The following is a 55,618-nucleotide window of genomic DNA, read 5'->3' as shown; positions in this document are numbered from 1 at the left end:
GCTCGAAGGAGCCGATGTGGGAGGCCGAGGCGATGGCCACCTGGGCGCCGCGCAGCGGGACCCCGGCCTTCATCGAGGCGATCGTCTGGAACGGCTTGAGCGTGGAGCGGGGGAAGATCGGGGTGCCGATGTCGCCCAGCTCCACGGCCACGTTCCCGTCCGGGTCCAGGACCGCGGCGGAGCCGCGGTGGCGGGACTCGACGAAGCCGCTGCGCTCGATCACCGCGAGGTCCACGGCACGGTCCGAGGTGAAGGTCTGCATCCGCCCAGTATGTCAGCCGGGACGGGCGCGCCCGGGCCGCCCCGGGAGGGCCACGGCGCGCCGGGCTCAGTTGTCGGTGCCGGCCTCGGCGTCGGTGTCCGCCCCGGTGCCCGCGCCGCCGGCGTCGCCGCCCGCGTCGCCCTCGGGCGAGGTGCCCTCGGCGCCCGTGTCGGTGGTGGCGTCGTCGCCCATGCCGGTCTGCCCGGCCGTGGGCTCGGTGCCCGCCCCGGTCTCCGCGGCAGTGGGGTCGGCGCCCATCTCGGACTCCGCCATCGAGTTCTCGGGCACGGACTCGCCCGGAGCCTCCGGCTCGGTGTTGTCGCAGCCGGCCAGGAAGAGACCGAGGGCCGCGGCGGCGGATGCTGCTGTGAGTCGTCTCTGCGTGCTCATGCGTCCACGGTAGAACTGTGATCCGGCTCACCAGGGAAGATGTCCGAGGAAGTCCTCGGCCGGCGGAAACCGTGACACGAACATCAGGTCACTTATCTATACTGGAGGGTTGGCTTGCGTCGACGGCGACGATGTGTCAGAAGCCGCTGCCGACCACTAGCCTGAGGGCGTGAAGGTTCTGGTACTGGGCCCCGGAGGCCGCGAACACGCAATCATCCGCGCACTGCTGGCAGATCCCGAGGTCGCGCAGGTGCACTGCGCACCGGGCAACGCCGGCATCGCGCAGCTCGTCCCGGTCCACGCCGTGGACGCGAACGACCCCGCGGCGGCCACGGCCCTCGCCCGCGAGCTCGCCGCCGACCTCGTGGTGGTCGGCCCCGAGGCGCCCCTGGTCGCCGGTGTGGCCGACGCCCTGCGCGCGGCGGGCTTCCCCGTCTTCGGCCCCTCGCAGGCCGCGGCGCGCCTCGAGGGCTCGAAGGCCTTCGCCAAGGAGGTCATGGCCGCGGCCGGCGTGCCCACCGCGATGGCCCGGGTGGCCACCACCGAGGAGGAGGCCGCCGACGCCCTCGACACCTTCGGCGCCCCCTACGTCGTCAAGGACGACGGGCTCGCCGCCGGCAAGGGCGTGGTCGTCACCTCGGACCGCGCGGCGGCCCTCGAGCACGCCGCGGCCTGCTTCGCGGCGGGCGGGTCCGTGGTGGTCGAGGAGTTCCTCGACGGGCCCGAGGTGTCCCTGTTCGTGCTCACCGACGGCTCCCGGGTGATCCCGCTGAGCCCGGCCCAGGACTTCAAGCGGATCCGCGACGGCGACGAGGGCCCCAACACCGGCGGGATGGGCGCCTACACGCCGCTGCCGTGGCTGCCGGAGGGCTTCGTGGACGAGGTCGTGGAGCGGGTGGCGCGCCCCACGGTCGACGAGATGCGCCGCCGGGGCACGCCCTTCGTGGGCGTGCTGTACTGCGGGCTGGCCATGACCAGCCGCGGGCTGCGCGTGATCGAGTTCAACGCCCGCTTCGGCGATCCGGAGACCCAGGCCGTGCTGGCCCGGCTCACCACCCCGCTCGGCCGGCTGCTGCTCGACGCCGCGGCCGGCCGGCTCGACGAGGCCGAGCGGCTGCGCTGGCGCCCGGAGCCGGCCGTCGCGGTCGTCGTCGCCGCGCAGGACTACCCGGACACCCCCCGCACGGGCGACCCGATCGGCGGCCTGGAGCGGGCCGAGGCGCTGGAGGGCGTCCACGTGGTCCACGCCGGCACCGCGGTGGCCGCCGAGGGCCCGCACGCCGGGCGGATCGTCTCCGCCGGCGGTCGCGTGCTCGCCGTCGTCGCCCTCGGCGCGGACCTGGAGGCCGCCCGCGAGCGCGCCTACCGCGGGGTGGGGCTGGTCGAGCTGGAGGGCTCCCAGCACCGCACCGACATCGCCCTGAAGGCCGCCCGGGGGCTGATCACGGTCCCCGGCGTTCCCGACCCCCGTCCCCGGCAGGAGCAGGCATGAGCGAGCAGAGCACCGTCACCACCCCACCGCAGATCCCCGGGTGGACTCACATCTACTCGGGCAAGGTCCGGGAGCTGTACGTCCCCGAGGAGTCGCGGCTGCGGGCCACGGGGGTGGCCATCCACGACAACGCCGAGTACCGGGCCGGCTCCGTCCTGGTGGTGGCCACCGACCGGATCAGCGCGTTCGACGAGGTCGTCCCCACGCTGATCCCGGACAAGGGCAAGATCCTCACGCAGCTGTCCCTGTGGTGGTTCGAGCAGCTCGAGGGGGTGCCCAACCACGTGCTCACCACCGATGTTCCCGAGCCCGTGCGGGGGCGCGCGGTGGTCTGCAAGAACCTCTCGATGTTCCCGGTCGAGTGCATCGCCCGCGGCTACCTGACCGGCTCGGGGCTCAAGGACTACCGGGAGACCGGGGAGGTCTGCGGGATCCGGCTGCCCGAGGGGCTCGTGGACGGCTCCCGGCTGGCCGAGCCGATCTTCACCCCGACCGGCAAGGCGGAGGTGGGCGAGCACGACCTGCCCGTCACGTTCCAGGAGATGGCCGACGTGGTGGGCCGTGCCGTGGCCGACCGGCTGCGCGAGCTCACCCTGACCATCTACGGCGCCGCCGAGAAGATCGCCCGGGAGCGCGGGATCATCGTGGCGGACACCAAGGTCGAGTTCGGCCTGGACTCCTACCGCGGCGCCATCACCCTGGGCGACGAGGTGCTCACCCCCGACTCCTCCCGCTTCTGGGACGCGGAGACCTACGCGCCGGGGCAGGCGCAGCCGTCCTTCGACAAGCAGTACGTGCGGGACTGGCTGCGCTCGGACGAGTCCGGGTGGACGGGGGCGGGCCCGGTGCCGCAGCTGCCGGACGACGTCGTGGAGAAGACCCGGGCGCGCTACGTCGAGGCGTTCGAGCGGCTCACCGGCCGGTCCTTCGACCCGGAGGGCGGCTTCTTCGAGGTGGCCGGGCCGCCGGAGTACTGAGCCGGCTCAACCGCCCAGGGCTCAGCCACCCAGGGCTCAGGCGCCCGGGGCCTCCGGGATCCACAGCGCGCGGACCATGTCCACGCGCACGAGGTGCCGGTCGTCCTCGAGCAGGGGTGTGCCCTCCTCCCGGTACCGTTCCCGGGCCTCGGCCTGGAGGTGGTCGGCCAGGGTGCCCTGCACGGTCACCACCCGCCACCACGGCAGCTGTGCTCCGGTGGGGTTACGCGCCATGAGCGTGCCGATCACGCGCGGGGAGCGGCACTCGGCCAGCTCCGCCACGTCCTTGTAGGACAGCACCCGCCCCGGGGGAATGGCGGCGACGACCTCGGCCACCCGCTGCGCCAGCCGGTGCGGAGCGGGGGCGGACCCGGTCACCGGGCCTCCGGCACAGGGGCACCGTGGATCACCGCGACACCGTCCGTCACAGGGCCTCCCGGCCGTCCACCGGCAGGCAGACGTCGAGCACCCACTGCCCGCCCTCGGGGCCGCTCTCGGCGTGGCCGCCCAGCAGCGAGACGCGCTCGGTGATCCCGCGCAGGCCCAGCCCCGAGGACAGCTCGGAGGGCCGGCCCGGCGCGTGCGGGGACGAACGGGGCAGCGGGTTCGTGACCCGCAGCTTCAGCTCGTGGTCGTCGGCCGCCACGGAGATCACGCACCGGGACTCCCGCGGGGCGTACTTGATGATGTTGGTGACGGCTTCCTGCAGGATGCGGGCCGCCGTGCCGCGCACGGTCGTGGGCGTGGCCTCGAGGTCCCCGGTGAGCTCCACCCGGGGGTCGAAGCGCAGGTCCCGCAGGCTCGCCGCGAGGGAGGTGACCACCTGTTCGAGGCTGCCGATGGCCAGACCCGCGCCCGTCACGTCGCGCGGGTGCTCGCCGTCGTTCTCGTCCCGCAGCAGCCGCAGCAGCACCCGCAGCTCGTGCAGGGCCGAGCGCGCCGCGCCCTCCACGGTCTCTACGACCTGGTGCAGCTCCCCGACGTCCTCGGAGCGCCGCCGGCTCATGGTCTGCATCGTGATGAGCGTGAGCTCGTGGGCCACCACGTCGTGCAGGTCCCGGGCGAGGGCCTGCCGCTCGTCCTCCCGGAGCCGCTCGTTGAGGATCTCCAGATCGCGGACCCTCTGTTCGTTCTTGCGCCGCTGACCCTGGAAGTACCTGACCGCGGAACCGGCCAGCGTCGACACGATCAGGCCGTTGAGGGCAAACCAGAACAAGGGGGAGTTGAAAGGCCCGTGGAAGGTGGCCGAGGCAACGATCCACGCGAAATACACGGTCAAATGAACGGCCAGGAACTTCCGTGTGGCTGTAGCTGCGACCGCAGCCGTTACGAGACAAACTGCGATGATCACGGACGCCTGGTAGTTGGCGAGGAATGACGTGACCAAGCAGGTGGCCGAGGCCACCGACGCAAAGGTCGTCCGCCAAGCGAGCAATCCGATCACGACTGAAGACAGAACGGCGTCGAGAGCCAGCATTAGGTCAGCATTGACGTCGCCCGTGAAGTGCTTGAACAAGTACTGGAGCTGCGTCAGCAGGATCACGCTGGCATACAGAACGACCACCACGGACAGCCACATTCCGATGGGTTCGGCCTGGAGGAACCCTGTCTTCAGTGCTGTGCGTGGTGGTCGCTTCGTAGGTGCTGCTATGTCAGTCACACCCAGCTTCGTAGGTGTTGCTATGTCGGTCACACCCAATGGTGTACCGCATTGGAAGCAAAATCATCGGCAAAGAAACGAGAACCAGCCGCACATGACGTAACCGGGTGCGGCGTTGGCGGGTGCCACGGGGGCGACGACGAGGGTCGTGGCGACGAGCGTAGCGGCGAGGGCGCTGGTGATCTTCTTCTTCATGGGGGGCTCCTTGGATCACGAGAGCAGCACCGGATCGGGGGGATGCGGCCGGGATGGGGGGAGAGATGTCCCGGCTGCGAGGGGGGTGTGCTGCGCTGGTAACAACAACTTTGCCAACGTTAACAGGAGCGGTCCATCTACCTTTGTCCAGAGTGTTTGTGACTTAAGTCGAAGATGACGCTTTGCACTTTGGGGGACAGGGAAAAATAGACTGTGCGGGTGACTGATACCAGAGTTCTCGTCGTGGACGACCAGCCGCTGATGCTGGAGGCCCTGAAGTCCTTCTTCTCCGCCGAGCCGGGGTTCGACGTCATCGGGACGGCGTCCAACGGGCGTGAGGCCGTCGACCGCTGTCTGGTGTCCGATCCGGACGTGGTGCTCATGGACATGAAGATGCCCGTGATGGACGGCATCGAGGCCACTCGGGAGATCACCTCCCGCAGCCCCCGCTCCAAGGTCCTGGCCCTCACCACGTTCTCCACCCTGGAGTTCGTGGTGCCGGCCCTGCGTGCGGGCGCCGCCGGCTACCTGGTCAAGGACGCCCGGCCGGACGAGATCATCACGGCGGTGAACCAGGTCCTCGACAACGAGATCGCGCTCTCCCCGGCCATCGCCCGGGCCCTGGCGGACAACGTCATTTCCGTGCCGGACCAGCAGCAGGCGCGCTCGGCGGACGACACCCTGCGCTCGCTGCTCACGGACCGGGAGATGGAGACCGTGACCCTGCTGGCCCAGGGGCTCAGTAACCGGGAGATCGCCGAGCAGATGCACGTCTCCGAGGGCAGTGTGAAGGCCTACCTCGGCCGGGTGTGCGAGAAGTTCGGCGTGCGGGACCGCGTGCAGGCGCTCATCAAGGCGTACCAGAGCGGTCTCGTGGATCCCCAGCTGCGCGACCTCTGAGCCGCTGCTCGGAGCTCGGGTCAGGCCGGAAGTCCAGCTGCAATGTAGACAAAAGTGCATTCATCTGCATGTGCAAACACGGCAGAATCGTCAGTGCGAGCAGAGAAAAGAAGTCGGTGGACGAGCGAGAGACGTCCCCACGGTGCCCGGCCCGTCCCCCCATGAGGCCCTGCACCCGACCGGACGGTCCACCGACCTGCTCACGGTAGGGGGCCGCCCCGGGATAGTCCCCCCTGGACCGGGATGCGGCCGCGCAAGGCTTGGATCACCTTGCATCCCCAGCGGCCGATGGCCCCCTACCGTGCAACACCGCTGATGAGCGCAACGGCCCCACCGGTTCCGGTGGGGCCGTTCTCGTGCCCCCCGTCCGGGAAGGTGGTCAGTCCCGTCCGCGCTCGCCGGCGCGGCTGTGGCCGAAGAACCAGGTGATGTGCTCCCGCAGCGCGGCGGCGGCGTCCTGACCCCGCCGCTCCTGGAACGCCTGCAGGATCTCGTGGTGCTGCCGCTGGAGCGTGCGCCGCACCTGCGGCCAGTCCTCGAGTCCCGCCACCGTCTCCTGGACGTAGCCGATCGTGGCCTGGCGCAGCGAGGACATGACGGTCTCGACCACCACGTTGCCCGCCAGCGAGGAGAGCAGGACGTGGTACGCGGCGTCGTGGGCGTGGAACCGCTCGTCGGGCAGCTGCGGGTCGTCCATGGCCGCCACCAGCTCGGCCGCGTGCTCGAGCGCCGCCGCCCGCTCCGGGGTCTCCGGGGCGGCGGCCGCCTCCAGCGCCGACTGCGTCTCGAGCAGCAGCCGGGTCTGCACCAGGTCCCGCACCGGCAGGGACCGGGTGGCCACGTGCAGGCGCAGGGCCCAGCCCAGGGCGGCCGAGGGCTCCGAGATGACGACCGCGCCGGCGGCCGGGCCGGAGCCGGTCGAGGACCGCACGAGGCCCATGGCGTCGAGGATGCGGATCGCCTCCCGCACCGAGGCGCGGGAGATGCCGAACTCCTCGGCGAGCTGGCGCTCCCCGGGCAGCTTGTCGCCCACCGAGATCTCCCCGGAGCGCAGGCGTTCCTCGAGCCAGTCGAGGACGACGGTGTACATGCGCGAGGCCGTGGGCACGGGCTGCTCCTGACGTTGGACGGGATGCGCCCCAGTCTAGGGAACGGGCGAGGCCCCGCCGGATCCGGGATCCGGCGGGGCCTCGTAGCGGCGCTCAGGAGGTGGGGACCATCCAGGCCAGCACGTTGGACTGCAGGAACACCAGGGTGCACAGCAGGAGCAGCAGGCCCAGGGACCACCAGATGACGGAGCGGAAGATCGCGGACTCCTTGCCCTCCATGCCCACGGCGGTCGCGGCGATGGCGAGGGACTGCGGGGAGATCATCTTGCCGACCACGCCGCCGGAGGTGTTCGCGGCGGTCATCAGGTGCGGGTCCAGCCCCGTGCCCTCGGCGGCGGTCTTCTGCAGGTTGGAGAACAGTGCGTTGGCGGAGGTGTCCGAGCCGGTGACGGCGGTGCCGAGCCAGCCGAGCACGGGGGAGAAGAAGGCGAAGGCCGCGCCGATGCCGGCCACCCACGTGCCGATGGAGATGGTCTGCCCGGAGGTGTTCATCACGTAGGCCAGCGAGAGCACGCTCATGATGGTCAGGGCGGAGAAGCGCATCTTCCAGAACGAGCGTCCGATCTCGGCCACCGCGTCGCCGATCGACAGCCGGAAGCGGCCCCCGGCGGTGAACACCGAGTAGATGACGGCCACGAGCAGACCCGTGAGCAGCAGCAGCGTGCCGGGGCTGGAGAGCCACTGCAGCTTGTAGACCGTGCTGCTGAGCGGCTCGCCCTCGGCGTCGAGCAGGCGCCCGTCCAGGCCGGGCCAGGGGATCGACACGTCGGTGCCGGCCAGTGCGGCCGGCACGTCCGCGCCGACGGTCCACAGCTTGGCGACCCCGAACACGGCCACCACCAGGACGTAGGGCAGCACGGCCATCCACACGCGGGCCGGGGTCAGGCCCTCTGGCGCCGGGGGCTTGTCCACGCCGAGGCGGGCCCGGACGCCGTCGGCGCCCTTCGGCCGCCAGAAGCGCAGGAGGAGCACGGCCGCGGCCAGGCCCACGAGGGACGCGACCACGTCGGTGAGCTCGTAGGAGAAGTACGTGGCGGTCCACCACTGGGCGACGGCGAAGGAGACGCCGATCACGAGGGCGGCGAGCCAGGCCTCCCGGAGCCCGCGGACTCCGTCGATGATGAACAGCAGGATGAAGGGGACGAGCACCGCGAAGAACGGCGCCTGATGGCCGACCACCGCGCCGATCCGGGCGGGGTCCAGTCCGGTGAGCACGCCGGCGGTGGTGATCGGGATGGCGATCGCACCGAAGGCCACGGGGGCGGTGTTGGCGATCAGCACCACGGTCGCCGTCTTCAGCGGTTTGAGCCCCAGCGCCAGGATCATCGTGGCCGTGATGGCCACGGGGGCGCCGAAGCCGGCGAGGGCCTCCAGCAGGCCGCCGAAGCAGAAGGCGATGAGCACCGCCTGGATGCGCAGGTCGCCGCCGCCGATGGTGTCGAAGATCGTCCGCAGGTCCTCGAAGCGCCCGCTGAGCACCGTCACCTGGTAGAACCACAGGGCCATGACCACGATCCACACGATCGGGAACAAGCCGTAGACCGCCCCCTGCGTCGCCGAGAGCAGGGCCAGTCCCAGGGGCATCCCGAAGGCCAGGACGGCGACGACGATCGCCGCGACCAGGGCCGTGGCCCCCGAGACGTGGGCTCGCGCCTTCACGCCCAGGAGCATGACGAAGAAGGTGAGCAGCGGGACGGTGCCGACCAGGGCGGAGAGCGCGACGCTCCCGCCGACGGCATCGGTCATGGAGGTGAAGGTGGTCACGCGATCTCCGGAGGACGAGGGGCGGGCGGGCAACGAGCACCCGTGGACAGGACCGCCTATGGTCGGACCACAGGGGCACGAGCACGAACAGTACATGTCCCAGGTCACACGCCCAAGCCGGACACGGCCCCGCTCCCGGGTTGGACGGGCTCGATTGTGTGACCGCTCTCACCGGTCTAGCATGGTCAGACCACAGGGGGCAGCGCGTCGTCGCCCCCGTTCCCCGCACCGTCCGGAGGCCGCATGAGAATCGCCCTGTTCGCCACGTGCATCGTGGACGCGATGTACCCGAGGGTCGCGCTGGCCACCGTGCGGGTGCTCGAGCGGCTCGGCCACGAGGTGGTGTTCCCGCCCGGGCAGGGCTGCTGCTCGCAGATGCACGTCAACAGCGGCTACATGGACGACGCCCTGCCGGTGGTCCGCAACCACGTCCACGCCTTCTCCGCCGCCGACTACGACGTGGCCGTGGCCCCCTCGGGCTCCTGCGTGGCCTCCCTGGGGCACCAGCAGCCCATGGTCGCCCGCGCCGGCGGCGACGAGGAGCTGGCCCGGCAGGCCGAGGTCGTCGCCGCGAACACCTACGAGCTCTCCCAGCTGCTCACCGACGTGCTCGGCGTGACCGACGCGGCCGCCCAGCTGGGCTCCTGGTTCCCGCACACGGTGACCTACCACCCGTCCTGCCACGGGATGCGCCTGCTGCGCCTGGGCGACCGGCAGCGGGACCTGATCGCCTCGGTCGCCGACCTCGAGCTCGTGGACCTGCCCGACGCCGAGGAGTGCTGCGGGTTCGGCGGCACCTTCTCCTTCAAGGTCCCCGAGGTCTCCGCGGCGATGGCCGAGGAGAAGATCGACAACATCGTCGCCACCGGCGCGCAGCTCTGCACCGGGGGCGACGCCTCCTGTCTGCTGCACCTGGGCGGGGCCATGGCCCGCCGGGACGCCGGCGTGACCACGGTGCACTTCGCCGAGATCCTCGCCTCGACCCGGGGCAACCCGCTGGAGGTCTCCGGGCCGGTGGAGCTGTCCATCCCGTCCGCGAAGGGGCGCCGCGCGGTGCCGTCGTCGCGCCCGTCCGCCACGTCCACCGCCCGAGGAGGTGCCCGGTGAGCCGCACCGCCCTGGGAATGCCCGCCGTCCGTCCCGTGCACGGGCAGGGGAACCTGCACGCCGAGACGGCGTTCCCCGCCGCCGCGAAGCACGAGCTGGGCAACGCGCAGATGCGCGCCAACATCCGGCACGCCACCCACACCATCCGCGGCAAGCGTGCCCGGGTGGCCGGTGAGCTGCCCGACTGGGAAGAGCTGCGCAGCGCCGGCTCCGCAATCAAGGAGCGCGTCATGGCGCACCTGCCGGAGCTGCTCGAGGAGTTCGAGCGCAACGTCACCGCTCGCGGCGGCACCGTGCACTGGGCCCGCGACGCGGAGGAGGCCAACCGGATCGTCACCGAGCTCGTGCAGGCCACCGGCTCCACCGACGTCATCAAGATCAAGTCCATGGCCACGCAGGAGATCGGCCTCGACCAGCACCTCTCCGCGGCCGGGATCGAGGCCACCGAGACCGACCTCGCCGAGCTGATCGTCCAGCTGGGCCACGACAAGCCCTCCCACATCCTGGTTCCCGCCATCCACAAGAACCGGCACGAGATCCGCGACATCTTCCTGGCCGAGATGCCCGAGACCGACGAGAGCCTCACCGCCGAACCGCGCGACCTCGCCGAGGCGGCCCGGTCCCACCTGCGGGAGAAGTTCCTCTCCACCTCGGTGGCGATCTCCGGGGCCAACTTCGGCGTCGCCGAGACCGGGACGCTGACCGTGGTGGAGTCCGAGGGCAACGGCCGGATGTGCCTGACCCTGCCCGAGACCCTGATCACCGTGATGGGCATCGAGAAGATCGTGCCCACCTTCCAGGACCTCGAGGTCTTCCTGCAGCTGCTCCCGCGCTCCTCCACCGGCGAGCGGATGAACCCCTACACCTCCCTGTGGACCGGCGTCACGCCCGGGGACGGGCCGCAGGACATGCACGTGGTGCTGCTCGACAACGGCCGCTCCGCGGTGCTCTCCGATCCCCAGGGACGCTCGGCGCTGCACTGCATCCGCTGCTCGGCGTGCCTGAACGTCTGTCCCGTCTACGAGCAGACCGGCGGCCACGCCTACGGCTCCACGTACCCGGGGCCGATCGGTGCGATCCTCTCCCCGCAGCTCACCGGCATCACCTCCGCGGAGAATGCCTCCCTGCCCTACGCGTCCTCGCTGTGCGGGGCCTGCTACGACGTCTGCCCGGTGAAGATCAACATTCCCGAGATCCTCGTGCACCTGCGCGACGAGGACGTGCGCACCCGTCACGGCGAACGGCCCGACGACGGCGCCGCCGATGCCGGGGCGCCGTCCCGGCGCGGGCCGCAGGTCCCGTCCCAGATGGACCTGATGATGAAGGGGGCGTCCTTCGTGATGTCCTCCGGCACGCGGATGGCGCTGGCCGAGAAGGGCCTGCCGCTGGGGCGGGCCGTGGCCGGGCGGGACCGGGCCATCTCCTGGCTGCCCGGCGTGGTGAGCGGCTGGACCGAACAGCGGGACATCCCCGCCCCGCCGAAGGAGTCCTTCCGCAACTGGTGGGCCAAGCACGGGGACGAGACCGAGCAGCGGCTGCGGCAGGACGGGGTTCAGGGCGCCGCCGACGACGAGGAGGGGACCGCATGAGCACCGACGCGAAGACCGAGATCCTGGCCCGCATCCGCGGCGCGCTGGGCGACGCCCCGGCGGTCCTGGGAGTCGAGCGCACCTACCGGCGGGCCTCCGGCCGCGCGCGCGCGGAGGTCGTGGACATGCTCGAGGACCGGCTCGTCGACTACAAGGCCACCGTGCACCGGGAGACGCCCGGGTCCCTGCCGGGCCGGATCGCCGCGCTGCTGGGCGCGTCCTCCCGCTACGTGGTGCCCGAGGGCCTGGACCGCTCGTGGCTGCCGGAGGAGACCGGCATGCGGCGGGCGATCGTGGACCCCAACGACGCACGGGCCGCCTCCGCCCTCGGGGTGCGCGAGCTCAACGCGGTGGACGCCGTGATCACCTCCTCCACGGTCTCCTGCGCCGAGACCGGCACGATCTTCCTGACCGGCCGCGCCGACGAGGGCCGGCGGGCGATCAGCCTGGTCCCGGACCACCACATCTGCGTGGTGGCCCTGGACACGGTGGTCGAGCTGGTCCCGGAGGCGCTGGCCCGGGTCGAGCCGACCGCTCCGGTCACGATGATCTCCGGGCCGTCGGCGACCTCGGACATCGAGCTCGAGCGGGTCGAGGGCGTGCACGGGCCCCGGCGGCTGGACGTGGTGCTGCTCGGCTGACCGCGACGGGGCCCGGCGGGCCTCCCGTCCCGATGCATCGTTCCCGGCGCAGTTCCATGATTTTCGATGGAGAAGTGCCTAAGCTGACGGCGTGAAGGAATCCTCGCTCGTCGCCGTGGTCGTCGTCGGTGCCCTGGCCCTCGGCGGCGGCACCATCGCCTCGCAGCTCTCCGCCCGTGCCGAGCAGGAGGCCCAGGCGCCGCCGTCGCCGGTGTGCACCGTCCTGGACCGCTCCGAGCTGGCCCCCGAGTCCGGGGCCCTCTACGGCGTGAACCTGGACTGGGAGGACAAGCCGCCGGCCGACTACGCCGACCGCTTGGGTCACCGGCCCGCGGTCTCCGTGTCCTTCACCGGCTTCCCCTACGACGAGCGCGGGCACGACTACCTGCGGATGGCGGCCGACCAGGTCCGCGCCGACGGGCAGATGCTCCTGCTGACCCTCGAGCCCCAGGGCGGGCTCGAGGAGGTGGCCGACGAGGCTGTGCAGGCGCTGGCGGCCGATCTGGCGGAGATCAACGACTCCGGGGTGCCGGTCATCGTGCGCTTCGCCCACGAGATGAACGGCTCCTGGTACGCCTGGGGCCAGCAGCCGACCGCCTACGTGAAGGCCTACCGCCGGGTGGCCGAGGCGGTGCACGAGCAGGCCCCCGGCTCGGCGATGATGTGGGCCCCCAACTACGGCGGCGGGTACCCGTTCGCCAGGGGGCAGTACGAGGCCGAGCCCGGCACCGCCGACTTCGCCGCCCTGGACACCGACGGGAACGGCGAGCTCACCATGGCCGACGACCCGTATGCCCCGTACTACCCGGGCGACGACGCCGTGGACTGGGTGGGGATGTCCCTGTACCACTGGGGCGACCAGTACCCCTGGGGCGAGAACGAGGTCCCCGAGCCCGGCAAGTTCGCGGCCCAGCTCACCGGCACCTACGACGGCGCCGGCGGCGACGACCGCGCCGTGCCCGACTTCTACGCCGAGTACGGGCAACGGCGCGGCAAGCCCGTGGCCATCCCGGAGACCGCCGCCCTGTACAACCCGGCCGCGGGCGGCGCCGACGAGCTGGCGATCAAGCAGGCCTGGTGGGGGCAGGTCTTCGACCCGGCGATCCCGCAGGACTTCCCGCAGCTGAAGCTGATCAGCTGGTTCGAGTGGGACAAGCACGAGGTGGAGATCGACGGGCCCGTGGACTGGACGACCACCAACACCGCCGCCGTGCGCGATGCCTTCACCGCCGACCTGCCCGACTGGCTGCGCTGGGGGCCCGAGGAGAGCTGCACCGCACCCGGTTCCTGAGCCGGGCGCTGCTCCTGCTCCGGGCTCAGGAACCGGGCGCGGTGCGGTCCCGTCCGCTACATCGACTCGGACGGCGTCATGATCACGAAGGTCTCACCGTCCGGGCCGGTCGCCGCGGCCATCCGCCCGTACTCGAAGTCGGACGGCTCCGCGGTGATCGAGCCTCCGGCGCGGCGGACGCGCTCCGCGGCGGCGTCGACGTCCTCGACCTGGAACGCCACGCCCCATCCCTGCTGGGCGCCGTCCGTGGTGGGGTCCGGGCCGCCGATCCCACCGGCGGGCCGCTCTCCACCCGGGACGCTGAACATGGCGTAGGGCATGGAGTCGTCGCCGATGTCCTGGTACTCGTAGCCGAACACGCCCGCGTAGAAGTCCCGGGCGGCGGCGGGGTCGCCGGTCATGAGGTCGCACCAGGCCGTGGTGCCGGGCTCGTCGACCCGGCGGAAGCCGGTGTGCTCCTTGGCCTGCCACATCCCGAAGGTGGAGCCCGTGGGATCGACCCACATCCCCATGAATCCGAAGGGGCCGACCTCCATGGGCTCGTAGACCTGGGTGGCCCCGGCGTCCGTGGCCTTCGCGGCGTGGGCGGCGATGTCGTCGGTGGCGAGGTACACCGACCACACGTGCGGGGCGTCCTCCATGCCCTCCATGGTGGGGGACAGCCCGGCCACGGGATCGCCGTCGCCGCTGGTGTCGCCGCTGCCGTTGAGCAGGGCGTTGCAGTAGCCGCCGTACTCGGGCTGGGACTCGGAGTACGTCCAGCCGAGGACGTCGCGGTAGAAGGTCTGGGTGCGCTCCAGGTCGGAAGCCATGAGGTCCACCCAGCAAGGCGTGCCGGCGGGCCAGGGATTCGTGTGCGTGCTCATGTCGATCGTCCTTCGCAGAACCGATGGATGGTGTGTGCCGGAGACCCGCACCGGCCGGTGTGACCTCCGACACTCCTCATGCTAGGAACCGCCCCGGACGCGCTAACGGGCCGCTCGACCGGCGCTCGCGCGGCACCGCCCCGGCGTCGTCGTGCCCGGGAGAACACGGATCTAGGCTGTGCGCACGAGGAGAGGACGCACCATGAGGTTGATGCTGCTGACCGCGGGCTCCCGCGGGGACGTGGAGCCCTTCGCCGCGCTGGCCCGCCGCGCGGCAGCGCAGGGGCACGAGGTCCGGCTGGCCGCACCCGCGAACCCGGGGGCCGATCTGTCCGGGCTCGACACGGTGGGCCTGGAGGTCGACTTCCAGCGGCTGATCGGCACGCAGGGCGCCTCGCCGTGGACGGCTGTGCGCTCCTACCGCACCGAGGTGGGCCCCGGCATGCGCCGGATGCTCTCCGCCGCCGTCCGCGAGACCCTGGCCTACCGGCCCGACGTGGTGGTGCACCACCCCAAGGTCCTCACCGCCCCGGCGGTCGCCGACGCGCTCGGTGTTCCGCACGTGGTGGTGGAGACCGTGCCCGTCCTCACCCCCACCCGAGAGTTCCCGGCGCCCGGGGTGGTCGACCGCGACCTCGGGCCGTTCAACCGGTGCACCTATGCGGCCACCCGATCCGCCGGGCGGATGTTCCGCCGCGACATCGAGCGGGCGTGCGCGCAGCTGCCCGGCTTCTCGGCAGGGGTTGCTGTCTCCGCTCCGGCGGCGTCGCTGGTGCCGATCAGCCCGCAGCTGCTGCGCCGCCCCGCCGACTGGCCTGCCACGACCCACCTCACGGGCGCGTGGCACGACGACGCCGACACTCCGCACCTCGATCCCGCGGTGCTCCGATTCCTCCGGGGCGGGGCGTACCTGGTGGCGACCTTCGGCTCCATGGCCGCCGGCGACCCGCTGGCCCGGGGGAGGGCGGTGGTGGAGGCCGCCCGGGCCCACGGTCTGCGGACGCTGCTGCTCACGGGCTGGGGCGGCCTGGCGCTGTCCGACGCGCTGCGCGGCGACGACGTCCACGTCATCCGGTCCGTGCCGCTGGACGCGGTGCTGTCCGGCGCGGCGCTGGCCGTCCACCACGGCGGAGCCGGGACCGTGCACACCGTGGCCCGGGCCGGCGTGCCGCACGTGGTCGTTCCGTTCCTGGCCGACCAGCCGTTCTGGGGCCGGCAGCTGCATCGGCGCGGCCTCGCCGCGGCGCCCGTTCCCCGGAAGCGGCTGACCACGGAGCGGCTCACAGGGGCGATCGTCGAGGCGCTCGCCTGCGCGGTCACCGCCGAGCGGGTGGGGCAGGGAATCCGGCGGGAGCACGGGCTGCAGACGGCGCTCGACATCGTGCTCTCGTGCTGAACCGGGAAATAAGCAGGACACTGATTGTTATTGGCGGCCCTTGTTGCTGACCTTTTCAAAGTTCGCGGTGTCGCAGAATGCGTGCTGCGTCATTTCCTGCATATCGACATTCGCTTTCCAGGAAATGCCGGGCGACCTGCGTCGACACCGGAAAAGACCGGTCCTCGGTTAGGGTCTGAGCCGTACAGCACCCCGCATGTGGGGACAGCAGTCCACCGGGCGACCGTCGAAGCGCCCACGACATCGAGGGGCCGATCCGTGCAGACCGCCGTGAACGCAGCACCCCTGTGGCTCCTGCTCGGCTCGGGCCTGGTCGGTGCGGTGCTCGGAGCGCTCCTGCCCCGGGTGGTCGTCCGCTACAGCCCCGTCGAGGACGAGCCGCGGCCGGCTCCGTCCCGACTGGTGCTCGCTGCGGGCACGGCTGTCCTGTTCGCTCTGGTGGCCGCAGTTCTGGGCGTCTCGTGGGAGCTGCCGGCGTACCTGTTCTTCGCCGCGGTGGCCGTGGTGCTCACCGTGATCGATCTGCGCCACCATCTCCTGCCCAACGCCGTGGTCCTGCCCGCGCTGGGCGTCGGGTTTATGCTCCTCGCCTGCGCCGCCGCAGGTCAGGGCGACTGGGGTGCCCTGCTGCGGGCCGTGCTCGGCGCTTTCGCGCTCTTCGTCCTGTACCTCGTGCTGGCGCTGATCTCACCGGCGGGACTTGGCATGGGTGACGTCAAGCTCGCCGCCGTGCTCGGCCTGTTCCTCGGCTACCAGGGGTGGGGTGCGCTGTTCGTCGGCGCCGTCCTGGCTTCCGTGATCGGCGCGGTGGTGGGGCTCGCCGTGCTGGCGTCCCGCCGCGGTGGCCTGCGCAGCGACGTCCCGTTCGGCCCGTCGATGCTGACCGGCGCTCTGTTGGCCGTGGTGGTGGGGGAGCGGGTGGCCCGGGAGTACCTGCTGCCCGGGCTGTACTGACGCTGTTCGGGGGACAAGTGGGCAGACGTGCACCTCCATGCACGAGCATCTACTTTTTCACTAGGCATTACGTCGCTGTTTGACGTCCCCCAAACTGCATGCGTTCGAATGCTTGTGGTTTTGCTAGAGCAAAGCCTAGTCTTCTTACAGGTCAGTAGCCCGGTACGGGGAGAGCCGCGAGGCATATACCGACAGAGCTGACGGACCCATTTTCCCAACCCCCTTATTTCTAAGGATCCTGCCATGCTGCCTCTGCTCATCACCATCCAGAACGTTTTCTTCGACGCCGCCGACCGCCTCAAGAAGGATGAGAAGGGCGCCACCGCTGTGGAGTACGGCTTGATCGTCGGTGTGATCGCGGTCGCCATCCTCGGCGCACTGCTCCTGCTCGACGGCCAGCTGAACACGATGCTGACCGACATCAAGAGCAAGGTCACCGCCTAATAACAGTTCCAGATCTTCGCGCCGTGGCGCCCCGCGCTGGGGTGCCACGGCGCAAAGTCTTGTCTAGCCAGTAGGGATAGTTATGAGCAAGTGGCGTGAAGAACGCGGCGCCGTGGCAGTCGAGTTCGCCTTTGTCGTCCCGGTCCTGCTTCTCATTCTTTTCGGCATCATGGAATTCGGCCGTGCCTACAACACCCAGATCAGCTTGACACACGCGGCCCGGGAGACGGCACGCCACATGGCGGTGACAGGCGACTGGGGGAACGCCATTGCATTTGGTCGGGACGCTGCCCCCTCGCTCACCGCTGCGAACATGTCTTTCGCAGCGGACCCGGCAGCGTGCGCTCCAGGAACTTCCGTGAATGTCACCATCACTTACCCGATGGACACGCTGACCGGCGTGGTGGGCGACTGGAATCTCACTGGCAAGGCGGCCATGCGATGCGGCGGCTGATCGGTCTTCTCCTCGATGCCCGGGCCGTCCATCGAACGGATGGCGAACGCGGGGCCGTGACAGTCATAACGGCCTTTTCGCTTGTCGTGCTCCTCGGTTTTGCAGCGCTTGCCATCGATGTCGGCATGCTCTATCAGGAGCGTGCCGAGCTGCAGTCGGGCGCCGACGCCGCCGCGCTGGCCATCGCGCAGGACTGTGCCGTGGGGCGAGCGGACTGCGCTATTCCGACCGACACTGCCCAAACTCTGGCCGACGCCAATGCGACGGATGATGCGGCCGCCGTCGCAGAGGCCACCGTCAGCATGGCAGCTCAGAGTGTCGACGTGCGTCTCGCGACCGGCGACGAAAGCGGGGTCGGATCGCTGTCTCTCGCCTTCGCACGGGTTCTTGGTCACGACTCGGCCACCGTGGGCGCGTCTTCGGGGGCGCGGTGGGGGGCGGTCAAGAAGGGACCGGCTCAGTTGTCCATCGCCTTCGCTCAGTGTGAGGTGGACGCGAAGTTCGACGACGGGCCCGTGGTCATCGGGATGCAGGACAACAAGAACTCGGCGGCCTGCCCCTCCGGAACAACAGGCTCCGCAGGCGGCTTCGGCTGGTACAAGCTCGCCAAGAACGACAACGATCCGGCGTGTGGTGCTGACGTCTCGGTCTCCGTGGTCGTCGCTGCTGACACGGGCGCGAACCTACCGAGCGTGTGCGACGAAATCCTGGCTCAGATTAAGAGCGGTGCGCTCGACAACATCCTGCTTTTTCCCGTGTACCAGAACGTCGATGGCGAAGGCGCCAATGCCGAGTACACCATCACGGCGTGGGTGGCTTTCGAAGTCCTGGGCTGGAAGTTCACCTCGAACGAGGAGTACAACTACCCGGCCTGCACCGGGTCCTCGAACTCCTGCAACAAGGGCATCTACGGCCGCTTCGTCGAGTACGTGACTCTCGACGACTACGAACTGTCAATCCAGCCACCGTCCAACGGCCTGGCCGTCGTCGAGCTCACCGACTGACTCCCCCTTCTCTCACACTGACTCTGCTCTGCTCACCCAGTGAGGATGACACTCCCGTGAAAATCCGAATTCTCGCCGGCTTCGTGATGGCCGTCCTGGCCATCGCCGGTCTGATCCTCGTCACCACCTACGTCGGCAGCGCCGACGCCCGCGCTTTAGACGACCAAGAGCCGCGCGAGGTGTACCTCGTCACCGCACCGATTCCCGAAGGCACGCCCGTCAAGGAGTTCGGCGAGTCCATTGCCGTGCACACGGTGCCGGCCGCCGTCGTGCCGGACGGGGCCCTGTCCTCCCTCGACGGCCAGAGCGGCAAGGTCGCCGGTGTCGACCTGCAGCCGGGGGAGCAGCTGCTCGGCTCCCGGTTGGTCGACCCGGAGGCCCTCGAGGCTCCTGGCACCGTGCCTGTACCGGAGGGACTGCAGGAGGTGACCGTCCAGCTGGACGCGCCCCGAGTGGTCGGCGGCCAGCTCGGAGCCGGGGACCGGGTCGGGCTGTTCGTGTCCTTCGAGGGGGATGACAACCGTCAGTCCCGGACCGCCAAGGACCTGGACAAGATCCTGGTCACCTCGGTGCAGGGCGCGCCCTCCACTGCGGCACCCGCCACGGGCGAGGACGGCGTGGAGACCACCGGTTCCGAAGCCCCGGCCGTTCCGGAGGGCTCGATGCTCGTCACCTTCGCCGTCAACGCCGACACCGCCGAGAAGATCGTCTACGCCTCCGAGTTCGGCCGGATCTGGCTCTCGCTCGAGCCCGAGGACGCCGAGGAGAACGCCAACGGCGCCACGCGGGAGGACTTCTCATGAGCCGCCTGCTGCTCGTCACCGGCGATCCCGCCTACGACGCCCTTTTCCGCCAGGCCGTCCAGGGCCGCCTGCCCGGCGAGGTGCAGACCGTCCTCGGCACCGCCCTGCCGTCCACGCCCGACGAATTGCTCGGTCGCTCCGTCGGCGAACTCCCCTCGGTGGTCGTCATCGGCCCCGGCGTGGACCTCTACGAGGCCATGCGCCTGGGCGGTGTCTTCGACATCCAGCGCCCCGAGGTCGCCCTCGTCCTGGTGGTGCCGGGAGACATGTCCCTGGCCGTGGCTGCGATGCGCGCCGGCTTCCGCGACGTGCTCGACCTCGACGCCGACCCCGACGGCATCCTCGGCACCCTGTCCCGCGTCTTGGACGCCGCAGCGTCCCGCCGCCGCGTGCTGCCCTCCGGGGGGCCGGCCACCGGGAGCCTGCACCCCGTGCCGTCGGCCCGTCGCGATGACTCGCGCACCATCGTCGTGACCTCGCCCAAGGGCGGGGTCGGCAAGACCACGGTGGCCACCAACCTGGCCGTGGGGCTGGGGCGGATCGCGCCCATGAGCACGGTGATCGTGGACCTGGACGTCCAGTTCGGGGACGTGGCCGCCGCCCTGCGACTGGCACCCGAGCACTCGCTCACCGAGGCCGTGAGCGGCCCGTCTGTCGACGACGCCCTGGTGCTCAAGACTTTCCTCACCGTCCACCCCGCCTCGATCTACGCCCTGTGCACCCCGGCCAACCCCGCTGAAGGGGAGCTCGTGGGCGGCGAGCAGGTGGCGCACCTTCTCGAACAGCTCTCCGGCCAGTTCCAGTACGTCATCATCGACACCGCCCCCGGCATGGGCGAGCACGCCCTCGCGGCACTGGAGGCGGCCACTGACGTCGTCTTCCTCACGGGCATGGACGTTCCCGGGGTGCGCGGGCTGCGCAAGCAGATGGACCTGCTCGGGGAGATCGACCTGGTGCCGCCTCGTGCGCAGGTCGTGGTCAATGCCGCCGACCGGAATACCGGGCTGTCCGTGCAGGACGTCGAGGCCACGATCCGCGCCTCGGTCGACCACGTGGTCCCGCGCTCCCGCATGGCCGCCTATGCCACCAACCGTGGCGAGCCCCTGCTGCTGCACGCACCCAAGGACAAGGCCGCCCGGCAGCTGCAGGCCCTCGTCGACTCTTTCGCTCCCGACCGCTCCGCTCCACGGCGGGGCCTGTCACGGAAGGCTCTGGTTCGCTCGTGAAGCTCGCTGAACGCCTGGCCGCCGCTCGCGGCGAGACTCTCCCCCCGCCCCATGCGGCTCCGGCTCCTCCCGCCGGGGCCGCAGACAATCAGGACGGTTCCGCTGATGGGCTTGAGGCGGAGGCTGTCACGTCGACGGCCGAGGACTTCCCTCCGGCTGTGGGCAGCGCGCCGGCCCTGAGCTCACTCGTGCTCCCCTCCTCGACCCCGGAGGCAGGAGAGGTGCCGGCCGAGCCGGCCCCGCGGATGCAGTCAGGGAAGTTCGACGCGCTGGCCGGGCTGAAGCACCGGGTCAAGCAGGAACTGCTGGACCGCATCGGCTCCCGGCAGTCCGACTCGAGCCTCAGCGATGTCCAGCTCAGGGACTTCGCCACCAAGGAGCTCACGCGGATCGTCGCCGAGGAGCAGGTGCCGATGTCCTCCGAGGAGCGGATCCGCCTGATCCGCTCCGTGAGCGACGACGTGCTCGGCTACGGCCCGCTGCAGGAGCTGCTCGACGACGACTCGGTCACCGAGATCATGGTGAACGGACCGGACCAGATCTTCGTCGAGCAGAAGGGCAAAGTGACCCTGTCCGAGTCGACCTTTGCCTCCGAGCAGGACCTGCGCCACGTCATCGAGAAGATCGTCACCCAGGTGGGCCGGCGCATCGACGAGTCCTCGCCGCTGGTCGACGCGCGCCTGCCCGACGGCTCGCGCGTCAACGCCGTCATTCCTCCCCTGGCGGTGAAGGGCTCGTCCCTGACGATCCGCAAGTTCGCCAAGGACCCGCTGACCATCGAGGACCTCATCCGCTTCGGGTCGGTCTCCCCGCAGATGGCCGACCTGCTCCGGGCCTGTGTCGAGGCGCACCTCAACATCCTCGTGGCCGGCGGCACCGGCACCGGCAAGACGACGATGCTCAACGTCGTGTCCTCGTTCATTCCGCACGGGGAGCGGATCGTGACCATCGAGGACGCCGTGGAACTGCAGCTGCAGCAGGAACACGTGGTCCAGCTCGAGTCCCGGCCGGCCAACATCGAGGGCCGCGGCGAGATCACGATCCGCGACCTGCTCAAGAACTCCCTGCGCATGCGTCCCGATCGGATCGTGGTGGGGGAGTGTCGCGGCGGCGAGGCTCTGGACATGCTCCAGGCCATGAACACCGGCCACGACGGGTCGCTCTCGACCATCCACGCCAACTCCCCGCGGGACACCATCTCGCGTCTGGAGACCCTCGTGATGATGGCCGGCATGGACCTGCCCCAGCGAGCGATCCGGGAGCAGATCGCCTCGGCCATCCACGTGGTCGTCCAGCTCTCGCGCCTGCGCGACGGAACCCGCCGGGTCACCCACATCACTGAGATCCAGGGCATGGAGGGCGAGACCGTCACCCTCCAGGACGCCTTCCTCTTCGACTGGGACGCGGGTGTGGACCCGCGCACCGGCCGATTCCGCGGCACAACCCGCTCGACCGGAGTGCGCCCGCGCTTCGTGGACAAGTTCGAGGACTACGGCATCAAGCTGCACCCCTCTGTATTCGACCCGGGACGGCGCTAATGGCTCCGCTGCTGGTCGGCGCCGGGATGCTCATGCTCGCCGGGCTGCTCGGATTGTTCGTGGTGTTCCGTTCCCGCACCCCGCGGCTGCCGATGGACCGGCGTCGGCTCCCACGCGGGCCCCGGGAGCTGGAAGCCTCGCAGCTGTCCCGGCTCTCGGGCGTCACCACCGAAGCGGTCGCGGAGTTCCTGGAGCGCAAGGGCTGGACCCGCAAGGTTGCCGCGGCGCTGGAGAACGCCGGAATCAAGTCCTCCCCGGCGGACTTCCTCGTCCTGGTGGTCGTCGGAATGGTGGTCGCCGTCGCCGTCGGAACCCTCGCCGGAGGACTGCTACTCGGCCTGCTCTTCATTCTGGCGGCACCCCTGGTGGCGAAGGTGGCTATCGGGTTCCTCACGAACCGACGCAAGCGGATTTTCGCCGATCAGCTCGACAACACCCTCCAGCTGTTCTCCGGATCGCTGCGGGCCGGTCATTCGCTGCTGCGGGCCGTGGACGCGGTGGCGAGAGAATCCCAGGCGCCGACATCGGAAGAGCTGACTCGAATAGTCAACGAGACCCGGCTCGGCATGAATCTCGACGACTCCCTTGACCAGGCGGCCAAGCGTATGGACTCCCAGGACTTTTCCTGGGTCGCCCAGGCCATCGGCATCCACAGGGAAGTCGGCGGGGATCTCGCAGAGGTACTTGACCGAGTCGCCGGAACCATCAGGGAACGAAATCAGATCAAGCGTCAGGTCAGGACGCTCTCGGCGGAGGGAAAGATGTCCGCCTACATTCTCATGGCATTGCCCGTCCTCATCGCTGGCGTTCTGTCTCTTATTTCCCCAGATTACATATCCCAGTTCATCACCAGCGGGTTCCTCGGCTACGCGATGATTGGTCTCGCATTGCTCATGTTCGCGGTCGGCGGCTTCTGGATGTCGCGCACCGTAAAGATCAAGTTCTAATTTCTTCTATTGTTTCGAAGGGCGTCTCCATGACCTCTCTCCTCCTAGGTCCGCTGCTCCTTGCCGGTGCCGCTGCCATGGCCATCTGGCTCACCGTGGGCGTGCGCTGGGGTGGAGACAGGGTGGTGCGCGAGAATCTTCGTGTCGGACTCGCCGACAATACTTCTGTCGACGTGCGTGACGCCCCGAATTTTGGCTGGGCCCAGCGCTTCACGACCGACCCCGGCCGGGAGCGCCTCGAGTCCCTGTATTCGAAGGCTGGTCGCCCCGCGGACTGGCCAGTCACTCGGCTTATGGCGTGCAAAATCTACGCCTCAGTTGCCGCTCTTCTAGTGAGCTTCCTGTTGCTGAGTCTGACCAATGGCAACGGCATGATTCTGGTTGTCACCGCAGTCATGACGCCCGTGGGTTATTTCTTGCCAGAACTACTGCTCTATTCTCGCGGCGTGGAACGACAGAGGGAAATCGGGCTCGAGCTCGCCGACACTCTGGATCAGATGATGATCGCCGTGGAAGCTGGACTTGGATTTGAATCCGCCATGTCCAGGGCAGGCCACGGTGGCAAGGGCCCCCTGGCGGAGGAACTGGTGCGCACCCTGCAAGAAATGCGCGTTGGCATACCTCGCCGTGAGGCGTACTTGGCCTTGGAACAACGTACCGACGTGCCGGATCTGCGGCAGTTCACCCGCGCGGTCATCCAAGCTGACGCCTATGGAATTTCCATTGCTTCGGTACTTCGAACACAGGCCGACGAGATGAGGGTCAAACGTCGGCAGCGAGCTGAGGAGGCGGCGCAGAAAATCCCGACAAAAATCGTCATCCCACTCATGTTGTTTATACTTCCGGTGCTTTTTCTGACCGTGCTCGGACCCGCTTTTCTCAACTTTTTGAAGATGCAGTCTTGAGATGCTCGATAATCTCCTCGCCGGTGTGAAGCTACCGCCAATCCGATTCTCTCGGTCTGCGCTCCCGGCGCTTCTCGCCCTCGTCTCTCTCGCCGCGGCCGGCCTGCTCGTGCAGCAGCAGCTTGGTGGGGCCGTCGTTGTCGGCGGGGACGTCCAGCACGCGGACCCCTCCTCGGTCAGCGCGCCCGGCCCGCTGGCCGCCGCCTCACTCTCGGCGGACGAGGCCCGGGAGGCCGGTGACCCGGGACCCGGCGCCGGTGTGACCGTGCCGGAGACCTGCGGCGACCTGCTGACCCGGGCGCGGGCGTGCTCCCCGTCGATCGGTGTGGACGCGGCCCTCGAAGCCGTCGGCAAAGACGGCTCCGGGGCCATGTTCGTCCCCACCCACGCGGACCGGGCGGCGATCGGCTGGTACGAGGAGTCGGCCCCGATCGGCGCCGCGCAGGGCAACGCCGTGCTGGCCGGCCACGTGGACCATCCCGCCGAGGCCCCCGCCCTGGGCACCCTGTACACCGCGCAACCGGGGCAGAAGCTGTGGGTCTCCGACGGCGCGGGGGCCGTGCACTCCTACACGGTGGTCGCCGTGCGGGAGCCGAGCCCGCGGACCGGGCTGCCACAGGACGTCTTCGAGCTCACCGGCGAGCCCGGACTGTCCCTGATCACCTGCTCGGGCGACTACGTCCGGCCCGACGGCTCGCCCACGTGGTCCTACACCAACAACCTCGTGGTGGATCTCGCCCTCGACCCTGAGACAGCGCCGATCCCGTGACGGTCCACGACGTGAGACTGTCCGCTCTTGCGGGTACACCGCCCGTCGCACGGCGTCTTCCAGTGGGACGCCAACACTCCATGCAATTACATTTGTAAACGACGGTGGACCCCTCACCGAATCCGTCATGATCCCCCAGGAGAACTCCATGCCCTCCACCCTGTCCGCCCGCCGCCCCCGGCTGCTCGCCGCCGCGGTGCTCGCCGGCGCCACCGCGCTCGCCGGTCCGATACTGACCGCGCTACCGGCTGCCGCCGCACCCGTGGGGATCAACGGCACCGCGGTGCAGGTCCCCGACGGCACGCCCGCCGCCGGGCCGGAGCACTACTTCACTCCTGTCACGCTGAGCAACGGGGACACCGCCTACGGCATCCACGAGGGCCAGCCCCTGGCGCCGGTCGGGGAGGGTGTCCTCGACGACGAGCACTACGCCGTGGCCCAGCCGTTCGACGACCCCGCCGGCCCATGGACGCAGGTCGTCGGCGAGAAGGTCGGCGACGACCCCGTCTACTGGGAACCGGACGACGCCGCCCTGGCCGGGTACATTCTCTCCGTCTACGGAACCACCGCGGACTTGCACGAGGCGCTGGCCGTGCACTGGGCCGTCCGTTCCCTGGCCACGGCCGAGGTCCCTGCCCCGGATTTGTCCGGCCTCGAACGGTCCCACCTCGACCGCGCGGCCGCCATGATCGAGGACGCCCGCACCCGCGTGCCGGTGCTCATGGCGCAGACGAGCTACGCGATCTCCCTGGCCAAGGCCCCCGACGGCAGTCCCGAGCGACTCCTCGTCCGACTGCCGGAGGTCCATGACGGGACCACCGTGACCCTCTCCGGGCCGGTGACCTTCGCCGATGGAACCCGCGAGCGGACCGTCACCGGCGGGGAGCAGGAGCAGGTGATGGACCTGGCCGTGCCGGCCGGCACCACCGAGGGCGAGCTCACCGCGACCGTGGCCGCCACGACGCCCGCCACCCAGCTCACCGTCCTCGCCGACGACCGCTACCGTGATCTGCTCATCGCCGGCCAGGACCACGAGCTCAGATGGTCCGCCAGCGCTGCCTTCGCGATCGAGGAGGCCTCCGCACCGGGCCTCAGCGATCCTGTCGAGGACGGGCAGGTGCCCGACGACGGCGGAGCGGAGCAGACTCCTGGCGCCGACCCGGCTGCCGACAACGGCGGGACCACCGAGAGCCCGGACGCCGTCGACAGCCCCGACGAGCCCGGGCCGGTGCCGTCCGAGGACGGCGCAGTGTGGCAGGACCCCTCCGCCGAGGACGGGGCGGCCCCGGAGCGAGACGTGCCGGTCGTGGTCGTCGTCCCGGAGACCGTGCAGCGCGTGAACGCGACCTTGGACGCCTTCGTGCTGTTCGAGGAGTCCACGAGCACGCACACCGAGACCGTCACGGAGACCACCACGACCGTCTCCGGATCCGCCGGTTTCGGCTCCGACTACGGTGCCGGCTTCGGTTCGGACTACGGCTACGGCTCCCTGTACGCCGACGCCGTCACGGCGAACACCGGCATCGGAGCGGCGCAGACCACCGGCGCTCCGCAGAACCTCACCACGGTGCTCCTCGGTGCGGTCGCCGTCGGTGCCGGCCTCGGCTCGTGGGCGCTACGCCGCCGCCGGTCCGCCGCATCGGACCAGACCTCCTGACCGCCGTTCCGCCCTTCTCGCTCCTGGAGACCCCGATGACCCAGCAGACCCGCATCCTCGCCCTGGCCGCGCTCGCGCTCGCGGCGCTCACCGGCTGCGGCGGCGCCGCGGCCGAGGCCCGGTCCGCGCACACCTACGAGCCGCTCCCGCCGCTGACCACGGCGACCCCCTCGGCGACCCCGGAGCCGCAGCCGACCTCGCGGCCCGCCCCGGCCTCGGAAGCCCCGTCTTCCGCTCCGGCCGAGGAGACCGGTGGCCTGGCCGCCGTGGCCGGAAGTTCGACGGGGACCCGGATGGCGGGCGGCAGCGGCGGCTCGGCACAGGGGGCCACCGCCGTCGCGGCCCCCGCCCCCGTCATGGCGCCGGTGCAGGCCCCTTCCCAGGTTCCTGCTCAGATCCTGATGCAAATTCCTGCGGCGCCGGCCGCGGGGGAGTTCTCGGAACAGAGGACGGAACGGACCACGACGTCGACCACCACGACCACCTCCACCCGGCTCGAGGCCGGTCTCCTGGTCGAGGTCACCTGCGAGGGCCTGTGCCTGCTGGAGGATCTCGCCGCCCCGGAGCTCACCGGACCGGACGGCCCCCTGTCCGGGGAGATGCTCGCCCGCGCCCTTGAGGAGGAGCTGCGACGGGCCGGCGCGGACACAGCGCTCACCGAAGGCCTCGCCGAGCAGCTCACCCGCTCCGGCTGGACCCTAGCCGACCGGGAGCTCGAGGACGGGAACGAGACGCTTTTCTTCAAGTTCCCTCGCTGACGCCTGGCGCATTGAAAAGTGGGTGTGGGCGTGCATGGTTCCAGTACTAAGTCGCAGTGGGGTGGGTGCTTTATGTCTTCCGTAAATACGCAAGGACGAGTGTGGCCAACGGCATCAGCGGCAGCGTTCTCCGGCCGGTTCCCCGTGTTCATGCGGGTGGCTACGGTGGCGGCCTGGGTCTTGGCGGTGCTGGTCGTGGGCAAAATTGTTCACGCCGTGCTCGAGGAGCCCAGAATTTATGGCCAGGATTCGCACGCATATTGGTTGGCCGCCCAAGAGGAGCTTTACTATCCCAGGCCCGCGGGAACGTTGGACGCATACTTGTACTCACCTGCGTTCTTGTGGCTAATCAAGCCGTTGTCCTGGTTGCCATGGCCAACGTTCTTGGCGTTATGGACGGTGTTGCTTCTCGTGATAGCAGCATGGCTGGTATGGCCTTTGCGCTGGCAGTGGGCAGTCCCGCTGTTCATCTACTGCCTGCCGGAGATCCTAGTGAGCAACATATACCTGCTCCTCGCAGTAGCTGCGGTGCTGGGGACGCGTTGGCCCGGTATGTGGGCGTTTCCGATCCTCACCAAAGTGACCATGGGTGTCGGTCTGTTGTGGTTCGCCGGGCGCAGGCAATGGCGGAATCTCACTGTCGGTGCAGTGGTGTCGTTATCGATTGTGGCCGTGGGTTATGTGCTGCATCCCCAAGCTTGGCAGGCCTGGTTCGAGTTCCTTATATCAAATCGAGATGGGACAAAAGACGGTATGGTGCTTTTTGCATCTCGTTGCGCTGTTTCGCTCGCTCTGGTCTTTGTGGCGGCTCGCTTCAACTGGCCATGGTTGATAGCCCCTGCGATGATCCTGGCGTCCCCCATCTTGGTGTCCATCATCCCGATGGCTCTCTTGGTGGCGATACCCAGGTTAGCCATGGCGGGGCGCAGGAATCGTAGTGCTGGTGGAGTTCCTGTGGCTTACGGAACCCATATGGCCTGCCCGCTCAAATGACAATGGACGTGTGTCAGGGCCCGTAAATTAGGCCCACAGCGGTGTCTGTGCCCCGTCGCACAGCGTGCGGCGAGGCCTACCGTCGTGTCCTCGGCTCAGGCGGCACCGACCGACCAGTGCACGGCGAAGCACGCCGTGGCCGCCATGGAGCACAGCCACACGGCGGCCTCCCGCGTCCACGGCACCTTCTTGGTCATGGCGGACGTGATGACGGCCGCGACGGCCAGGCCGATGCCCAGCCACAGGGACCACTCCGTGAACAGGTGCAGGACGGCGCCGAGCGCGCCGAAGCCGGCGTCGTCGAGGACGCGGTCGATCTCGAGATTCATGGTGACTCCCCCCGGAGCAAGCGGACGTGACCGGGCACCCCGAGGCGCCCGTGACGAAGACGGTGCCCGACCGGCAGCGGGGAGCGAGGATCAGCCGGTCCCCGCGCCGCCGGTGGGCACGTTCTTCGGTTCGGAGCCTAATTCATGCATATGCGACATTTTCGGTGTGGGGCGTCGCTTCTTCCGGGGACAGCAGGGTACCCCGCCCGCAGGCATGCCCCTTGCGCGGCGCCCCGGCGCCGCTGATACCGCTCGCGCCGCCGGCGTGCATGGGCAGGGGAGTGCATTCCGGCCTGCTGAGCGATGAGGACAGTGCTCCCGAGCCCGGGCCGGTATTCCGTAGACGTACAGTGTCCTGGAACCGCTCGAACGCCCCCCGCCTCGAACCTGCAGCACGCCCCAGGAGACATCCCCCGTGAACGCCCTCATGTCCTCGTTCCCGCACGGCCGCACCGCCTGATGGCCAAGCTCTACTTCCGCCACGGCGCGATGAACTCCGGCAAGTCCACGGTGCTGATCCAGGCCGCCCACAACTACGAAGAGCGGGACCAGACGGTCCTGGTGGCCAAGCCAGCGGTCGACTCCAAGGGCGCCGGAACCGTGGTCTCGCGGCTGGGGGAGTCGCGCACCGTCGACCTCCTCCTGGCCCCGGAGGATTCGGTGCGCGAGCAGTTCCACGCCGCCGTCGAGGAGCAGGGCGCCGTGCACTGCCTGCTGGTGGACGAGGCGCAGTTCCTGACGCCGGCGCAGGTGGACGACCTGCTGCGCATCGCCGTGCTGGACGGCGTCCCGGTGCTCGCCTACGGCCTGCGCACGGACTTCCGCACCGAGGCCTTCCCAGGCGCGGCCCGCCTGCTGGCGGTGGCGCACACGGTCGAGGAGTTGCGGACGATCTGCCGCTGCGGGTCCAAGGCGATGTTCAACGCCCGGCGCGTGGGTGGAGGGTTCATCTTCGAGGGCGACCAGGTGGCCATCGACGGGGCGGCCGTGTCCTACGAGTCGCTGTGCGCGGCCTGTTACCTCGAGCGCTCCGGAGGCAGGCTGAGCTGAGAGCGCCGCCCGGTTCGGTCGGCGCGGGCACCGGGGGCGCGGACGACCCATCCGAGCCACTCTCAGATCGGGCGATATCCTGAGGCTCTCCGCCGGCATGACAGAAGGCCCGAACCCACATCCGTGGGTTCGGGCCTTGCCGATGTCCTGAGACATCACATGGTCGGGATGACAGGATTTGAACCTGCGACCTCGTCGTCCCGAACGACGCGCGCTACCAAGCTGCGCCACATCCCGTGAAGCGTCCGGCCTCGGCCGGAAACAACTGCTCCATCATAGCCATCCAGCCCCGCGGGTGGGAAATCGAGCTGCCATGGCCGTGTCGAGGTCATTCCTGCGGGCCCATTTATGGACAAAAGTCGTTGACGCACGAGTAACCCAGCTGTGAACATGTGCAAATCCGTGTCATCCCCCGATAACTGTGAACCGCGTCACGGCCGGGTCACCTCCCGGCCGCCGCTCACCTGGAGGTTCCATGCCCGTTCGCACGCCCAGCTCCTGGATCACGTCGGCCGCTCTGGCCGGCGCCCTGACGCTCACGGCCACCAGCGCCGTCGCGGCCCCCTCCCGCGACAACAGCAACAACAACACCACCCACAAGATCACCCAGGCGGTCTCCCAGCAGAAGCTCACGGAGCACCTGACCGCCTTCCAGTCCATCGCGGAGGCCAACGACGGCAACCGCGCCTCGGGCACCTCCGGCTACCGGGCCAGCGTCGACTACGTGGTCGAGCGGCTGCAGGCCGCCGGCTACACCCCGGAGGTCCAGGAGTTCACCTTCCCGTACTTCCAGGAGGTCAGCCCCGCCACGGTCAGCGCGGACGGCACGCAGCTCGCCGCGGAGGACGTCGCGGTGATGACCTACTCCGGCACGGGCACCGTCACCGCCCCGCTGCAGGCCGTGGACACCACCGGGGAGCGCGTGGGCAGCACCAGCGGGTGCGAGGCCGAGGACTTCGCCGACTTCCAGCCCGGCAGCGTGGCCCTCCTGCAGCGCGGCAGCTGCGCCTTCGCGGTCAAGGCCGCCAACGCGGAGGCGGCGGGCGCCTCCGCCGTGCTGATCTTCAACACAGGCCTGCCGAACGCCGAGGACACCGTGGCCGGCACCCTGGGCTCCCCGGAGGCCACCACCCTGCCGACCGTCGGACTCAGCTACCAGGCCGGCGTGGACCTGCTGGACGCCCAGGAGGTCACGGTCAGCACGGACACCGTCTCGGCGACCCGCACCACCTACAACGTCCTCGCCGAGACCGGCTCCGGCGACCCCGAGAACACGGTCATGGTGGGCGCTCACCTGGACAGCGTGCTCGAGGGCGCGGGCATCAGCGACAACGGCACCGGCTCGGCGGGCATCCTCGCCATCGCCGAGGCGATCGCCAAGACCAAGACCGAGAACAACGTGCGCTTCGCCTGGTGGGGCGCCGAGGAGCTCGGCCTGCTGGGCGCCGAGCACTACGTGACCGATCTGCGGGAGAACGACCCCGAGGCGTTCGAGGACATCGCGCTGTACCTCAACTTCGACATGATCGGCTCCCCGAACTACGGGCGCTTCGTCTACGACGGCAACGCCTCCACGTTCGACCCCGGTGACACCAACGTCCCCGAGGGCTCCGGCGCGATCGAGGCGGCGTTCCACGAGTACTTCGCCTCGGTGGGACTGGCATCCGGCGACACCGAGTTCAGCGGCCGCAGCGACTACGGCCCCTTCATCGAGGCCGGCGTCCCGTCCGGCGGTCTCTTCACGGGCGCGGAAGGCGTGAAGACCGAGGAGCAGGCCGAGCTGTTCGGCGGGCAGGCCGGCGTGGCCTACGACTCCTGCTACCACTCCGTGTGCGACGACATCACCAACGTCAACCTCCAGGGCATGGAGGAGATGTCCGACGCCGCGGCGGCCGTGGTCCTGCGCTACGCGATGTCCACCCACGACGTCAACGGCGAGGGCGAGCCCTACAAGCAGAAGGGCAAGGGCGCCGTCGGCCACCCGAAGGGCAACGACCGCGGCCACGGCCCGCACTCCGAGCACGGCCACGGCCACGGCCACGACAAGGCGGCCGCCTGACCGGCACCGGACCCGACGACCGGCCCCGCCGGGACACGCCGCGCGTCCCGGCGGGGCCGTCCCGTTCCTGCGCACCGTCCCGCTTCTCCACGCCGTCCCGTTTCTCAACATGGCCGGGAACCTTGTCCCGGGCACCTCGACCTGGGACTCTGTGCACATCGCTCCATCCGCACCACGCTCCAGCCGCACGGTGGAGCCGCCGCCACGGTCGAGCCCCCGATCGGCCTCTGCCCCGGGAGGCACCATGCACGAGCGCACCCAGCACCGGACCGAGACCGCCGCCGTGCGGCCGCCCGCGCCGGGGCGATTCCGATGAGCCCGCTCTCCGTCCCGCCGGGACAGGTCATGCGCCACCTCGAGGTGTTCCAGGCCGTCGCCCACGCCAACGAGGGCAACCGCGCCTCGGGCACCCCCGGCTACCGGGGCAGCATGGACTACGTGCTGGGCCGGCTGCGGGCCGCCGGCTACGCCCCGCAGGTGCAGGACTTCTCGTTCCCGTTCTTCCGGGAGGTCCGGCCCGCCACGGTCGGCGCGGGGGGCACCCAGCTCGCCGCGGAGGACGTCGCCGTCATGACCTACTCCGGCTCCGGCGCCGTGACGGCACCGGTGCAGGCGGTGGACACCACCGGCGAGCCGGGCGCCGGCACCAGCGGGTGCGCCGCCGAGGACTTCGCCGGCTTCCACGAGGGCAGCGTGGCCCTGCTGCAGCGGGGCGGCTGCTCCTTCGCGGACAAGGCCGCCGCGGCGCAGGCCGCCGGGGCCTCGGCCGTGCTGATCTTCAACACGGGCCTGCCCGGGGAGGAGGGCGTGGTCGCCGGCACCCTCGGCGCGCCGGGCGCGGTGACCGTCCCCGTGGTCGGCCTCAGCCACGCGGCCGGCCGGGCCCTGCTCGGGGTGGACGAGGTCACCGTCACCGTCGAGGCCGTCTCGGAGCAGCGGGAGACCTCCAACGTCCTGGTCGAGACCGGCACGGGCGACCCCGGGCGCACGGTCATGGTCGGCGCCCACCTGGACAGCGTGCCCGAGGGCGCGGGGATCAACGACAACGGCTCCGGCTCCGCGGCGATCCTGGCCGTGGCCGAGGCGCTCGCCGGGACGGTGACCGAGAACCGGCTGCGCTTCGCCTGGTGGGGCGCGGAGGAGTTCGGCCTGCTCGGCTCCCGGCACTACGTGGCCGATCTCAAGGCCAACGACCCCGCCGCGCTGGCGGCCGTCGCGCTGTACCTGAACTTCGACATGATCGGCTCCCCGAACTACGGGCGCTTCGTCTACGACGGCGACGGCTCCGCGTTCGGCCCGGAGGTCTCCGCCGAGGCGCCCGAAGGCTCCGCCGCGATCGAGGCGGCCTTCCACGCGCACTTCGGCTCCGTGGGCCTGGCCTCGGGCGAGACCGAGTTCAGCGGCCGCAGCGACTACGGGCCCTTCATCGCGGAGGGCGTGCCCGCCGGCGGCCTGTTCACCGGCGCCGAGGGCATCAAGACGGCGGAGCAGGCCGCGCTGTTCGGCGGCCGCGCCGGCGTCGGCTACGACTTCTGCTACCACGCACAGTGCGACGACCTGAGCAACATCGACGTCCAGGGCCTCGAGGAGATGACCGACGCGGCCGCCGCCGTGATCCTGCGCTTCGCGACCTCCACCGGGGACGTCGAGGAGGTGGGCCGCCAGCTGCGGACGGCCGTCGCGCCCGCGCTGCCCGTCACCGTGGACCAGGGCCACGGCCCGAGCAACGCCGCGGAGGAGAAGCGGACCCGGTGAGGCCGGGGCTGCCCCCGCCACAATCAGGCAGGTCATTGTGCCTCTGACCTGGGGCTGAGATGCTGTGCGCAGGTCTCCTCCGTTCGGTGGAGCCGACGCAGGACACGGTCGAGCCCCCGATCGGCCACTGGCCCCGGGAGGACCCATGCCGCACCGCACACACCGTCACCGGGCCGTGGCCGCCGCGCTGGCCGGCGCCGTGTCGCTCACCGCGCCGAGCGCCGTCGCCGCGCCGCCGGAGAACCGGGCGGGCATCGAGGTCTCCACGGACCAGGTCCTGGAGCACCTCGAGGTCCTCCAGGCCGTCGCGCACGCCAACGGCGGGACCCGCGCCTCGGGCACGCCCGGCTACCGGGGGAGCGTGGACTACGTGGTCGGCGGGCTGCGGGCCGCCGGCTACTCCCCGCGGGTCCAGGCCTTCACCTTCCCGTTCTTCCAGGAGGTCGTCCCCACGACGGTCGCACGTCGGGGCCCCGACGGCGCGCCGGTGCTGCTGCCCGCGACGGAGACAGCCGTCATGGTCTACTCCGGTTCCGGCACGGTGACCGCTCCCGTCCAGGCCGTGGACACCACCGGCGCCCCGGGGGCGGGCAGCAGCGGGTGCGAGGCGGAGGAATTCGCCGGTTTCACGGCAGGGAACGTGGCGCTGCTCCAGCGCGGCACGTGCCCCTTCGGGGTGAAGGCGGCCAACGCGCAGGCCGCCGGCGCCTCGGCCGTGCTGATCTTCAACACCGGCCTGCCCGGCGAGGAGGGCGTGGTCGCCGGCACCCTCGGCGAGCCCGGGGCCGCCACCGTGCCCGTCGTCGGCCTCAGCTACGCGGCCGGGACCGCGCTGCTGGGCGGGGGCGAGGTGATCGTGTCGGCGCAGACCGTCTCCGAGACGAGGCAGAGCTTCAACGTCCTCGCCGAGACGGGCACGGGCGATCCCGGGAACACCGTGATGGTCGGCGCCCACCTGGACAGCGTCCCCGAGGGGGCGGGGATCAACGACAACGGCTCGGGCTCCGCGGGGATCCTGGCGATCGCCGAGGCCCTCGCGGGCACGGAGACCGCCAACACCGTGCGCTTCGCCTGGTGGGGCGCGGAGGAGTTCGGTCTTCGCGGGTCCCAGCACTACGTCGCGGACCTCAGGGCGAACGATCCGGGGGCGCTCGAGGACATCGCGCTGTACCTGAACTTCGACATGATCGGCTCCCCGAACTACGGACGCTTCGTCTACGACGGCGACCACTCCGCGTTCCCGCCCGTGCCGGGTCCCGCAGGTCCCGTGACGGCCCCGGAGGGCTCCGCCGCGATCGAGGCGGCCTTCCACGAGCACTTCGGCTCCGCGGGCCTGGCCTCCGGCGAGACGGAGTTCAGCGGCCGCAGCGACTACGGGCCGTTCGTCGCCGAGGGCATCCCCTCCGGCGGCCTCTTCACGGGCGCCGAGGGGATCAAGACGGTCGAACAGGCCGCGCTGTTCGGCGGCCGGGCCGGGGTCGCCTACGACTTCTGCTACCACGCCGCGTGTGACGACCTCGCCAATGTGGACGTCCGCGGCCTGAAGGAGATGACCGACGCGGCCGCCGCCGTGGTCTCGCGCTTCGCCGCCTCGACCCAGGACGTCGACGGCACGGGCACGGGCGAGACCGGTCAGCAGGGAGCCCGCGACCTCACGCTCGGTCCGGCCACCGTGGACCAGGGCCACGGCCCGCACAGCGCCGCCGAGGACCCTCCGGCGCTGTGACCGGACAGGGCCGGGGTGTTGACCGCCCGGTGGGCCGTCAGCGCGGTTGCACGGTCCGCTGGAGCGTCCGGCACGGCCTCCGGGCTGCTCGGTCGAGGGGCGCTCACCGTCCTCCTGGTGCGCCGCCGCCGTCCCGCCGGGCGTTGATCGCCCGGCCACCGGGTGGAAGGGTGAGGCCATGACTCCTCCCCGGACCCCCGAGCCCTCCGCCGACTCCTCCGCCGACTCCGCCGCGCCGGCGCGGCGCGGCGTCCTGTTCGACGTCGACGGCACCCTCATCGACTCCAGCTACCTGCACACCGTCGCCTGGTGGCACGCCTTCAACCAGGCCGGGCACGACGTGCCCATGCACCGCATCCACCGGCTCATCGGGATGGGCTCGGAGCAGCTGATCGACGAGCTGCTCCCCGCCGACCGGGACACCGACCAGGACGACGCCATCGGCGCGGCCCACGGCGCCCTCTTCTCCGTGCACTGGTCGGGCCTCAAGCCCACCCGCGGGGCCACGGAGCTGCTGCGCCGCTGCACCGACGCCGGGCTCGTGGTGGTGCTGGCGTCGTCGTCGAACGTCACCGAGGTCGCCGCCATGCGCGAGGCCCTGGGCTCCGACGACGTCCTCACCGCCGTGACCACCGCCAGCGACGCCGAGCGGAGCAAGCCCGCACCGGACATCTTCGCCGCGGCGCTGGAGGCCGGGGACCTGCGCCCGGAGCACGCGATCGTGGTGGGCGACGCCCGCTGGGACGTGGAGTCGGCGCGGCAGCTCGGACTGGACGCCGTGTGCGTGACCAGCGGCGGGATCAGCGAGAGCGAGCTGCGGGAGGCGGGGGCCGTGGCCGTCTACGCGGATCCGCAGACCCTGCTCGAGGACTTCGAGACCAGCCCGCTGGGCCGCCTCGCCGCCGGCTGAGCGCGGCCGCCCTCGGGGCTCCCGCGCAGCGGCCCGGCCCAGTGGGTCAGTTCCACGGAGCGGTTCCACGGCACGGTTCAACGGGTCGCTTCAGCGGCCCGCCGGATCCCCGTCCTCGGCCGCGTCCGGCCACATCGCCACCGCCCGCACCGGGGAGCCGTCCAGCCCGGCCAGGCGCAGCGGCAGGGCCGCGAACACGGCCCCGGGGCGGTCCACGGCCGCCAGCCCGGTGAGGTTCTCCACGATCGCCCCGCCCGCCCCGAGCACCACCTCGTGCACGGGCAGCGCCACCGGGTCGGTCGCGTCCGCGGTGGGCGTGGGGTCCGGGTTGAGGGTGTCCACTCCGAGGGTGCGCACCCCGGCCGCGACCAGGCGGCGGGCGATCTCCGGATCCAGAACCGGGTGCTCGAGGTAGTGCTCGGTGCCGAAGTGCGCCGACCAGCCGGTGCGGAAGAGCACGATCGTCCCAGGCGCGAGCCGCTCGAGCTGTCCGGCCACGTCCGCCCAGCGGACCACCCGGCCGGCGGCGCAGCCCGGGACGTCGACGACGCGGGCCGGGCCCACGAGCGAGGACAGCTCCAGGGCGTCGACGTCGGCGCCGCCCTCCACCGTGTGCGAAGGGGCGTCCACGTGCGTGCCGGAGTGGGTGCCGAGGTGCAGCTCCGCGACGCGGAAGCCGTCCTGGGCCACGGTCGCCGCGGTGCGCGTGCGCACGTGCGGATCTCCCGGGAAGACCTGCATCCCGGTGCGCACCGGGTGGCTCAGGTCAACGACGCGCACCGGTGGCCTCCGGCTCGGTGTCGCCCCCGGGGGCGCTGTGGGCCAGGTGCTGCGAGACGGGCCGGTCCGTGCGGATCCGGCGGGCCGCCGCGGCCCACGCGAGGTAGAGCACGAAGGAGATCACGAACGTGGGGATGGTCGCCCCCACGGGGCTGGCCAGCACGTAGGTGAGCAGCAGCGAGAAGACCGCGCCCAGGGCCCAGGTCAGCACGGCGGCCGGGTTCACCCCGCCGCGGTACCAGTACTTCCCGCCGCGACCGCGCAGGATGTCGGCGTCGTAGGAGCCCTTGTGGACCACGTAGTAGTCCGCCAGCATCACCGCGAAGACGGGCACGAAGAGCGCCCCGATGACGGTGAGGAACGCGGTGAACTGGTCCAGCAGGCCCAGCCAGGTGGCGCCCACCACGGAGATCGCACCGAGCACCAGCGCGGTGGGCAGGAATCGGATCCGCGAGGACGGGACCATGTTCACCACCGAGGAGACCATGCCGTAGACGACCATCGTGTTGGTGGCCATCACGGACAGGAACACGACCACGGCCAGCGGGGCGCCGAACGCCTCGACGATCACGGTGGGGTCGAACGGGACGGCCTCGCCGCCCTCGAGGACCACCCAGGCGATCGCGGTGGCGCCCAGGGTCATGGCGAGGGTGGTGGACAGCGTGTAGCCGACCGCCGAGCCGACCACGCCGGCGGTCTGGGTCCGGGCCAGGCGGTTGAACTCGGCGGAGAGCACGGTCCAGGAGATCGCGGTGGCGATCACGACGTCCAGCACCGACACGGCGGTCCAGCCGGCGGCCGGGTCCGCGGACAGTGCCAGGAAGTCCCCGACCGGGTGGGTCGTGAACGCGACGACGAAGATCCACGCCATGATCGCCAGGATCACCAGGGCCAGCCACGGCTCGACCCGGGCGATGCCGGAGTGGCCGAAGATGGCCAGGCCCACCACCACGAGCTGGGCCAGCACGGAGAACAGCACGGGGCTGGAGAAGCCGGTGGCCTGGGCCACCACGTGGTTGACCGTGACACCGGCGAGCATCGCCTGCACCCAGCTCCAGCCCATCAGCACCACCACGTTGGCCGCGACCGGCAGGAACGAGCCGCGCAGCCCGAACGCGCCCTTGGTCAGCGCCATGGTGGGCAGGCCGGTGCGGGTGCCCATGTTGCCCACCAGCACCAGCACGGCCCCGCCCAGCAGGGTGCCCAGCAGGATCAGGCCCAGGGCCGTGGCCCAGGGGACACCGGGCACGAAGAGGGTGCCGGTGAGCAGGGTGGTGACCACGAGGTTCGCCGCGAGCCAGATCATGGTGATCCGCCCGGTGGGCAGCGTGCCGCGCAGGGGCCCGTAGCCGTCGGTGTTCTCGTCGAGGTGGTTCGACAGACGGGCCCAGGGGGAGGCGGAGGACCGGGTGCCGGGGGCGCGGTCGGTGGGTGCGGGGTGGGAGCTCATCGGCCCTCCTGGGCGCTGGTGGTGGGCAGGGCGGCGGGGGAGAGGTGCTCGTGGACGGCGAGGAGCGCCCCGGAGTCCCGGCGGGCGAAGACGACGGTCTCCCGCTCGTGCGTGGTCTCCGGGCCGTCCGGGGTGCGGACCGTGGTGCGGACGTCGTGGGTGAAGACCCCCACGGAGCCCAGCACCTGGACCCGGGCGGCGGTGCTGCGGCACTCGAGCACCTGCCATCCGGCGTCCAGCCACGAGCGCCACAGCGCCTCGTAGGCGGCGCGGTCCTCCAGCCGGTGGGGCTCGGTGTGGAAGACGAACGTGGCGTCCTCGGCGAAGGCCGCGAAGTACGCCTCCGTGTCGGTGGCGGCGAACGCCGCGACGAGCGCGCCGGCGGCTCGGACGACGTCGTCCTCGGTCAGGGCAGCTGGCATGGTCCGCGCTCCGCATCATCGTGCTGGGACATCCCGGCGGATCTCGTGGCGGGAGCTCCTGCTGGCGTGTCGTGGTGGAACCGGGGACCCCGGCCTGGCGGCGGGGTCCCCGGGGGCTCTCGGGGTTGATGCCTGGAGGGCAACAAATGTTGCCCTAGTTTGTTGTGATGACCACCACTCTGTCAACCGGTTCATGACGCGCGCTCCACGGCGGGACCACGGGGACGCCCGTATCCTGTGGGCACCACGGCCACCACGGGCAGCACGGGCTCCGCAGGGGAGCGCCACCGGGGGAGTGCCGCAGGGCGAGGGGGGCAGGCATGACCGCCGACCAGAGACCGGTCCTCGTGTTCGACATCAACGAGACGCTCTCCGACACCGGCCCGCTGCACGGTGTCTTCGAGGAGCTCGGACTGCCCGGCCCGCTCGCGCAGACCTGGCTGAGCGGAGTGCTGCGGGAGGGCTTCGCGCTGGCCGTGCACGGCGAGTCGCAGCCCTTCGCGGTCCTGGGCGAGGCCGTCGCCCGCTTCCTGTTCGCCGTCCACGCCCCGGACCGGGAGGTGGAGGAGGCCGTGCGCCACGTCCGGGAGGGGATGCAGCGCCTGCCCGTGCACCCGGACGTCGCCCCCGGCATCGCGACCCTGGCCGAGGCGGGCTTCCGGATCGTGGCCTTCACCAACGGCTCCGAGGCCACCGCGGAGGGCCTGCTCGAGCGCGGAGGAGTGCGCCAGCACTTCGAGCACGTCCTCTCCGCCGACGACGCCCCGTGCTGGAAGCCCGCTCCGGAGGCCTACGCCTGGGCGAGCGGCGTCTGGGGCCTGCCGCTGGAGCGGGCCCTGATGATCGCGGCGAGCCCCTGGGACCTGCACGGCGCGGCCCGGGCCGGGATGCGCACCGCGTGGACGGACCGGCACGGCGCGCCGTGGCCGGGATACGCGCGCACCCCGGACCTCAGGGTGTCCGGGGTGCGCGAGCTCGCCGCACGGCTGTGCGGCGACGCCGTGGGTCTCAGAGCCTGACCACCATCTTGCCGGTGTTCGCCCCGGCGAGCAGGTCGATGAACGCCTGCGGGGCGTTCTCGAGGCCCTCCCGCACGGTCTGGTCCCAGGCGATCTCCCCGGAGGCCAGCCAGCCGGCCATCCGCTCGCGGAACTCCGGGGCCATGTCCTGCCAGCCGCCGACCAGGAAGCCCTGCAGGCTCAGCATCTTGCCGATCGCCAGCGCCAGGTTGCGCGGCGCCGCCGGCGGCTCGGTGGCGTTGTACTGCGAGATCGCCCCGCACAGGCACACCCGGCCCCGGGTGTTCAGCACGGAGATCGCCGCCTCGAGGTGCTCGCCGCCCACGTTGTCGAAGTAGACGTCGATGCCCTCGGGCGCCGCCTCGCGCAGCCGGTCGAGCACGGGGCCGTCGTGGTAGTCGAACGCGGCGTCGAAGCCGAGCTCCAGCAGCCGCTGCACCTTCTCCGGGGAGCCGGCGCTGCCGATCACGCGGGCGGCGCCGCTGAGCCGGGCGATCTGCCCGACCAGCGAGCCCACGGCCCCGGCGGCGCCGGAGACGAACACCGTGTCCCCGGGCTGGAACCGCGCGGCGCCCATGAGGCCCGCGTACGCGGTGAGACCGGGCATCCCGAGCACGCCCAGGTAGGCGGACTCCGGGGCCAGCTCCGGGTCCACCACGGTGACGGCCCCGGCGTCCAGCAGGGCGTGCTCGCGCCAGCCGGCGCCGTGCAGCACGGTGGCCCCCGCCGGCAGCTCCGGGGCGTCCGAGGCGATGACCTCGCCCACGGCCCCGCCGTCGAGGGGCTGGTCCACCTGGAACGGCGGGACGTAGGACTTCACGTCGTTCATCCGTCCGCGCATGTACGGGTCCACGGACATCCAGCGGTTGGCGACCAGGACCTGGCCGGGGCCGGGCGCGGGCAGCTCGGTCTCCTCGAGCCGGAAGTTCTCCGGCACGGGGGCGCCCTGCGGGCGGGAGGCCAGGGTGATCCGGCGGGTGCGGGTGGGCTGCGTCATTCGGTGCTCCATCGTCGATCGGTCGGTGGGGTGCGGGGCCGCGTCAGGGCCGGTGCGGGTCAGTCCTGGGCGACGTCGACGACGACGTCGATGTTGCCGCGCGTGGCGTTGGAGTACGGGCAGACCTGGTGGGCCTCCTCGGCCAGCGCCCGGGCCGTCTCCTCGTCGAGGTCCGGCAGGACGACCTCGAGGGCGACCTGCAGGGCGAAGCCGCCCTGGCCGTCGGCGCCGATGCCCACCCGGGCCCCGACGCTGGAGTCGCCCAGGTCGACCTTCTGCTGCCGGGCGACGAGCTGGAGCGCGGAGTGGAAGCACGCGGCGTAGCCGGCGGCGAAGAGCTGCTCGGGGTTCGTGCCGTCGCCGGAGCCGCCCATCTCCTGCGGGACGGCCAGGCCCAGGTCGATCCGGCCGTCGCTGGTGCGGGTGCGGCCGTTGCGGCCGGCGCCGGTGGCGAGGGCTTCGGCGGTGTAGACGGTCTGCATGGGATTACTCCTCGGTGGGGTGCTGATCGGGGTGCTGATCGGGGTGCTGGGTAGGGTGCCGGGCGGTCCGCTCGCTGGTGTGCTGGGTGGCGAGCGGAGTGGACGGGGCCGGGACGATCCCGGGCACAGGGGAGTCCGGGGCGGTGGCCCGGGGGCCTGCGGCTCCTGGCTCGGCGGCCCCTGACGCGGCGGCTCCAGGGTCGGCCGCGCCGATCCGCCGGGCCAGCCGGTGCAGGGTGGCCATCTCCTCCGGGGTGAGCCCGGAGGTCTCCAGGACACGGCGCTGCACTGCCGGCGCGCGCTCGCGCAGCCGGTCGCCGGCCGCGGTGAGGTGCACGGTGACGCGGCGCTCGTCCGCACGGCCCCGGCGGCGCTCCAGCAGCCCGCCGGTCTCCATCCGCTTCAGCAGCGGGGAGAGCGTGCCGCTGTCCAGGCGCAGGCGGGAGCCCAGTGCGGTGACGGTCTGCCCGTCCTGCTCCCACAGCGCCAGCAGCGCCAGGTACTGGGGATAGGTCAGGCCGAGCTCCGCCAGCGGCTCGCGGTAGGCCGCCGTCGTGGCCCGGGAGGCCGCGTAGAGCGCGAAGCACAGCTGCGCGTCGAGCCGGAGGTCTGCATCCATGTCCTCATGGTTGCACGCAACTCGGTTGTGCACAACTTAACGTGGGCGGGCACCTAAGCGGGTGGCCGCCTCCAGGTGCTCCAGGACGTGCCGGTAGGCGTGCCCGGTGGCCTCCGTCATGCCCTGCTCGCACGTGCGGTTCAGGGAGGCGTAGGCGTCGAAGCGGCGCTGGTTGACCTCCCGCGCCTCGGCCGCCGTGGCCGAGGCGGTGAACTCCGGGTGCAGCATGCCGCGGTCCCCGGCGTAGGCGCAGCAGCCCCAGGCCTTCGGCACGACCACGTCCTCGCTGATCGCCCGCGCGATCGTCTCGAAGGCCCCGGTGACGCCCAGGTGCACGCTGGAGCAGGTGGGGTGCAGCGCCATGGAGCCCACGGGCCGGGTCACCCGCAGCCTTCCCAGCACCCGGTCGGCGACGAACTCCACCGCGTCCACGAACCGCAGGGCGTGGTACTCGCTCGAGGCCGCCGCGAGCTCCGCCATGGTCTCCAGGCCCTCGGTGCAGGACGCGGCGTCGCAGACCACCGGCAGCGCGCCCTGCCCGGAGGCCTCCCACAGCGCGGCGAGGGTGCGCTGCGACATCGTGGCCCAGCCGCTGGGCAGGCCCTTCGACTTCCACGGCGTGCCGCAGCACAGGCTGCCGATGCCTTCCGGGACGGTGACGCGCACTCCCGCGCGGTCGCACAGCGCCAGGAAGGCCTCGGACGCCGTCGGGCCCTCGCCGTCCGGGGGCCCGAACATGGTGTTGATGCACGCGGGGAAGAACACCGCCTCCGCGCCCGCGTCCTGCCGGCGCGGCCGGGCGGGGCCGCCCGCGGGCAGCTCGTCCTTGTACTGCGGGACGTGCTCGGCGCCGAGCACCGCCCGGGCCGCGGCGGTCGCGGCGGCCGGCAGCGCGCCGGGCAGGACCTTCGCGGCGGTCAGGCCGAGCCCCGCCCCCGTCGTCGTCGCGCCCCAGGCCCTCGCGGCGGCGCCCCATCCGGCGTCCGCCACCCGGCTGTGGTTCTCCGCCCGCAGCCGGCGCACGAGGTCACCCGTGTTGATCAGCACCGGGCAGGCGGTCACGCACATCCCGTCCACCGCGCACGTCTGCAGGCCCTCGTAGTCGTACTCGGCGCGCAGCCGCGCGGCGAGCGCCGCGTCCCCGCGCTCCTCGGCGGCGGCGATCTCCCGCCGGCCCACGATCCGCTGGCGCGGGGTGAGGGTGATGTCCTTGGACGGGCACACCGGCTCGCAGTAGCCGCACTCCACGCACCGGTCCACCTCCTGCTCCACCGTGGGCGCGGTCTTGAGGTCGCGCACGTACACCGCGGGGTCCTCGTTGAGCAGCACCCCGGGGTTGAGCAGCCCGGCCGGGTCCACCAGCCGCTTGAGCTCGACCATCACGTCGTAGAGCTCGTCGCCGTACTGGCGGCGCACGAACGGGGCCATGTTGCGCCCGGTCCCGTGCTCGGCCTTGAGGGACCCCCGGTGGTCCAGGACGAGGGCGACCATGTCCTGGGTGAAGCGCTCGTAGCGGGCCAGCAGGTCCGGGCGGTCGAACTGCTCGTTGAGCATGAAGTGGACGTTGCCGTCCTTGGCGTGGCCGAAGATCACCGAGTCCCGGTAGCCGTGGGCGTCGAAGAGCGCGGTGAGCTGCTCGCACGTCTCGCCCAGCTCGGGCACGGGGACCACGACGTCCTCCAGCAGCGCGTTGGACCCGCTCGGCCGGTTGCCCGCCACCGTGGTGTAGAGGCCCTTGCGCACCGTCCACAGGGCGGCCCGGGCCGTGGGGTCGTCGGTCAGGGCGGCCGGCGCGGCCAGGTCCAGGGAGCGGAACAGCCCGGCGGCCGCCGCGGAGAGCTCCCGCTCCTCCTCCGGGGTGGCGCCCTGGTACTCCACGAGCAGCGCCGCGTGCTCGTCGACATCCACGTCCATGATCTGCGCCGGGGCCAGGCCCGTGCGCTGGGAGACCTTCAGGGACGTGGCGTCCAGCAGCTCCACGGTGGCCGAGTGCGTTCCCACGAGGGCGGGGACCGTGCGGGTGGCCGAGGCCAGGTCCGGGAACACCAGCAGCCCGGTCGAGGCGAACGGCAGGATCGGCACCGTGCGGAAGACCGCCCGCGCCACGAACCCCAGCGTGCCCTCGCTGCCGATCAGCAGGTGCTCCAGGATCCGGACCGGCTCGTCGTGGTCCAGGAACGAGTTGAGGCCGTAGCCCATGGTGTTCTTCATCGAGAACTGCTGCTCGATCGTGCGCACCGACGCCGGGTCGGCCCGGACCCGCTCGCGCAGCCGCAGCAGCCCCGCGTGCAGCGCGGGCTCCAGCGCCCGCAGGCGGGCGTCCGCGTCCGGTACGGCGGTGTCCACGGTGGTCCCGGAGGGCAGCACGACCACCATGGACTCGAGCGTGCGGTACGTGTTGGCCCGGGTCCCGCAGGCCATGCCGGAGGAGTTGTTCGCCACCACGCCGCCGATCGTGCACGCCGCCTCGCTGGCCGGGTCCGGGCCCAGCTTGTGCCCGTAGGGCGCCAGCCGGGCGTTGACCTGGCGCACCGTGGCCCCCGGCTGCACCCGCACGCGCCGGCCGCCGTCGAGCACCTCGACGTCCCGGAAGTTCCGGCGCACGTCCACGAGCACCTGGTCGGTCACCGCCTGCCCGGACAGGGACGTGCCGCCGGAGCGGAAGGTCAGACCCAGCCCGTGCCGGGACACCGTCCGGAAGAGGTTGCCCATGTCCGCGGCCGAGCGGGGGCGGACCACCGCGGCCGGCTGCAGCAGGTAGTGCGAGGCGTCGTGGGCCAGTGCGCGGTGCTCGAGCTCCGAGTCCACGACCGCGTCCCGGCCGCACCAGGTCCGCAGGTCCTCCAGAAGTGCCCCGGTGGCGACGGGGCGGTGGTCGGCGACGGTCATGGGGGTCCTCCGGGGGTCGGGGCAGCCGGTGTGGCACGTGCCACAGCCCATGGTAGGACCACAGGGGTGGTGGCGGGCATCCGCGCCGGGCCGTTGCGCGCGGGCGGTTGTGACCGGCGCCGATTTGCGGGAAGCTCGCCCCACGGGCACCCGGGCCCGCGACCCGACCCTGGAGGAGACGACCATGGACCCCATCTGCCCGTCCTGCGGAGGACCGCTGCGCCAGATCCCCGAGGACCAGTGGCCCGAGGGCGGACCGGTGCCCGACGGCACCGAGGAGATGTACCTCTGCGAGCGCTCCAACCACCGGATCATCGTGGCCGTGCCCGAGATCTCCGGATGACCGCTCCGGGCCCGGCGGTGCGCACCGTCGTGGTGGTGCACGGATACGACGCCGCCCCCGACCAGCACTGGTTCCCGTGGCTGCGGGCGGCGCTGGTCGCCGACGGCGTGCGCGCCGAGGTCCTGGAGCTGCCCGAGCCCTCCGCGCCGGAACCCGCGGCGTGGCAGGCCGCCGTGGCGCGGGCGGTGGGGGAGCCCGACGAGCACACCCACCTGGTCGGCCACAGCCTGGGCTGCATCACGATCCTGCGCCACCTCGCCGGCCTGTCGCAGCCCTGGGCGCTGGGCGGACTCGTGCTCGTGGCCGGCTTCACCGGCCCGCTCGAGAGCGAGCCGTCCCTCGACGCGTTCCTCGCCGAGGACGTTGACGTCGCCGCGGTGCGCGCCAACGTGCGGCGCCGGCTGGTGCTCCGCTCCGACGACGACCCCACGGTGCCGCCGGCCGCGACCGACGCCCTCGCGGCGCGGCTGGACGCCGAGCTGCAGGTGGTGCCCGGGGCCGGGCACTTCCGCGGCCGGGACGGGATCACGCGGCTGCCCGCCGTCCTGGACGCCCTCGCGCCGCGCTGAGCGCGCGCCCGCCGTGGCGGGCCGGACGGGGAGTCCCGGCCGGCAACGCCCGGCAGGCGAAGGGCGGCGGGCGCGGGTCGACCGGCGGGCGCCAACCGGTGGAGGGCAGCCGCTCCGGGTCAGTCCGCGGGAGTCAGTCGGTGAGCGTCAGCAGCACGGCCTCCGGCGGGCAGAACAGCCGGACGGGCGCGAAGCGGGAGGTGCCCAGGCCCGCCGAGATGTTGACCGGCACGCCGCCCTGGGTGATCAGGCCCTTGCACCGCTCCGGTTCGAGATCGCAGTTGCTCACCAGGGCGCGCCTGCCCGGCAGGCAGACCTGTCCGCCGTGCGTGTGGCCGGCGAGCACCAGGTCCGCGCCGTCGGCGGCGAAGCGGTCCAGGGTCCGCAGATAGGGGGCGTGGGCCACCCCGAGGCGCAGGTCCGCCGTCCCGGGCGCCCCGAAGCCGGGGTGCCGGTCGTAGCCCAGGTGGGGGTCGTCCACCCCGGACAGGTCCAGGCGCAGGCCGGCGACCTCCATCCGGGCGGAGCGGTTGATCAGCGGGGTCCACCCGGCGGCGTCGAAGGCGTCGTGCATCGCCTGGGTGGGCAGCCGGGGGGCCTCGTCCCGGGTCTCGCCGGAGGTGTCCCGCCACAGGTAGCGCAGCGGGTTCTTCAGCCGCGGCGCGAAGTAGCAGTTGGACCCGGGGACGTAGGCGCCGGGGAAGCGCAGGAGCGGCTCCAGGATCTCCAGCAGCCAGGGCAGCGCCTCGGGGTGGGAGAGGTTGTCCCCGGTGTCCACCACCAGGTCGGGCTCCAGCTCCGCCAGGGAGTGCACGAAGTCCCGCACCGACCGCTGTCCGGGCCACACGTGCAGGTCGGACAGGTGCAGGAGGCGCAGCGGCGGGCTGCCCGCGGGCAGCAGCCGCAGCCGTTCGGTGCGCAGCTGGAAGCGGCGGCGCTCGACGACGACGCCCCACGCCCCGAGGCCCGCCGCCGCGGCGGCGCCGGCCCCCGCGGCGGCGGCGGCCGCGCGCAGGGCCGGGGCGGCGTGGGCGGTGTTCGCGGTGCTCATCCGGCGGACCGGGGTCAGCCCGGCCGCGAGGTGCCGTTGCGGCCCTCGAGGACCCGCTCGGAGGGCTCCTCGAACTTGCCGGTGTCGTAGTCGCGGGCCACCTCGCGCATGAAGCGCTGCCACTGGCCGCCGGCGTAGGTGGAGCCGTCCACCCAGTCGTCGCCCTCGGTGCGCTCGCCGCCGATGGACAGCCCGTTGAGGGAGCGGGAGCCGAACTCGTAGTTGCCGACCCACGAGGCGGTGGCCAGGCCCTTGGTGTAGCCGACCATCCAGGTCTGTGTCGAGTTGTCGGTGGTGCCCGTCTTGGCGGCGGAGGCCCCCGGCAGGTCGATCTCCCGCTGCCAGCCCGAGCCGCGGATCAGGGTCTGGTTCAGGGCGTAGTTGACGCCGTCGGCCACGTCCTCGTCGATGACCTGCTCGCAGGAGGTCTCGGGGATGTCGTACTCCCGGCCGGTGTAGTCCACGACCTTCTCCAGGGCGCGCGGCTCGCACATCTCGCCGCGGTTGGCGAAGGCGGAGTAGGCCCGGGCCATGGTCATCGGGGAGATGTCCACGGAGCCGCCCAGCAGGGCGGACAGGACCGTGGTGTCCACGGGCTCGCCCGCCTTGCCGTCGTGGATGCCCAGGGCGTCGGAGATCTCCCCGATGTGGCACAGGTCCAGGTCCTCGGCCATCGCGTAGATGGCGGTGTTGATGGAGTTGTACAGGCCGAAGTCGGCCTCCATCTCCCGGGTATAGCCGGGTTCGGCGTTCTGGATCTCGAAGCCCTCGCCGTTGTTGCCGGGCTCGATCTTGTAGCCGCGCTCCAGGCAGGAGGCCTTCCACCGGTGGTCCGCCGGCCACCGGGTCTGCGTGGCGTCCAGGAGGTCCTCGGCCCCGTTGCCGGCGTCGAGCCACGTGGCGTAGGTCAGGGGCTTGTAGGTCGAGCCCACCTGGAAGCCGCCGGCCCCGCCCATCGCGCGGTCCACGTTGAAGTTGTACGTGGTGTTGGAGTCGCCCTCCTCGCCGGAGTAGTACGTGTTCTGCGCCATGGCCACGATGTCGCCGTTGGTGGGCTCGAGGGACACGAGCGCGGTGGAGACGTTGTCCGGGTTGTCGTCGCGCGGCTGCGTCTCGTTGACCGCCTCCTCGGCGCTGCGCTGGGCCTCGACGTCGAGGGTGGTGGTGATTGTGAGCCCGCCCAGCTGCAGGGTCTTGAGCCGCTCCTCGGGGGTCTCGCCGAACGCCGGGTCCTGCAGGATGAGGTTCTGGACGTAGTCGCAGAAGTAGGGGGCGATCTCCGCGGCCGTGCACCCGGAGTTCGTGGGGTTCAGGTCCAGCTGGATGGGCTCGGCCGCGGCGGCCGCGTGCTCCGCCTCGGTGATCGCCCCGGTGCCCAGCATCGTGTCGAGCACGATGTTGCGCCGCTCCGTGGCCGCCTCGGGGTTGGCGGCGGGATCGTAGTAGTTGGGGGACTGCACCATGCCGGCCAGCACCGCCGACTGGGAGATGCTCAGCTCCGCGGCCGGGATGCCCCAGTAGTACTGGGCGGCGGCCTCCACGCCGTAGTTCTGTCCGCCGAAGAGGACCATGTTGAGGTAGCCCTCGAGGATCTGGTCCTTGGACAGCTCCTGCTCCATGGACAGGGCGAGCTTGATCTCCTTGATCTTGTCCGCGTAGCCCTTGTCGGCGCCGATGGTCGTGGCCTCCTCGCCGGCGCGGACCTGGGAGTCGATGATCAGGTTGTTCACGTACTGCTGCGTGATCGTCGAGGCGCCCTGGCGCGCGTCCGGGCGGATGATGTTGTTGCCCAGGGCCCGGGCGATGCCGCCGAGGTCCACGCCGCCGTGCTCGTAGAAGTCCCGGTCCTCGATGGCCAGGATCGCGTCCCGCATGTGCGGGGAGATCTGCTCCAGCGGGACGGGGGTGCGGTTCTGCGCGTAGAACGAGGCGATCTCGGTCCCGTCGCGGGCCACGACCGTGGAGGCGCGGGACATCGGCCCGGCCTCCATCTGGGCCGGGAGGTCCTTGAACCACCCGATCGAGGCGTTGGCGGCGAGGCCCGCGGCGGCTGCGGGCGGGACCAGGAGACCGGCGGCCACGATGCCGGCAACGATGCTGGTGGCGATGAACGCCACGACGTTGCCCAGGGCCGACGGTGACTGCGCGGCAGAGTTCTTGCGGGAAGCCATTGGGACAGTCTACAAGTGCGAACCTGGCCGGAACCGGTGGACGGGCCGTCACCGCGGAGCACGTCCCGCCGTTCCTGGCTACGCTGGGCCCATGACTACCTGGGAATACGCCACCGTGCCGCTCATGATCCACGCCACCAAGCAGATCCTCGACAACTGGGGCGACGACGGGTGGGAGCTCGTCACCGTGCTGCCGGGCTCCACGCCGGCCGACGTCCCGGCAGGCAACATGACCGCCCCGGTGCAGACCAACCCCATCGCCTACTTCAAGCGCCCCAAGGGCTGACGGCCGGACGCCACGGCACCAGAGATCCGCGGAGGAATCCATGAGCAACCCATCCCTCGTCGACGCCCGTCTGGCCGAGCTCGGCCTCGAGCTGCCGGCGGTCGCGGCCCCCGTGGCCGCGTACGTGCCCGCCGTGGTCACCGGCTCCTGGGTGCACACCTCGGGCCAGCTGCCCTTCGTGGGCGGCGAGCTGCCCGCGACCGGCAAGGTCTCCTCGTCCGGGGATCCCGGCACCGTCTCGCCGGAGGAGGCGCACGAGCTCGCGGCCCGGGCCGCGCTCAACGCCGTCGCCGCGGTCAAGGACGCGGTGGGGGACCTGGACCGGGTGGTGCGCATCGTCAAGGTCGTGGGCTTCGTCGCCTCCGCCCCGGACTTCACCGGGCAGCCCGCGGTGATCAACGGCGCCTCCGAGCTCCTGGGCCGGATCTTCGGCGACGCCGGGGTGCACGCCCGCTCCGCGGTGGGCGTCGCGGTCCTGCCGCTCGACTCGCCGGTCGAGGTGGAGCTCGTTGCAGAGTTCCGCTGAGCCCCCGGGCGGCGCCCCCCGGCGGGGGCGGGCGCCGCAGGTGCGGTACTTCGAGGTCCCGGAGCGCCAGCGCGGGGCCGCCGAGGCCTGGGTGGAGCGCGGCTCCGGCATTCCCGGCAGCACACCGACACCGGCCTCGGCGGTGGTGTTCGTCCGCGACGGGGAGCACGGCGTGGAGACGTACCTCACCTACCGGCCGGGCAACTCGCCGCTCGGCACCGTGGGCTTCCCCGGCGGGCCCGTGGAGGCCCACGACGACGAGCCCCTGGACTGGACCGGCCCCGCGCCCACGGAGTGGGCGCGCCGGCTGGGCATGGACGGGGACGTCAGCCGCGCCCGGCGCGCCGTGGTCGCCGCGGCGCGCCACGCGTTCGAGGAGGCCGGCGTGCTGCTGGCCGGCGCGGACCCGATGAGCACGGTGGAGTCCGCGGAGGGCGCGGAGTGGATGAGCTCGCGCGAGGCGCTGGCGGTCGGGGACGTGTCCCTGGCCCAGGTGCTCGGACGCCGCCGGCTCGTGCTGCGCACGGACCTGCTGCGGCCCCTGGCGCACTGGGTCACCTCGGACTTCGCCCACCGCCGCTACGACATCCACTACTTCACCGCGGTGGTCCCCGACGGACAGGTCCCCGTCCCGCTGCAGTCCAAGGGCGTCTGGGGCCGGTGGGTGGAGGCCGCCGAGGTCGTCTCGGACCCGGTGGGCAGCCGGCTCGGGGACCTGGTGGGCCAGGAGGACACCGTGGGCCGCTCGGTCGGGGACCTGTCCTCACCGGGGGTCCAGTGCGTGCTCGAATCGGTCGCCGAGTGCTCCTCGGCCATCGCCTTCCTCGCCCGGAAGCGGCCCGTCGTCACCCGCAACCCGGTGCTCGAGGTCCGGGACGGCCGCCCGGTGCTGCGCCTCGACTGGTCGTGAGCCGCCGGCCCGATCGCCGGGAACGGACACGGCCCGGTCACCCGCGAGGGTGACCGGGCCGTGTCCGTCCGGGCGGGCTCAGCGGCTGCGCTGCTTGAGCCGCTGCAGGTCCAGGATCACCACGGCGCGGGCCTCCAGCCGGATCCAGCCGCGCTGGACGAACTCGGCCAGCGCCTTGTTGACGGTCTCCCGGGAGGCGCCCACGAGCTGGGCCAGCTCCTCCTGCGTCAGCTCGTGCGCCACGAGGATGCCGTCCGTGGCGGGGCGGCCGAAGCGGTCGGCCAGGTCCAGGAGGGCCTTGGCCACGCGGCCGGGCACGTCCGAGAAAACGAGGTCGGCGAGGCTCTCGTTGGTGCGCCGCAGCCGGCGGGCCAGGGCCTGGAGCAGCTGCGCGGACACGTCCGGGGAACGCTCGATGACCTTCTTGAGGTTCTCGTGCTTGAGCCCGGCCAGGCGCGTCTCGGACACCGCGGTGGCGGACGTGGAGCGCGGGCTCGGGTCGAACAGGGCCATCTCGCCGAACAGCTCGCCCGGGCCCATGATGGCCACGAGGCTCTCGCGTCCGTCCGCGGCGGTCCGCCCGAGCTTGATCTTGCCCGAGACGATGAAGTACAGCTGGTCGCCCGGATCGCCCTCGTGGAAGAGCGTGGAGCCGCGCGAGAGGTCGACCTCGGTGAGCTCCTCGGTCAGGGCGGCGAACGCCTGGTCGTCCAGGGACGCGAACAGGGGCGCGCGGCGGAGGACGTCGATATCCATGGTTCTCCTCAGAGTAACGCCGCCGTCGAGCCGTGGCCCGCGGCGGCCGATGTCAGCGGGGGTCGCCCGCACCTGCGTGTGAGCGACCTAACGTACCTGACGTTCACTGTAGTGTCTCCGGCGCGCGATTCCCAAGGACGGGCGTGGCGGGCCGGGGCCGGGGACGGACGAGCCCTACGAATCTCACAGCCGGGGTCCCTATGCTGGTGGCTCGCTCCCGGGCCCCGGCCCCCAGAACACCCCGAACACCCAGAGGAACCCGATGTCTCCGTCCTTCAACCTGCTCGACGTCCTGCTGGTCGTGGTGCTGCTGGGCTATCTCTTCTACGGGTTCAGCCGCGGATTCTTCAACTCCCTGTTCTCGCTGGCCGGCCTCGTGCTGGGGGCCGTGGCGGCGTTCACCGCCGCGCCGTGGGTCAGCGCGCAGGTCGACGCCCAGTACCGGGTGGGCGCCGTGCTGGCCACGGTGCTCGTGCTGCTGATCGCGGGCCAGATGCTCGGCGGGCTTCTCGGCCGCGCCCTGTCCGCGGTGACGGAGCGGATGCGCCTGGGGCTGCTGAACCGGATCGCCGGGGCGGCCCTGGACGTGACCGTGGCGGCGCTGGTGCTCTCGCTGCTCGCCTCGCTCGTGGGCCAGCTCGGCATCCCCTCGGTGTCCCAGCAGGTCGCCTCCTCCGCGGTGCTGCGCACCATCGACGAGCGCACCCCCGCCCCGGTCCGCGAGGTGGTGACCGAGGCGCGGGACGCCGTGGGCGGGGCCACCGGCATCCGGCAGCTGGACGCCCTGTTGTTCCCGGCCGCGGAGGCCCCCGCGGCCGGCGCGGCGACACCGGCGCAGGAGCAGGCCGGTGAGTCCGTGCTGAAGGTGTACGGCACCGCGGACGAGTGCCGGCAGAACCAGACCGGCTCCGGCTTCGCGACGGCCCCCGGTCAGGTGGTGACCAACGCCCACGTCGTCGCCGGGGTCACCGAGCCCGTCGTGCAGACCCGGGACGGGCGGGTGCACACCGCCTCGGTCGTGCACTACGACCCGGACGCGGACCTCGCCGTGCTCTCCGCCCCGGGCCTGCAGGTGCCGGGCCTGGCACTCGGGCAGGACCCCGCGCCGGGGGACCTCGTCGCGTTCATGGGCTACCCCCTGGGCGGGCCCTTCGCCGTCGGGCCCGCCACCGTGCAGGGCGCCGCCCTGGCCCCGGCGCCCGGCGACGGCGCCGCCCCCGCGACCATGGAGATCATCCAGCTGGCCGGTGAGGTGCAGCAGGGCAACTCGGGCGGTCCGCTGGTGGCCCAGGACGGGACGGTGGTCGGGGTGGTCTTCGCCAAGGCCCTCGAGGGGCAGGTCGGCTACGCCCTCACCCTGGCCGAGCTGCGCGGCGCCCTGGACCAGGCCGCGGGCCGGACCGAGGCGCTCGTGCCGGGCACGTGCGCGGCGTGAGGGATCAGCCCTCCAGGGTGCGCAGCAGGTGCTCGACGGCCAGCTCGTAGCCGAGGGCGCCCGCACCGGCGATCACCACGTCCGCCTGCAGGGACACGTAGGAGGTGTGCCGGAACGGCTCGCGCCGGTGCACGTTGGACAGGTGCACCTCGACCACGGGCAGCTCCGCCGCCTCGAGCGCGTCGTGGATCGCGACCGAGGTGTGGGTGTACGCCGCGGGGTTGATGACGATGGCCGCGCCCGCGGTCCGGGCCTCGTGGATCTGGTCCACCAGGACGCCCTCGTGGTTGGTCTGGCGGAACTCCACCTCCCACCCGCCGGCCGCGGCCCGGGCGCGCACGTTCTGCTCCACGTCGGCGAGCGTCGTGGTGCCGTACACCTCCGGGCGCCGGGCGCCGAGCAGGTTGAGGTTCGGGCCGTTGAGGACGTAGATCGGTCTGCGCGTGGTGGTCATGCCCCGCATCCTCTCACCCCCGGCGCACCGGTCCCCGGACGTGGCGGCGCCCCCTCGCGCGGCAGGGGCGAGGGGGCGCCGCGGTCCGGTGCGGGAGTCCCGGGCGGGACTACTTGGCCAGCGAGTCCACGATCTGCTGCATCACCGTCTGGTCCGCGAGCGTCGAGACGTCGCCGACCTCCCGGTCCTCGGCGACGTCCTTGAGTAGGCGGCGCATGATCTTCCCGGAGCGGGTCTTCGGCAGCTCCGGCACGATCAGGACCTTCTTCGGCTTGGCGATCGGGGAGATCTCCTTGCCCACGTGGGCGCGCATCTCCTCGGCGAGCTCCGCCTTGTCCCGGCCCTCGGCGTCGGCCTGGTCGGAGAGGATCACGAAGGCGATCACGGCCTGCCCGGTGGTCTCGTCCGTGGCGCCCACCACCGCGGCCTCCGCCACGGAGGGGTGGGAGACGAGCGCGGACTCGATCTCCGGGGTGGAGAGGCGGTGCCCGGAGACGTTCATCACGTCGTCCACCCGGCCCAGGATCCAGACGTCCCCGTCCTCGTCGCGCTTGGCGCCGTCACCGGCGAAGTACATGTCCCCGAACCGGGACCAGTAGGTGTCCACGTAGCGGTCGTCGTCGCCCCAGATGGTGCGCAGCATCGACGGCCACGGCTCGCGCAGCACCAGGAACCCGGAGGTCCCGTCGGGCACCGGCTGCCCGTTGTCGTCCACGACGTCCACCTTGATGCCGGGCATGGGCACCTGCGCCGAGCCCGGCTTGGCCACGGTCACGCCGGGCAGCTGGGAGATCATGATGGCGCCGGTCTCGGTCTGCCACCAGGTGTCCACGATCGGGCAGCGCCCGCCGCCGATGACCCGGTGGAACCAGGTCCACGCCTCCGGGTTGATGGCCTCGCCCACGGTGCCGAGCACGCGCAGCGACGAGAGGTCGTACTCGCCCGGGATCTCCTCGCCCCACTTCATCATGGTGCGGATCGCGGTGGGGGAGGTGTACATGATGGTCACCCCGTACTTCTGCACGATCTCCCAGAACCTGCCGCGGTGCGGGGAGTCCGGGGTGCCCTCGTAGATGACCTGGGTGGAGCCGTTGACCAGGGGCGCGTAGGCCACGTAGGAGTGGCCGGTGACCCACCCGACGTCGGCGGTGCACCAGTAGACGTCGGTCTCCGGCTTGAGGTCGAAGACGTACTTGTGCGTGAACGCGCCCTGGGTGAGGTAGCCGCCCGTGGTGTGCATGATGCCCTTGGGCTTGCCGGTGGTGCCCGAGGTGTAGAGCACGAACAGCGGGTCCTCGGCGCCCTGCTCGGCCGGGGTGTGCTCGGTCGAGGCCGAGCCGACGGCGTCGTGCCACCACACGTCCCGGCCCTCGGTCATCTCGACCTCGGCCTCGTTGCGGCGCACCACCAGGACGTGCTCCACGGAGAACGCGCCCTCGGAGAGGGCCTCGTCGACGGCGGGCTTGAGCATGGAGGGCTTGCCGCGGCGGAAGGAGCCGTCCGCGGTGACCACCAGCTTCGCCTGCCCGTCCTCGACGCGGGAGCGCAGCGCGTCCGCGGAGAAGCCGCCGAAGACCACGGAGTGGATCGCGCCGATCCGCGCGCAGGCCAGCATCGAGATGACGGCCTCGGCGATCATCGGCAGGTACAGGGCCACGCGGTCGCCCTTGACCACACCCAGGCCCTGCATCGCGTTGGCGGCCTTCGACACCTCGTCCTTGAGCTGCGCGTAGGTGTAGCTGCGGCTGTCGCCCGGCTCGCCCTCGAAGTGGATGGCCACGCGGTCCCCGTTGCCGGCCTCCACGTGCCGGTCCACGGCGTTGTAGCAGGCGTTGAGGGTGCCGTCCTGGAACCACTTGGCGAACGGCGGGTTGGACCAGTCGAGGACCTCGGTGAAGTCCTTGTTCCAGGTCAGCAGCTCGCGGGCCTGACGGGCCCAGAAATCGACGCCCTCGGCCTCCGCCTGGTCGTAGAGCTCGGCGCCGGCGTTGGCCTGGGCGGTGAACTCCGGGCTGGGGGCAAAGGTCTGGGTCTCGGCGGGCGTGGTGTCCGAAGCCATCTGGTCTTCCCTTCTCGTGGCGCACCCCGCACGGACCCCCGGTGCCCCCGGACGCCCGTGTCGCGGCTCACATGGTGTCAGAGTCACCCTAGACGATCGCCCCACCCGGTTCCACAGACGCCCCGCCGCGAGGAGTCACGGAACCGGGCCCCCGGAGCGGCCTAGAATCGAGGGATGGTCCCACCCGCCGTGCCCCGCCCGCCCGCCCACCTGCGCCTCGTGGACCCCGCGAAGGCGCGGGCCGGCGCGGCGCGCCGCCGCCGCACCGGGACGCCGGAGTCACCGCTGTCGCTCAAGCGCCGTGCCCGGCGGATCAACGCGGTCCTCGCCGAGGCCTACCCCTACGCGGTCGCCGAACTGGACTTCCGCTCGCCCTACGAGCTGCTCGTGGCCACGGTGCTCTCCGCTCAGACCACGGACGTGCGCGTGAACGCGACCACGCCCCGGCTGTTCGCCGCCTGTCCGACGCCGCGGGCGCTC

At 71.5% G+C, this 55,618-nt stretch carries 54 protein-coding genes, 1 tRNA gene and 1 pseudogene (1 of these 56 cut by a window edge); 34 read left to right on the top strand and 22 right to left on the bottom strand.

The genetic code is table 11. The features are described from left to right. Window positions 1–262: the 5' end (the start) of an asparaginase gene (locus ABL57_RS02975; protein ID WP_047801955.1), read on the bottom strand. It extends 770 nt beyond the left edge of the window; the window shows 262 of its 1,032 coding nt (coding positions 1–262); the start codon lies at window positions 260–262; its stop codon lies beyond the left edge, outside the window. A gap of 66 nt (window positions 263–328) precedes the next feature. Continuing rightward, complete coding sequence (locus ABL57_RS02970) at window positions 329–652, bottom strand: hypothetical protein (protein ID WP_047801954.1); 324 nt, start codon at window positions 650–652, stop codon at window positions 329–331. A gap of 169 nt (window positions 653–821) precedes the next feature. Here ABL57_RS02970 and purD point away from each other — a divergent pair, with 169 nt between their 5' ends. Together purD and ABL57_RS02960 are read left to right on the top strand one after the other, a co-directional pair. After that, window positions 822–2,144: a phosphoribosylamine--glycine ligase gene (gene purD / locus ABL57_RS02965; protein ID WP_047801953.1), complete on the top strand. Its 1,323-nt coding sequence runs from the start codon at window positions 822–824 to the stop codon at window positions 2,142–2,144. Beyond that, window positions 2,141–3,121: a phosphoribosylaminoimidazolesuccinocarboxamide synthase gene (locus ABL57_RS02960; RefSeq protein ID WP_047801952.1), complete on the top strand. Its 981-nt coding sequence runs from the start codon at window positions 2,141–2,143 to the stop codon at window positions 3,119–3,121. The genes purD and ABL57_RS02960 overlap by 4 nt, the downstream gene beginning before the upstream one ends. 36 nt (window positions 3,122–3,157) lie before the next feature. Here ABL57_RS02960 and ABL57_RS02955 read toward each other — a convergent pair whose 3' ends face one another. From ABL57_RS02955 to ABL57_RS23270, 3 genes are all read right to left on the bottom strand, one after another. Then, on the bottom strand, window positions 3,158–3,499 hold the full coding sequence (locus ABL57_RS02955) for an MGMT family protein (protein WP_047801951.1): 342 nt from the start codon (window positions 3,497–3,499) through the stop codon (window positions 3,158–3,160). 46 nt (window positions 3,500–3,545) lie between these two features. Further along, the gene (locus ABL57_RS02950) at window positions 3,546–4,337 is read right to left on the bottom strand and encodes a sensor histidine kinase (RefSeq protein WP_160310770.1); all 792 of its coding nucleotides are present in this window, start codon (window positions 4,335–4,337) and stop codon (window positions 3,546–3,548) included. A gap of 507 nt (window positions 4,338–4,844) precedes the next feature. Next, window positions 4,845–4,976: a hypothetical protein gene (locus ABL57_RS23270; protein WP_256363808.1), complete on the bottom strand. Its 132-nt coding sequence runs from the start codon at window positions 4,974–4,976 to the stop codon at window positions 4,845–4,847. Between the two features lie 219 nt (window positions 4,977–5,195). On the opposite strand from ABL57_RS23270, the gene ABL57_RS02945 reads away from it, so the two are divergent. Continuing rightward, a complete protein-coding gene (locus ABL57_RS02945; protein ID WP_075871010.1) occupies window positions 5,196–5,876 on the top strand; it encodes a response regulator transcription factor in 681 nt (226 codons plus the stop codon). A gap of 379 nt (window positions 5,877–6,255) precedes the next feature. Here the strand turns inward: ABL57_RS02945 and ABL57_RS02940 are convergent, their stop codons facing one another. Beyond that, window positions 6,256–6,966, bottom strand: a complete 711-nt coding sequence (locus tag ABL57_RS02940; protein WP_047801978.1) for a FadR/GntR family transcriptional regulator — start codon at window positions 6,964–6,966, stop codon at window positions 6,256–6,258. 112 nt (window positions 6,967–7,078) lie between these two features. Then, window positions 7,079–8,731: an L-lactate permease gene (locus tag ABL57_RS02935; RefSeq protein WP_371212458.1), complete on the bottom strand. Its 1,653-nt coding sequence runs from the start codon at window positions 8,729–8,731 to the stop codon at window positions 7,079–7,081. A gap of 261 nt (window positions 8,732–8,992) precedes the next feature. On the opposite strand from ABL57_RS02935, the gene ABL57_RS02930 reads away from it, so the two are divergent. From ABL57_RS02930 to ABL57_RS02915, 4 genes are all read left to right on the top strand, one after another. Continuing rightward, complete coding sequence (locus ABL57_RS02930; RefSeq protein ID WP_047801948.1) at window positions 8,993–9,856, top strand: (Fe-S)-binding protein; 864 nt, start codon at window positions 8,993–8,995, stop codon at window positions 9,854–9,856. After that, on the top strand, window positions 9,853–11,445 hold the full coding sequence (locus ABL57_RS02925) for a LutB/LldF family L-lactate oxidation iron-sulfur protein (RefSeq protein WP_047801947.1): 1,593 nt from the start codon (window positions 9,853–9,855) through the stop codon (window positions 11,443–11,445). Before ABL57_RS02930 ends, ABL57_RS02925 begins: the two co-directional genes overlap by 4 nt. Beyond that, entirely contained in the window at window positions 11,442–12,086 is a 645-nt protein-coding gene (locus ABL57_RS02920) for an LUD domain-containing protein (RefSeq protein ID WP_047801946.1), read from the top strand. Before ABL57_RS02925 ends, ABL57_RS02920 begins: the two co-directional genes overlap by 4 nt. A gap of 91 nt (window positions 12,087–12,177) precedes the next feature. Next, window positions 12,178–13,377, top strand: coding sequence for a glycoside hydrolase family 26 protein (locus tag ABL57_RS02915; protein ID WP_047801945.1), 1,200 nt, complete (start codon window positions 12,178–12,180; stop codon window positions 13,375–13,377). 56 nt (window positions 13,378–13,433) lie between these two features. On the opposite strand, the gene ABL57_RS02910 is transcribed toward ABL57_RS02915, so the two are convergent. Then, window positions 13,434–14,243, bottom strand: coding sequence for a VOC family protein (locus ABL57_RS02910; protein ID WP_047801944.1), 810 nt, complete (start codon window positions 14,241–14,243; stop codon window positions 13,434–13,436). A 202-nt stretch (window positions 14,244–14,445) separates the two neighbouring features. Here ABL57_RS02910 and ABL57_RS02905 point away from each other — a divergent pair, with 202 nt between their 5' ends. From ABL57_RS02905 to ABL57_RS02840, 14 genes and pseudogenes are all read left to right on the top strand, one after another. Further along, a complete protein-coding gene (locus ABL57_RS02905) occupies window positions 14,446–15,639 on the top strand; it encodes a glycosyltransferase (RefSeq protein ID WP_047801943.1) in 1,194 nt (397 codons plus the stop codon). Between the two features lie 258 nt (window positions 15,640–15,897). Then, entirely contained in the window at window positions 15,898–16,593 is a 696-nt protein-coding gene (locus ABL57_RS02900) for an A24 family peptidase (protein ID WP_047801942.1), read from the top strand. Between the two features lie 243 nt (window positions 16,594–16,836). Beyond that, window positions 16,837–17,037, top strand: a complete 201-nt coding sequence (locus tag ABL57_RS02895; protein WP_047801941.1) for a Flp family type IVb pilin — start codon at window positions 16,837–16,839, stop codon at window positions 17,035–17,037. A gap of 82 nt (window positions 17,038–17,119) precedes the next feature. Continuing rightward, the gene (locus ABL57_RS02890; RefSeq protein ID WP_047801940.1) at window positions 17,120–17,491 is read left to right on the top strand and encodes a TadE/TadG family type IV pilus assembly protein; all 372 of its coding nucleotides are present in this window, start codon (window positions 17,120–17,122) and stop codon (window positions 17,489–17,491) included. Continuing rightward, window positions 17,479–18,495, top strand: a complete 1,017-nt coding sequence (locus ABL57_RS02885) for a pilus assembly protein TadG-related protein (RefSeq protein ID WP_047801939.1) — start codon at window positions 17,479–17,481, stop codon at window positions 18,493–18,495. The genes ABL57_RS02890 and ABL57_RS02885 overlap by 13 nt, the downstream gene beginning before the upstream one ends. 56 nt (window positions 18,496–18,551) lie before the next feature. Beyond that, a complete protein-coding gene (gene cpaB / locus ABL57_RS02880; protein ID WP_053004702.1) occupies window positions 18,552–19,298 on the top strand; it encodes a Flp pilus assembly protein CpaB in 747 nt (248 codons plus the stop codon). Continuing rightward, entirely contained in the window at window positions 19,295–20,524 is a 1,230-nt protein-coding gene (locus tag ABL57_RS02875; RefSeq protein WP_047801938.1) for an AAA family ATPase, read from the top strand. Before cpaB ends, ABL57_RS02875 begins: the two co-directional genes overlap by 4 nt. Further along, window positions 20,521–22,062 carry a CpaF family protein gene (locus ABL57_RS02870; protein ID WP_371212457.1) on the top strand — a complete coding sequence of 514 codons (1,542 nt, stop codon included), beginning with the start codon at window positions 20,521–20,523 and terminating at the stop codon, window positions 22,060–22,062. Before ABL57_RS02875 ends, ABL57_RS02870 begins: the two co-directional genes overlap by 4 nt. After that, window positions 22,062–22,814 (top strand): annotated as a pseudogene (locus ABL57_RS02865) (type II secretion system F family protein); the annotation flags it as partial. The gene ABL57_RS02870 and the pseudogene ABL57_RS02865, both read left to right, overlap by 1 nt. A gap of 224 nt (window positions 22,815–23,038) precedes the next feature. Further along, window positions 23,039–23,914, top strand: coding sequence for a type II secretion system F family protein (locus ABL57_RS02860; RefSeq protein WP_047801935.1), 876 nt, complete (start codon window positions 23,039–23,041; stop codon window positions 23,912–23,914). Window positions 23,915–24,023: 109 nt separating this feature from the next. Next, the gene (locus ABL57_RS02855) at window positions 24,024–24,683 is read left to right on the top strand and encodes a class F sortase (protein WP_160310769.1); all 660 of its coding nucleotides are present in this window, start codon (window positions 24,024–24,026) and stop codon (window positions 24,681–24,683) included. Window positions 24,684–24,831: 148 nt separating this feature from the next. Continuing rightward, window positions 24,832–26,340 carry a hypothetical protein gene (locus ABL57_RS02850; RefSeq protein WP_047801934.1) on the top strand — a complete coding sequence of 503 codons (1,509 nt, stop codon included), beginning with the start codon at window positions 24,832–24,834 and terminating at the stop codon, window positions 26,338–26,340. A 35-nt stretch (window positions 26,341–26,375) separates the two neighbouring features. Further along, window positions 26,376–27,098: a hypothetical protein gene (locus ABL57_RS02845; protein ID WP_047801933.1), complete on the top strand. Its 723-nt coding sequence runs from the start codon at window positions 26,376–26,378 to the stop codon at window positions 27,096–27,098. Window positions 27,099–27,314: 216 nt separating this feature from the next. Continuing rightward, on the top strand, window positions 27,315–28,091 hold the full coding sequence (locus ABL57_RS02840; RefSeq protein WP_203225541.1) for a glycosyltransferase family 87 protein: 777 nt from the start codon (window positions 27,315–27,317) through the stop codon (window positions 28,089–28,091). 95 nt (window positions 28,092–28,186) lie between these two features. Here ABL57_RS02840 and ABL57_RS02835 read toward each other — a convergent pair whose 3' ends face one another. Beyond that, window positions 28,187–28,420, bottom strand: a complete 234-nt coding sequence (locus tag ABL57_RS02835; RefSeq protein ID WP_047801931.1) for a hypothetical protein — start codon at window positions 28,418–28,420, stop codon at window positions 28,187–28,189. Window positions 28,421–28,879: 459 nt separating this feature from the next. On the opposite strand from ABL57_RS02835, the gene ABL57_RS02830 reads away from it, so the two are divergent. Beyond that, window positions 28,880–29,470, top strand: coding sequence for a thymidine kinase (locus tag ABL57_RS02830; protein ID WP_047801930.1), 591 nt, complete (start codon window positions 28,880–28,882; stop codon window positions 29,468–29,470). A 160-nt stretch (window positions 29,471–29,630) separates the two neighbouring features. Here ABL57_RS02830 and ABL57_RS02825 read toward each other — a convergent pair. Beyond that, window positions 29,631–29,707: transfer RNA gene (locus ABL57_RS02825), tRNA-Pro, on the bottom strand. 238 nt (window positions 29,708–29,945) lie between these two features. On the opposite strand from ABL57_RS02825, the gene ABL57_RS02820 reads away from it, so the two are divergent. The 4 genes from ABL57_RS02820 (at window position 29,946) to ABL57_RS02805 (ending at window position 35,920) form a co-directional block, all read left to right on the top strand. Then, window positions 29,946–31,529 (top strand): M28 family peptidase, encoded by a 1,584-nt coding sequence (locus tag ABL57_RS02820; protein ID WP_047801929.1) that lies wholly within the window; start codon window positions 29,946–29,948, stop codon window positions 31,527–31,529. Window positions 31,530–31,841: 312 nt separating this feature from the next. Beyond that, the gene (locus ABL57_RS02815; protein WP_047801928.1) at window positions 31,842–33,284 is read left to right on the top strand and encodes a M28 family peptidase; all 1,443 of its coding nucleotides are present in this window, start codon (window positions 31,842–31,844) and stop codon (window positions 33,282–33,284) included. Window positions 33,285–33,429: 145 nt separating this feature from the next. After that, a complete protein-coding gene (locus tag ABL57_RS02810) occupies window positions 33,430–35,010 on the top strand; it encodes a M28 family peptidase (RefSeq protein ID WP_047801927.1) in 1,581 nt (526 codons plus the stop codon). Window positions 35,011–35,188: 178 nt separating this feature from the next. After that, window positions 35,189–35,920: an HAD family hydrolase gene (locus ABL57_RS02805; RefSeq protein WP_082157182.1), complete on the top strand. Its 732-nt coding sequence runs from the start codon at window positions 35,189–35,191 to the stop codon at window positions 35,918–35,920. A 90-nt stretch (window positions 35,921–36,010) separates the two neighbouring features. Here the strand turns inward: ABL57_RS02805 and ABL57_RS02800 are convergent, their stop codons facing one another. The 3 genes from ABL57_RS02800 to ABL57_RS02790 are packed head-to-tail and all read right to left on the bottom strand — an operon-like array spanning window position 36,011 to window position 38,572. Beyond that, window positions 36,011–36,700, bottom strand: a complete 690-nt coding sequence (locus tag ABL57_RS02800; protein ID WP_047801926.1) for a cyclase family protein — start codon at window positions 36,698–36,700, stop codon at window positions 36,011–36,013. After that, on the bottom strand, window positions 36,687–38,150 hold the full coding sequence (locus tag ABL57_RS02795) for a cytosine permease (RefSeq protein WP_047801925.1): 1,464 nt from the start codon (window positions 38,148–38,150) through the stop codon (window positions 36,687–36,689). The genes ABL57_RS02800 and ABL57_RS02795 overlap by 14 nt, the downstream gene beginning before the upstream one ends. After that, window positions 38,147–38,572 carry a nuclear transport factor 2 family protein gene (locus ABL57_RS02790; RefSeq protein ID WP_047801924.1) on the bottom strand — a complete coding sequence of 142 codons (426 nt, stop codon included), beginning with the start codon at window positions 38,570–38,572 and terminating at the stop codon, window positions 38,147–38,149. The genes ABL57_RS02795 and ABL57_RS02790 overlap by 4 nt, the downstream gene beginning before the upstream one ends. A gap of 320 nt (window positions 38,573–38,892) precedes the next feature. On the opposite strand from ABL57_RS02790, the gene ABL57_RS02785 reads away from it, so the two are divergent. Then, entirely contained in the window at window positions 38,893–39,591 is a 699-nt protein-coding gene (locus ABL57_RS02785; RefSeq protein WP_047801923.1) for a haloacid dehalogenase type II, read from the top strand. Here ABL57_RS02785 and ABL57_RS02780 read toward each other — a convergent pair. The 4 genes from ABL57_RS02780 to ABL57_RS02765 are packed head-to-tail and all read right to left on the bottom strand — an operon-like array spanning window position 39,581 to window position 44,578. Continuing rightward, entirely contained in the window at window positions 39,581–40,588 is a 1,008-nt protein-coding gene (locus ABL57_RS02780) for an NADP-dependent oxidoreductase (RefSeq protein WP_047801922.1), read from the bottom strand. The two genes, ABL57_RS02785 and ABL57_RS02780, sit on opposite strands and share 11 nt — an antisense overlap. A gap of 59 nt (window positions 40,589–40,647) precedes the next feature. Then, complete coding sequence (locus tag ABL57_RS02775; RefSeq protein ID WP_047801921.1) at window positions 40,648–41,070, bottom strand: organic hydroperoxide resistance protein; 423 nt, start codon at window positions 41,068–41,070, stop codon at window positions 40,648–40,650. A 4-nt stretch (window positions 41,071–41,074) separates the two neighbouring features. Then, window positions 41,075–41,689 (bottom strand): MarR family winged helix-turn-helix transcriptional regulator, encoded by a 615-nt coding sequence (locus ABL57_RS02770; protein ID WP_082157181.1) that lies wholly within the window; start codon window positions 41,687–41,689, stop codon window positions 41,075–41,077. Between the two features lie 36 nt (window positions 41,690–41,725). Continuing rightward, window positions 41,726–44,578: an FAD-binding and (Fe-S)-binding domain-containing protein gene (locus ABL57_RS02765; RefSeq protein ID WP_053004700.1), complete on the bottom strand. Its 2,853-nt coding sequence runs from the start codon at window positions 44,576–44,578 to the stop codon at window positions 41,726–41,728. Between the two features lie 184 nt (window positions 44,579–44,762). On the opposite strand from ABL57_RS02765, the gene ABL57_RS22605 reads away from it, so the two are divergent. Both ABL57_RS22605 and ABL57_RS02760 read left to right on the top strand, forming a co-directional pair. After that, window positions 44,763–44,921, top strand: a complete 159-nt coding sequence (locus tag ABL57_RS22605) for a hypothetical protein (protein WP_187347284.1) — start codon at window positions 44,763–44,765, stop codon at window positions 44,919–44,921. Beyond that, entirely contained in the window at window positions 44,918–45,490 is a 573-nt protein-coding gene (locus ABL57_RS02760) for an alpha/beta hydrolase (RefSeq protein ID WP_047801920.1), read from the top strand. The genes ABL57_RS22605 and ABL57_RS02760 overlap by 4 nt, the downstream gene beginning before the upstream one ends. 133 nt (window positions 45,491–45,623) lie before the next feature. Here ABL57_RS02760 and ABL57_RS02755 read toward each other — a convergent pair whose 3' ends face one another. Together ABL57_RS02755 and ABL57_RS02750 are read right to left on the bottom strand one after the other, a co-directional pair. Beyond that, window positions 45,624–46,541, bottom strand: coding sequence for a metallophosphoesterase (locus ABL57_RS02755; protein WP_047801919.1), 918 nt, complete (start codon window positions 46,539–46,541; stop codon window positions 45,624–45,626). 14 nt (window positions 46,542–46,555) lie between these two features. Continuing rightward, on the bottom strand, window positions 46,556–48,712 hold the full coding sequence (locus ABL57_RS02750) for a transglycosylase domain-containing protein (RefSeq protein WP_047801918.1): 2,157 nt from the start codon (window positions 48,710–48,712) through the stop codon (window positions 46,556–46,558). 91 nt (window positions 48,713–48,803) lie between these two features. Here ABL57_RS02750 and ABL57_RS02745 point away from each other — a divergent pair, with 91 nt between their 5' ends. From ABL57_RS02745 to ABL57_RS02735, 3 genes are read left to right on the top strand one after another with little or no spacing between them, the layout of a single operon-like run. Further along, window positions 48,804–48,998 (top strand): hypothetical protein, encoded by a 195-nt coding sequence (locus ABL57_RS02745; protein WP_047801917.1) that lies wholly within the window; start codon window positions 48,804–48,806, stop codon window positions 48,996–48,998. Between the two features lie 40 nt (window positions 48,999–49,038). Beyond that, window positions 49,039–49,524, top strand: a complete 486-nt coding sequence (locus ABL57_RS02740) for a RidA family protein (protein ID WP_047801916.1) — start codon at window positions 49,039–49,041, stop codon at window positions 49,522–49,524. Beyond that, on the top strand, window positions 49,508–50,434 hold the full coding sequence (locus tag ABL57_RS02735; RefSeq protein WP_047801915.1) for an NUDIX hydrolase: 927 nt from the start codon (window positions 49,508–49,510) through the stop codon (window positions 50,432–50,434). Before ABL57_RS02740 ends, ABL57_RS02735 begins: the two co-directional genes overlap by 17 nt. A gap of 78 nt (window positions 50,435–50,512) precedes the next feature. Here ABL57_RS02735 and ABL57_RS02730 read toward each other — a convergent pair whose 3' ends face one another. Continuing rightward, window positions 50,513–51,190, bottom strand: coding sequence for a Crp/Fnr family transcriptional regulator (locus ABL57_RS02730; protein WP_047801914.1), 678 nt, complete (start codon window positions 51,188–51,190; stop codon window positions 50,513–50,515). Between the two features lie 262 nt (window positions 51,191–51,452). On the opposite strand from ABL57_RS02730, the gene ABL57_RS02725 reads away from it, so the two are divergent. Then, window positions 51,453–52,625, top strand: coding sequence for a MarP family serine protease (locus ABL57_RS02725; protein WP_047801913.1), 1,173 nt, complete (start codon window positions 51,453–51,455; stop codon window positions 52,623–52,625). Between the two features lie 4 nt (window positions 52,626–52,629). Here the strand turns inward: ABL57_RS02725 and aroQ are convergent, their stop codons facing one another. Together aroQ and acs are read right to left on the bottom strand one after the other, a co-directional pair. Next, window positions 52,630–53,079 carry a type II 3-dehydroquinate dehydratase gene (aroQ, locus tag ABL57_RS02720; RefSeq protein WP_047801912.1) on the bottom strand — a complete coding sequence of 150 codons (450 nt, stop codon included), beginning with the start codon at window positions 53,077–53,079 and terminating at the stop codon, window positions 52,630–52,632. 109 nt (window positions 53,080–53,188) lie between these two features. After that, entirely contained in the window at window positions 53,189–55,138 is a 1,950-nt protein-coding gene (gene acs / locus ABL57_RS02715; RefSeq protein ID WP_152683256.1) for an acetate--CoA ligase, read from the bottom strand. A 174-nt stretch (window positions 55,139–55,312) separates the two neighbouring features. Between acs and nth the strand changes: the two genes are divergently transcribed. Then, window positions 55,313–55,618 (top strand): endonuclease III (gene nth, locus ABL57_RS02710; protein WP_047801910.1); only part of this gene is annotated, 306 nt, incomplete at its 3' end.

Origin of the sequence: Kocuria sp. SM24M-10 (genome assembly GCF_001027955.1) — a bacterium.
GTDB lineage: Bacteria > Actinomycetota > Actinomycetes > Actinomycetales > Micrococcaceae > Kocuria > Kocuria oceani.
The sequence above is the reverse complement of the archived record's forward strand: the minus strand, read 5'-3'. Positions and strand labels throughout refer to the sequence as shown.

Excerpts from the sequence above, each read along its gene's own strand:
- ABL57_RS02835 (WP_047801931.1), bottom strand. The coding sequence starts at position 28,420 with ATGAATCTCGAGATCGACCGCGTCCTCGACGACGCCGGCTTCGGCGCG.
- ABL57_RS02760 (WP_047801920.1), top strand. The coding sequence starts at position 44,918 with ATGACCGCTCCGGGCCCGGCGGTGCGCACCGTCGTGGTGGTGCACGGA.
- ABL57_RS02785 (WP_047801923.1), top strand. The coding sequence starts at position 38,893 with ATGACCGCCGACCAGAGACCGGTCCTCGTGTTCGACATCAACGAGACG.
- ABL57_RS02935 (WP_371212458.1), bottom strand. The coding sequence starts at position 8,731 with ATGACCGATGCCGTCGGCGGGAGCGTCGCGCTCTCCGCCCTGGTCGGC.
- ABL57_RS02850 (WP_047801934.1), top strand. The coding sequence starts at position 24,832 with ATGCCCTCCACCCTGTCCGCCCGCCGCCCCCGGCTGCTCGCCGCCGCG.
- ABL57_RS02875 (WP_047801938.1), top strand. The coding sequence starts at position 19,295 with ATGAGCCGCCTGCTGCTCGTCACCGGCGATCCCGCCTACGACGCCCTT.
- ABL57_RS02910 (WP_047801944.1), bottom strand. The coding sequence starts at position 14,243 with ATGAGCACGCACACGAATCCCTGGCCCGCCGGCACGCCTTGCTGGGTG.
- ABL57_RS02970 (WP_047801954.1), bottom strand. The coding sequence starts at position 652 with ATGAGCACGCAGAGACGACTCACAGCAGCATCCGCCGCCGCGGCCCTC.
- ABL57_RS02940 (WP_047801978.1), bottom strand. The coding sequence starts at position 6,966 with ATGTACACCGTCGTCCTCGACTGGCTCGAGGAACGCCTGCGCTCCGGG.
- ABL57_RS02775 (WP_047801921.1), bottom strand. The coding sequence starts at position 41,070 with ATGCAGACCGTCTACACCGCCGAAGCCCTCGCCACCGGCGCCGGCCGC.
- ABL57_RS23270 (WP_256363808.1), bottom strand. The coding sequence starts at position 4,976 with ATGAAGAAGAAGATCACCAGCGCCCTCGCCGCTACGCTCGTCGCCACG.
- ABL57_RS02960 (WP_047801952.1), top strand. The coding sequence starts at position 2,141 with ATGAGCGAGCAGAGCACCGTCACCACCCCACCGCAGATCCCCGGGTGG.
- aroQ (WP_047801912.1), bottom strand. The coding sequence starts at position 53,079 with ATGACCACCACGCGCAGACCGATCTACGTCCTCAACGGCCCGAACCTC.
- ABL57_RS02755 (WP_047801919.1), bottom strand. The coding sequence starts at position 46,541 with ATGAGCACCGCGAACACCGCCCACGCCGCCCCGGCCCTGCGCGCGGCC.
- ABL57_RS02845 (WP_047801933.1), top strand. The coding sequence starts at position 26,376 with ATGACCCAGCAGACCCGCATCCTCGCCCTGGCCGCGCTCGCGCTCGCG.
- ABL57_RS02805 (WP_082157182.1), top strand. The coding sequence starts at position 35,189 with ATGACTCCTCCCCGGACCCCCGAGCCCTCCGCCGACTCCTCCGCCGAC.
- ABL57_RS02930 (WP_047801948.1), top strand. The coding sequence starts at position 8,993 with ATGAGAATCGCCCTGTTCGCCACGTGCATCGTGGACGCGATGTACCCG.
- ABL57_RS02885 (WP_047801939.1), top strand. The coding sequence starts at position 17,479 with ATGCGGCGGCTGATCGGTCTTCTCCTCGATGCCCGGGCCGTCCATCGA.
- ABL57_RS02860 (WP_047801935.1), top strand. The coding sequence starts at position 23,039 with ATGACCTCTCTCCTCCTAGGTCCGCTGCTCCTTGCCGGTGCCGCTGCC.
- ABL57_RS02750 (WP_047801918.1), bottom strand. The coding sequence starts at position 48,712 with ATGGCTTCCCGCAAGAACTCTGCCGCGCAGTCACCGTCGGCCCTGGGC.
- ABL57_RS02730 (WP_047801914.1), bottom strand. The coding sequence starts at position 51,190 with ATGGATATCGACGTCCTCCGCCGCGCGCCCCTGTTCGCGTCCCTGGAC.
- ABL57_RS02905 (WP_047801943.1), top strand. The coding sequence starts at position 14,446 with ATGAGGTTGATGCTGCTGACCGCGGGCTCCCGCGGGGACGTGGAGCCC.
- ABL57_RS02815 (WP_047801928.1), top strand. The coding sequence starts at position 31,842 with ATGAGCCCGCTCTCCGTCCCGCCGGGACAGGTCATGCGCCACCTCGAG.
- ABL57_RS22605 (WP_187347284.1), top strand. The coding sequence starts at position 44,763 with ATGGACCCCATCTGCCCGTCCTGCGGAGGACCGCTGCGCCAGATCCCC.
- ABL57_RS02790 (WP_047801924.1), bottom strand. The coding sequence starts at position 38,572 with ATGCCAGCTGCCCTGACCGAGGACGACGTCGTCCGAGCCGCCGGCGCG.
- ABL57_RS02770 (WP_082157181.1), bottom strand. The coding sequence starts at position 41,689 with ATGGATGCAGACCTCCGGCTCGACGCGCAGCTGTGCTTCGCGCTCTAC.
- ABL57_RS02820 (WP_047801929.1), top strand. The coding sequence starts at position 29,946 with ATGCCCGTTCGCACGCCCAGCTCCTGGATCACGTCGGCCGCTCTGGCC.
- ABL57_RS02745 (WP_047801917.1), top strand. The coding sequence starts at position 48,804 with ATGACTACCTGGGAATACGCCACCGTGCCGCTCATGATCCACGCCACC.
- acs (WP_152683256.1), bottom strand. The coding sequence starts at position 55,138 with ATGGCTTCGGACACCACGCCCGCCGAGACCCAGACCTTTGCCCCCAGC.
- ABL57_RS02795 (WP_047801925.1), bottom strand. The coding sequence starts at position 38,150 with ATGAGCTCCCACCCCGCACCCACCGACCGCGCCCCCGGCACCCGGTCC.
- ABL57_RS02810 (WP_047801927.1), top strand. The coding sequence starts at position 33,430 with ATGCCGCACCGCACACACCGTCACCGGGCCGTGGCCGCCGCGCTGGCC.
- ABL57_RS02725 (WP_047801913.1), top strand. The coding sequence starts at position 51,453 with ATGTCTCCGTCCTTCAACCTGCTCGACGTCCTGCTGGTCGTGGTGCTG.
- ABL57_RS02740 (WP_047801916.1), top strand. The coding sequence starts at position 49,039 with ATGAGCAACCCATCCCTCGTCGACGCCCGTCTGGCCGAGCTCGGCCTC.
- ABL57_RS02830 (WP_047801930.1), top strand. The coding sequence starts at position 28,880 with ATGGCCAAGCTCTACTTCCGCCACGGCGCGATGAACTCCGGCAAGTCC.
- ABL57_RS02765 (WP_053004700.1), bottom strand. The coding sequence starts at position 44,578 with ATGACCGTCGCCGACCACCGCCCCGTCGCCACCGGGGCACTTCTGGAG.
- ABL57_RS02890 (WP_047801940.1), top strand. The coding sequence starts at position 17,120 with ATGAGCAAGTGGCGTGAAGAACGCGGCGCCGTGGCAGTCGAGTTCGCC.
- ABL57_RS02895 (WP_047801941.1), top strand. The coding sequence starts at position 16,837 with ATGCTGCCTCTGCTCATCACCATCCAGAACGTTTTCTTCGACGCCGCC.
- ABL57_RS02780 (WP_047801922.1), bottom strand. The coding sequence starts at position 40,588 with ATGACGCAGCCCACCCGCACCCGCCGGATCACCCTGGCCTCCCGCCCG.
- ABL57_RS02920 (WP_047801946.1), top strand. The coding sequence starts at position 11,442 with ATGAGCACCGACGCGAAGACCGAGATCCTGGCCCGCATCCGCGGCGCG.